Origin of the sequence: Synechococcus sp. MIT S9507, from assembly GCF_047304715.1 — a bacterium.
Taxonomy (GTDB): domain Bacteria; phylum Cyanobacteriota; class Cyanobacteriia; order PCC-6307; family Cyanobiaceae; genus Synechococcus_C.
Genome location: NZ_CP138970.1, coordinates 2737436 through 2793477, shown reverse-complemented (window position 1 = coordinate 2793477; position 56042 = coordinate 2737436). Strand labels below are relative to the sequence as shown.

Below are 56042 nucleotides of genomic sequence, written 5' to 3'. Positions count from 1 at the left end.
GCCGCAAGTTGAACCTTAAGCGGACAGGGTCTGATCTGATTTCTTAACAAAGTAATCTGCACAAATTGGATCAGCTTGAGCTGGCAAACATCATTATTTTGCATAGATTGTGCAAAAAAGATTTGATTTATCTGTGGCCCGAATTCTCACTCTTGCAATGATCACCCCATTGAGCGCGCTTTGCATTGGGCATTTAGCTCAGGCCGAAAATCTTCCAAATGAGAAGACAATCGGCAAGGCCGAAATTTCACTTCGTAATTTTAAAAATCAATCAGAAGATATTGTGGATGGAAAAATTGTCACCGACAGTTCGTCAGGCATTGTTGTCACTGAAGATAATTTTTCCCAGGCATACTCAAATCTCCGTTTTGATGCAATTATCAAAAATACAGGAGGAGTCAATAAGTTCCTGGAAATGCCTGTTGCATCCAGTGATCCATCCAAGCAATTTGTTGTACGCATGAACAGAGATACTTACTATTCAACATCCATTTTCGACATGACAGGTGGAATCATTCTGACCATACCTGAAACTGATAAATACATCTCTGTTCAAGTGGTAGATGAGAATCATGAAACCCAACCGATGATCTACGGGCCAGGTAGACACAAGCTGACAACAAAAACCAAGCATGCATTTATTGTCGTCAGAACTCTGGATGACAATGCACGACGGAATTTAAAAACGGAGACCAATAGCTCAGATCCATTTGTTGTCAAAAAATGGGACGATGCATCTTTCAAAAAAGTTGCTGCCGCCGGCAATACAATTTCTACTAATGGTTACGATCAATCAAAAGCCTATGGCAACAAGGAAAGTGGTCAAACTCCTTACTGGAATTTTGTTGGAGCTGCAGGAGGCTGGGGAGGCGCGATGGTTCAGGATAATATCTACCAAGCAAGCAAGTATATGAGCTCGGATGGCTGCTATGAAATGAATTTTCCAGACCCTGAAGCAAGAGAATTTTTGGTCAGTAACAGTGTACAATGGTAATGGATATGTGTTTAACGATATTGCCAACTTATCAAGCGAAATGAACCCCGAAAAAAATTCTGATGGAACTTATACTCTTAGGTGCAGATGTGATGGACAGTCAAATAATATCCCAATCCGCGAAGGGAATAATACAGGTAATTTTAATGTAGTTATGAGGCATTACGGGCCAAGCAAAATGGTCAGCAAAAACGAGAATGGCTACAATCCGACAGTAAATATTGTCAAGATACAATAGCACTTTAATCTCCCGCCTATAAAATATTAGCGGGAGATTCCAACGACATGCAGTTTTTGCTGACAACCCTGAAATCTTTAAAAAAGGTTCCATCTGCAATAATTTTTGCTGCTCCAAATTCATCGAGAACAAAAAACAAATCATCTGAATTTTCTTGTTTTCAATGAAATATTTACTACCCAAAACGATTTTTTGAACGAAAGTAAATTCAGTTGATGATTTTGCTTTTAGGCTTATGAATGTTCAATCCCTTGGGCAAACGACATTGTCTTCTCCCAACGAATAGAAACCATACACCTGAGATGCTTTGCTTGGTTGCAGACAGACCATTTCACGAGCCTTGACAACAAGACTTTAGAACTCTGAGCTGATTCTCAGAATGTTCTAAGCAATTATTGATTTAGGAATTAATCAATAACGAGATAATCAATTGAATAATTGTGCCCTTGCATCCCGATTCAATATGGCTGATTGCGGTAACACCTTACAAACAAACTCAAAGCAATTCCAAACCTCCCAGACCATTCGGGATATTCAACAACTAAAGCCCTTATCGGAAAAGTGGCAGGGCTATGCACTTGCTGTTTTAGCAGGAGCCTTTGGTGGAACAGTTGGACTCGTTGCGTCTCCAATGGTCTTATTGATGACAACTATTATTCAACGAAATCAAAGGGAAAAACCACATCAAAATCGTTTTAAGACCTGGGCCTTGAACGGACTTGTTGGTGCACCATTATGTCTACTTGTTTCTTACTCCATACCTGGTTCTGTACAAAACATCACTAATGATGATGGAGATCCAATAACAGGATCAATCAATGCCTCAACTATCGATAACACGCATAAATCATACTGGAATCTCGACAAGGTTCTTTGATTTTTTGAAATTCGTTCAGTTCGATCTCTTCAAATCAGCCTTTGAATATGTATCTGATCATCAGGTAGCGTCTTGATTGTAATAATCATGTCAACGCCCACCTTTCTAAACATTCAAGACAACAAGACAACTGCATCGACTTAACACAGTCAGCCAGCACTTGTATGATTCCTTGTCCTGAACGCTTGATCACCTGATGAATATTTGGATGTTTGCGAACATGTGATTGCAAACATTTTATCTTGTCAAATCAGAGGTTCGTAGCTAGGGAGTTGCGCTTCTTGACTATACATTTTTATAATAATTTGAAGAGTAATTTTCTCATGGAATCGTTAAACTATCATTAGCTTCCTAGGCCATCATTTTGGCTAATACTCTTTGTATTGACATCGGCGGGACCGGAGTCAAACTCATTGTCCTCGATTCAAAGGGCTCAGAGCTTTGTGACCGTCAGCGTCAGGACACTCCTCAGCCTGCAACGTCTGAATCGATTGTTGGTGTGATTGAGAAACTTTCCAGTGAAGTTCCGCATTTCGATCGAATTGCTGTTGGTTTCCCAGGAGTTGTACGACATGGAATCGTTGAAACAGCAGTTAATCTCGATCGCAGTTGGTCAGGGACAAATCTTGCTGCGCTACTGAATGAAAGACTCGGAAAACCGACACATGTGGCCAATGATGCGGACGTTCAGGGATATGGATGTGTTTCGGGTCATGGCGTTGAAATGGTTCTGACACTCGGTACAGGAATGGGTTCAGCATTGTTCATTGATGGATGCCTAGTACCCAATCTGGAGCTCGCACACCACCTTTTTAAAAAGAAGAAAACCTATGAAGACTACGTTGGCAGAACGGCGCTTGAATCGGTAGGCAAAGATAAATGGATCAAGCGGGTCGATCAAGTGATATCGACTACAAAACATATCTGGAATTGGGATCATTTGCATCTTGGCGGCGGTAACAGCAAACTCCTTAAAAAGGTCAAATTTCCAGATGAAATAACTTTGCACTCCAACAAAGCAGGTGTGTTAGGTGGTTATTATTTATGGGAAAATAATTAATTTTTGATTAATTAATTTATCCACATTCTCTCTTTTTTGCGCTGCCATTATGAGAGAAATAATTTCTTCAATTTTATTCTAATCTTTTGTCCAGGGTCTCACTGTCTTTGCTTTGGCTGCATCAGTTAAAATGTTTTGATTTTTGGTGTTCTGATGTTGAAATCATCATTTCTACTTAATCAATAAACTTCAGACCGTTTACCTTTTTTAGTTGTTATCAAATTCAGTTTGTTCCAAGGCATGATCATTGATCCAACACTTTGATGGCTGAACTGATCACTGTTGGACTTTGGCCAGCGGTAGCTGTTGAGACCACACTGAAGCTTCAAATCACTAAAGATTGAATGATTGAGAAGCTTTTCGTTGGAAATTCTTACGGTTCTTGCAATCCTTCCCTTTCTTGCCGCTCTGGTCGTTGGAGCCAGAGAAGCGGAACGCAATCAACGCTGACCGTGGCGCCAGAAACAGATCCATGGCTATGCCTGAACAAAGGGCTTACTTATGCACTGGCTGTTGGTTTTATCCGGTCTCTGTATGACCGGAATCTGGGTTGATCTGAAAGCTGAGCAACACCCGCCTGAGCTGAAGGCTGGTCAATCAATTCTGGTTGTCAATAAAAAGCTGACTGCAACAGGCTGGAACCCCGCGCCTGAAGGCGAGGTACACAGTTTTGAACAAGAGCTAGCTGGCAATCAGCTTTCGTCACTTGCGTCCTGTTCGGGAACAGGTGCTGGCTACTGCCGATACGACTATCAGCGCAGCAATAAACGTCTGGTGGTGGTCACTGTGCCAGCCAGCAGACCTGATCAGGCTGGACGCGTTGCCCGCTGGTGGATGGAACCTGTGTCCCTCAACCCAGCACATTGACCAATCTCAGGGTTCCCCAAAGGTCAAAAACGCAGAAAATCAAGCCAATCACAATCAGGTCCCAGGCGCGGTGGCGCAGCGCCCAGGGGGCAAGAAAAACTTCGGCGACGCCGTGGAGTGCTGTTCCCAGTGCAATGTGCTCAAGCACCAGCAGCCCATGAGCCAGCAGGAAAAGGCCACTCGCAACGAAGCGCATTAGCACCGTCCAGGAGACCGACACTCTTTTCGTCAAACAGCAAGTCAGCCTATCGGGTTTGCCAGCGCATGATTCAGCTGGCTGTTGAGGCTTGTTAAGGCCTATGTCATGTCAATCGCAATCAAAACTCTGCAGAGATTGCTCCCCAGATTCTCCTGAGTGCTGAGAGATGTACCAGCTGGAGGGCGCTACGTATCAGAGATCACAATCATGACCAGCCAAAGAAGAACACAACTCATCAAGGAGCACTGGTGCTGACTCTCAATAGTGCGTACTATTGAGAAACACGCATTCCGTTTGCATGTCGCCTGCAACCTCTTCTGCTGAAGCGACTGGAACTCTGAAGAAGGGGCTGCACCAGGATGGTCGTCGCATGACGCCCCAGCGGCGTCTTGTGCTTGATCTGTTCGAGCAGATCGGCAGTGGAAGTCATCTCAGTGCAGAAGAGGTTCATCGTCAGCTTGTGGACAATCAGTCCAAGGTCTCGCTGGCAACCATCTATCGGACCCTGCGACTCCTGGTAGAGATGGATTTTCTCCAGGAACTGGAACTCAGGGATGGTGGCAGCCGTTTCGAGCTTGCCGATGCCGAACACATTCACCACCATCACCTTGTCTGCGTTCGCTGCGGTCGAACGGAGGAATTTGAAAACGAGGCAGTTCTTCAGGCTGGTCGTGACGCCTGCAAGCAGTTCGATTTTGAACTGATCGATTCCAGCCTCAATGTGCGTGGTATTTGCCCTGCTTGCCGCTGATCGACAGTGTCTATCGCTGGTCCGTTGGATGTTCACCACAGGCCATCCAGTGACTACCCATCTGATGGACCCCTTCGCAGCCGATCTGCCTGGCCTGAGCTTCGGCTTCAGCTTTGGTGGGAAAAGCCATGAAGCGAGGGTCATCCTCTGAGTCTGATTGAGAGTGGCTGTTGTGATGGTGACTCTTGTGGTTATGGCTCTCGCTGTCGTGACCGCCGCGAGCTCCGATCTGAACCAGACCCATGCTCATCGGTCCAACCGTCCAGACCCCCATGGTGTTGGCACCGATCGCCAGAAGACCCATGCCCACAATCGAAAGATTGATCACGCCCATGGCGACAACGCCGATGGAAACCACCCCCATCGGAACGATGCCGATACAAATCACGCCCATCGGCACGATGCCGATCGACACGGTGCCAAGTGGCGCAATTCCAATTGCCAAACGCTTGGGCTTACTGCCGCAGTGAGCTGGCGCTGAATCAGATGAGGAGGATTTAGTCATCACTGCATGGTGATTTGAGAGGTTTGATGGGATCAGGGTTTTTGGGTAAAAATCGCGCCCTGACTAGGTTTTACCCCACTAAATCCCGCTACAGTCCGGACTAATCCGGTTATTAGGGGTGCCTTTAAGAACCGATTTAAGAACGACGAACGCCCGGTTGAAGGCGTTGGGAAGTCGTTGCTCGGTTCTGGAACGGGGCGATCTCAAATATTTGCAGGCCAGCCTCCCGTTGAGGGAAGGGGCAGGCAAAAAGCAACAACGGATCCCGCTGGGTCGGGTCAGCCTCAAGGAGGCCGAGTTGGAGGGGGTGCGGCTGGGTCAGATGCTCCGCTCAGAGACCTTTGCCTGGGAGCTCTGGGAGCAAGGTGATGAAGTGCCGACCGGGGTGATTACTGCCGGGGAGTTTCGTGCGGCTGCTCGGAGGTTATGGGAAAAAAATCTCGGTGCCCATACTTCCTGGCGTCAGAAGTGGGGACCCGCACTCAGGAAGCTGCCAGAAGGTGACGGCGTGCCACTCACAGAGAAGTTCCTGGTGGCAATTGTTGAGGGTCTTTAGGCTGGAACTGCAGGCCGCAAGATCTACGGAAACATCCTTGCGCAGGTGGCTGACTCTGTTGGCATCGATGGTGCCGCCATCCGTAAAGCAGGCGCGGGGTACAGCCCAAAGAATGTGCAGCGAAGGGAGCTTCCCTCAGATGAAGAGATCGAGGCTGCGTTTCAGCTGATCCAGGCGCCCCACTGGAGGTGGACCTTTGCGGTTTGCGCGACGTATGGCATCAGGCCACATGAAATTGATGGGATCCAGTTCAGCGATGAGTGGGATGCGCTGATCCCTGACGGCCACGGGGTGCCGGTGGCGGCATCAGCAAGAGCAACCCCGCCGACCCGGTCGACATGGCCCAAGCCGAGCACCAGGAACAGGTGCAGGCCATGACCGAGGAGATGCGGTTGCGGGATCAGCGCAAGGCCGACCGGGCTGACGCCCGGATGGACTCGGGCGAGGTGATGATCCAGGTTGATGGTCGTTTCTGTCAGCAAGACGCCAGCGGCACCTGGAGGGACATCAGCACTGGTGAGGAGTGCAAAGCTGTCGGTGCAGCCTGATGGCACGGCGCAATGAGAACGTGCCACCGGACCTGGAGCGGATGCTGGATGAGGTCAGCGCAGCGAGCATGCGCAGGTCGGCTCTATGGCTGGACGGGCGGTTCACCGAGGAGATCAGCGCCAGCAAGTGGAACTGGACCGACGGCGGCACCCGCGACATCGTGGACGAGGGCCTGCTGCGCTCCAGTCAGACCCGCCGCGAGCTGAGCGATGGCTCCGTGGAATGGAGCTGGCCCAGGGAGTACGCGACGGTGGTTCACGAGGGTGGCGTCCGCACCAACGGCAAACGCTTCCCCGGCAGGCCCTGGACCCAACTGCCGCTGCAGGAGCTCCCTGAAGTAGCTCAAAAGATTGCCGATCAAGAGATCAGGAAGTGGCGGGGTTAGTGATACCCGCCCCTGAGAATTGCTTGGATATGTATCTACAATAAAAAGAGCGAGTTGTAACCAGCACCCGGCTCAATTCCCAATCCGCTCAGGATGCAACTGAGCTTTCAAGATGTTAGACCCGTCGCAGGTAAAAGCACCTCAAACATTTGAGGCGCTAATAACTCAGCACTGTTCATTTGTAGCTTTCCTCGACAAGGACGCACCAAGTGATCCGAGGCTTCGAAATGCAAGGGTCAAACGGTTGAATTACTACTTTGACTATGGGCTGGCATGGGCCGAACTGGAGCGGACCCGTTGCATGCCCGAAATGCCGCAGAAGCAAGACAGCAACTATCCGCTGGCCATGGTGGAGCCATCCGACTGCCTGATGAATTACACCCTCCAAACCGGCCGCGCGTATGGCCACATAAGGGCACGCCTGGATGCGCTGCGCTGATAACAATTACTGCCCCCAATTAGCCTGTGATTATCAGAAATTGGCAAGTCATTAAGTCATGGCGGGCGGCACCTATTAACGATGTCCACTCTTAAAGAAGCATTTATCTAGGTACTGGCTTGTTTAGGACATAAAACTCACGATTCAAATGCATTAATCCGCCGCTGCTATTTGTGCATGTAAGCCCAATTTTCTCGGAAATGCAGGTGATAGAACCTTCTTTGGCTGGATTATCACCAAAAGTGATTTTGTCACCATATCCTAAAACCATAGCTGCACCTCCAACCATTGAATCAGAGCTACCTATTGCCTCTGCAAGTCCATTGCCTGGGATAAAGAACCTAGTGCCATGAGAACCATCCTTGTCTCCTTGAATCCAATTTTTCCATTTATGATTAGCAACATCACATTCGACAGATAAAGGAATATCAGATGTCATGTTGTGCCTTCTAACACACCAAATGTTTTTAGAAGGAGTGGTAAATGATTGATATTCTTCATCTGCAAACGCTTGCATTGCAGCAATAATTATTGAAGTTGTAGCAAGCGCAGTAAATAGTCTCATCGCATTACTCATGCAAGCTGTCTTCTAGTTATAAACGACTAAGCTGCTGGCAACGTAAGAAGCAGGTTAAGGCTCAATAACGGAAGTGTTTCACAACAGTAAAAATGCACTGTTTGTCCATAGTATTCTCCCATGTATTATTTTTTACCGCATTATTTTTATATCCCAAAAACTGATTAGTCTTTTCCTCCTCTACACATCGACGAGAAAAGATTGTCCATTTTGATTATTATTTTTAATATATTCTAACTTTCTGTCTTCCCGTAAAAACCATTCATCGTAGGTATAATTTCCTCAGCATTCAGGCATTGGATTATTTTTATCAAATTCCACTGCTTTGTCATGGCTACTCATTTCGTATGTATCGGCATTGGCGTGTCTTGCTCAAGAAGCTAAAAGAAAAGACAACTAATCCCTATAACCGCGACCATAAACTGTTAAACAAATATAAAAAAGCTGCCAGCGTAATTGTTATTGCGATAGTCAAAGAAAATATTATTTTCAATGGAAGAATTCAGCATTAAAAGTGTTTTTCCCTTGAGTGATGAATTTACGTCGAGACTGGAAGTAGAATGGCTTAAGAGAAGCTTTCGCCCTTTGCTAAGTATGCTTGGGGATAAATTAGTATTTAAGCTGAATGATGACAAGACTGATGAAGTAAAAACGGATGGAGAGGAGGCAGGTGATGTATTTTCAAGCCTTCACTTTGAAGCGCAGTTGAATACTTTGAATGGAAAATTTTATCTTGACATTGAAAGCGGAGACATATCTTACTTGATTAATAGGCTTGACAGTGATGCAAATGGTGAAATTTCTATTGAAGAGCTTGAAGGTGTGACATTATGCTCGGTCCTGGATAGGCCTTTAATCGAAAATCATACGCGAGATGCTGACGTCACAAAATATATGCTTGCAGAAGGTGTAGTTTTTCAATATACCCCTGAGCCTGTTATCAATGGCAAGCCTGGTCCAGGTGTACTTGAATTTGACGCAGATATTGTATCCGTTGGCTTTGATGATGATTGGAACGTAATCTCATTTATTTGTCCATAAGAAGATTTTGAAATTGACAATATTTATGTTTCAGGGACCGTAACAGGTGAAGTTGAGGTTGGAGAGGTTGGAGGGAGGATTGATCCAGTAACTGGCTAGGAACTATTTATATTGATGATCTTGCTTGGAAGTTTTGGGGTGATGTAGAGATATATGGTGAACAAGTCTCGATATCCAAGGATGAAGCAGCGTTCATTCCGATTGATTATGCGCCTGGTTCAGGCGGTGTCTTGGCTTTAGAGAATATTGACATAGCTGACTATGGTGATAGCAATATAAATGAACTATTTAGTTCTTATTTGTTAGAGGGTACTCAAGGAAATCCGACTGGCATTCAAATTGGTCCTATTCAAGAAACAGTAATTCAAGGCGTGAATCTACATGTTCCTGGTTTCGCTAATCCCAGTACTGATTTAGAGTGGTATGTAAATTTTCAGGATCCTATTGCTGTCGTTGGTGATGAATATATTGATATTGCACATGGTGCGGAAATGCATGATCATTAGTTAATGATGTGGTTCAATATATTTTTTAGACACAAGGCAAGGAGTAATTTTTACAAACTAAGTTCAAATCATTAGTAGCAAGAATGGTGTCATCTGCTTGTGGCATCGACCTACATCGCAAAGCATATGGAGTATCACCAGACATTAAGGAAAGAGTTTATGAGCCTCACTAAAAAATAGATTGAAAGAGCAGAGATGCTGCATTCCAGCGCTGTTGGCTGGGTAAACCGAACTCAGAAAACATTGTTGTTCTGGGGCTCATTAAGTGTGACAGCATCAAAGGGACTAGCAGCAACGACCTTGTTGCTGGGGGCAGCACCGGGGTCAACACAATCACAGTGAAGATTGAAGGTGTTAACGCCGAGGGCTCAGCATCAGATCTCGCTGCATTGCTGAAGGCGCTGTCTGATTAATGGCTACGCGCAAGCCAAGGCATCAATGCGAGGGAGCCTGAACGATGGTCGCAGCGGAAAGAGTTTTGGCTTGGGCGCGAGCAAACCATTCCATCCGGGGCTAGTACTGGTGTCCTAGTTTTGTGGGTATGTCGATTGACCACGGGGTTTACAGTTCGCCCGAGTCAGAGAGGCCGGTGTTTCTAGACGTGGCTCCAGGCATGACGGTTGTCGTGAAACACGATTACCTGCCTGGCGAAAGGGCCGAAAAAGACTGTTTAAGGCAAAGTGAATGGCGGGAAAAACCACCACATGCCGAAACGCCTTCTCGCAGTATTTGTTGTCGGACTTCTCTTGACTACCGTTGTTTGGGTTGGCATTCAGCAGGGGAAGCGCCGACCCCCATCAGGACTGCTGGCACCTACACAAAGGAACGTCAGGTGATCCACTGCGGTGGCGCTGCCCGTGATCCCTCCATGCACAACCTCTTTCAGATCGCTGATGTGGATTCAGGCGTGATCCGATGGGTCAACGCTTATCTGGTGTCGCACATCCTGCCGAGGGAGCCAGAGAGTCGCTAAAAGAGACTCTGTGCTTTGGAAATGTGCACAGAACCATGATTGAGACGACTGTTCTTGACTTCAAGCTGAGCAATACGTTTGAGGAATATCGTTCATATATGAATGCGCCTGAGCAACAGGCGATGTTTGCTCAGATGGGTGTTCAAACCTTTTATATCGGAGTTTCTAAGGACGACCCTGCTAGAGCAACGGTTATTTTCCAGGGGCCTGAAAACGTCCTCTATGACATCTTCATGAATCCAGAAACTAAGCCTGTTGTCGAAGCTTCTGGTCATATTTATGACGGAACTATCATTACTCGTTGGCTTGCTTGATATAAAAACCCCGCACGTGGAGGGGCGAGGTTGATGATTGATTCTCTGGGGAGTTTCCTTTTCAGCTCAATCTCTGCGACTGGTCAATAAGTGCGATATCCATATCCAAAGCCTCCGCCGTAGACAGGCATCACATCTGGATAACGATTGAAATCGCGTTCGTAACGTCTTTGTGCGCGGAGGTCACGACGGATGTCATGTCGGATTTCTCTGCGCAGTTGCCTCATCTCATGTCTCCATGGGTGATGCTGATGAGCTTCTGCAGCAGGAGCTAATGCACCGGCGGTACCTCCAATAACCCCAGCGCAAAGAACAGCTGCGGTGACTTTGTTGAACATAGTCATGGCCTTAAGGAGTGAATGAATGGGGGTGTTGCCCCCTGGACTCCTTCACGACAACAGCCCTTTTGGTGAACTCCACTGCAGAGCTCAGGTGATCACACCAAGAGGTGCTGGTGAAGTGCTGGTGAATAACTCAGCGCCTGTTGCCAGCCCGGGCTCAGCTCAACATGAAGCCAGTCACAGCAAGGCTCCAGAGCAGTAACTCCCTTCGGCGATGTGATCAGCGCGTCCAGAAGCATTGGCTGGCGTACTTCCAAAAGATCTCCGCATGGCGGCTTGCGACCATGGCCTGCTGAACATTCATTCCGCCCACGAATAGCTCTCCGACTGTCCGGCCGTAACGGTCGATGGTGATCCTGCGAAGGCTGACGGGCTTGCCCACCACCATGGCCTGAAGGTGATCGCGGGCAGCCCTGGCCCACTTCGGCTGAGCCGATCGCGGCGGTGCGAAGTTTCATCACTTCTGCCCCTCGTCTGAGCTTGAGCACGCCATTACCACTCTTGGATTTTTTGCCGGTGAAGGCAATGAGCGAATCGACTGATGGCAAATGCCCCACCGCGGGTGGAAAGTAAGGCCACGAAATCGGAGGAGCCCATGATGGCCGACACTCCACCTGAGCAGATCACAGAAGCAGACTGACTTCTGGCCCCTGCTCCAACAGTCTCAACAATGACCTGGGTTGGTCCTTTGGCAGGCAGACCTTGTGCGACACGCCAATCGCCGCTCCGTTTGCACCGCCCTAGGTGCCCTAGGAGACAACAACCCGACACCTAGAGCCAATGGCCCCAGGGTGCCTCCAGCCAGACGCTTCGACCCCTTCCTTCCTCTACAAGCGATGGGTTGAACAATGCACAAACGAGCGAGCTAGGCCGTCTTTCCACCCGGAAGGGCGGCCTTCCTCTTTGAGCCAAACACGTGTCTCTTCTCCAGGCGGTTGTCATCGAGTCCGTCGGCGGCGGTGAGCATCCACGAGGCCAGGCGGTTTCGAAGGTTGGGCAAGCGGGCGGGTTGGGCTTGTTTCTTAAGTCTGTCGAGGGTGCCAAGTGACGGAATCATCACCATGCAAGTCACCATTAATAACGGCTTTAAGAACCAACTCAGGTCTCAATTGTGAAAATGACTGCGGCAGAATGGATTCGTTGAGCTCGGCATCATCACTGCATGGTGACGGTTACTGCGACTTTCCTCCAGCCTCGCCAGGCTGAGAGTAATGAATCAATCCACTCGTAAGCAATCACAGGAGCTGCTTGTGATCCGTCCGCAAGGGGTGGCGGAAGGGATGCAGGCTGTTCTGGCTGTTCGCAGTCAAAAAACGGTGGTGCTCGATCTCACATCCATGGACAAGGCACTGGCACAGCGCACTGCTGATTTTGTGTCCGGTGGAATCACTGCCATTGATGGTCTGGAACATCGCCTCGGGGACCATGTGTTTCTGTTCACTCCGGCAGGGGTTCAGGTCTCGCTCATGTGAGAGAGCCACCACAGCTGGACCCGTTTCCAGCTGTACATCCGAAACAATGGTCAGCAACAGCGATTGGTAGGTCCTTCAAACCATCCGCTGCGCTGAGCAGATCAACAAGCGTTCGCGGTCCGGAGTCGGAGGCAAGATTCAGCTGCTGATTGAAATCACAGTCATAAAGAGCTCCCGTCCAGCTCACGCTGATCAGGCTGCGACACATCACCGATTGAATGTTTTCCGGCCGATGGGCCTCACGCAGAATCTGCTGATAGGGCTCAAGCTTGCCCTGGTGAAGCAGATCCCTGGCAAAACGCTGAATCGGCATATTGGTGATCGTGAGCAGGTGTGAGAAGGAAATCCCATGACTTGATGCCAAGGCCTCCCTGTACTGAGCTTCAAGTGGCTCCTGAGCCGGGGGGAGAGAAGGACCGGAAGGGTTGAACACCAGATCCAGTTGCAAGGGTGATCCGGGTTGGCCATACCCAAGCCGGTTCAGCTGCTTCAGCCCTGCGATGCTTCGCTCATAGACACCCTGACCTCGCTGCAGATCCACCCTCTCCTGCTCGTAGCAGGGAAGCGACGCAACCACCCTCACACCCATCGCCGCCAGAAATTCCGCCAGATCCTCATGTCCTGGCTCGCTGAGGATTGTGAGGTTGCAGCGATCGATCACATCAACGCCAAGAGACCTGGCGGACACAACAAGGTCTCGAAACTGAGGATGCAGTTCCGGTGCACCACCGGTGAGATCCAGACAATGGAGGTTTAAGCGGTCAAGCACCTCAGGGATCAACTCAATCATTTCCCTGGTCATCATTTCCTTCCTCCAGGGACCTGCATTCACATGACAGTGACTGCAGGTCTGATTGCAGCGATATCCGAGATTGACCTGCAGGGTTTCCAATCTGCCTCGACGAACAGGAGGGAAACTCAGGGTTTCTGGAAAGGTTGAAGTCAACGTCTTGAGGGGATCCGAGGCGATGATCTGTGGAAATTCTGGCGAAACGACCACAGAGCTAGGGAAGCGATTTTTCAACAGTGGCAACGGTCAGATCATCACCTTGTGTCTGGAGATAGGCGTACCCCAGACCATCCGAACGCAGAATCGCTGCGTAGGCGTAAGTCACACCGCGATCATCCTGCTGACGAATCTGGCCGATGCAGTTGTCAACCTGAGTGAATTGGCCCTGGTAAGCAGCCACTTCTCCGATCCCGTCGTAGGAAGAGATCGCGAGACCGACCATGCGCCACCCTGTCCAGCTCTCTCGCTGAATCACAGCATTCGCATTCCATGAAGAATCAGCAAAGGTGGTACCGCTTTGCTGGCTGAGGAAGCTGCCGTTCATGGTCTCCGGGTCACAGCGCCGATCCGGCTGCGGAATCCATCGCTCCCTCACAACATCACCTGTTCGATCACTGAGTCCGTAACGAGGCAATCCAGCTGAGGTGAGCAAAACCTTGCTTGCGCTACCGGACTCATCTCTGGTCACAGACAGACCGCAATCGCTCTCTGACTGCCAACGCCCTTGATATCGCTTTTCGCTGTAGGTGCGACCAACCCTCAGAAAACGGGTTCCACTGACGGCTCCGTCTGGGAACCATTCCTCAAGTTGAAGGCGGCCCAGTGGTTGATCACCACGCAGACCCTGACTCACGATCAGGTACTGACCCGGTGAAGGCACCGCACATCGTGCGGATTGCTGCAAAGGTTCTGCCTGGACCAGCGCCACTGGGACAGCTGAAGCCAGCAGCATCGGCAGTGAGAGCAGTTTTCGCATTGCAGAAGAGCTGATTGATCAAGTCTGCAGAGGCAAACGCATCGCGGCAGTCACCAACTCCAGACGCTGATTTTCTGCTGACGGAATCTGGCATCAGCAGGCTCCGGGGCGTTTGGTTTGTTTTGATTGGGTTGATCAGAGTGGCAGCCCGTTTCGAGCTGCTGCCAGGCCGTTGAACCAGGTCACATAGGCATCAGGGCCGCCCGGAACACAGACATCAAATTGAAGAGGATCCTCTGGGTCACTGATCCCTTCAAGGGTTCCATTCCTCAGCGATGGGCGGTCCACCTCACCACCGCTGCTGTCGACCAGAACCACCCTGTTCTGATGTCCATAGCTGCGTCCGAGTTCCTGAAGAAGAGTGAGAAAGCCCCGATCGCTGCCACCTCTCAACCAACCATCTCCAGAGGGGTTGATCGTCGAAGTGACCGTGTCACCGACACCGACAAGGTGGGGCATCTGATCAGCAGGAATTCGGTTTCTACAGAGGGCAAGAAGCGCTTCATGATCCTGGGGTGCGGTTCTGACGTTGAAGTCATCCCCGAAAGGTGCCTTGCCGGTGCGCGCTGCAATATGGCGATTGATCAGAACCAGCAAACCCACTTCCTTGATTGCTCCACGCAGCATGAACTGAATGTCGGTGCTGCCGACATCCGATTCCGTGGAGGGTTTAAGCAGTTCACAGCCGCCGGCATCTCGGCCGAGGTTCGGCGCGACGTGCAGAAAAAACGAGTCCTGAAGACCTTCAGCCACGGCCATCGTCATGAGTTGCTGCATGAGCAACTGGAGCATTGACTGCAGCTGACGCTGTCGGTCGACATCGCCCGGGAGTCTGCTGAACAGGCTGTTGAGGTTGATTGTTGGCGACACCTGCGTGTCAAGAACAGCCTTTTCAACCTCGTCAGCAAGCTCCACTTCGCCCAGTTCAGGCATCAAGGGAGGAAGCATCGACGACATCAGATCCTTCATCCGCGCAGGAACCGACGCCAAGAAGTGCATTTCAGCCTCACTGACTCCAGGGTGCGTGATGGTCCCGAATTCATCCTGCAGCTGTACTCCACCAGCGGCAAGGCCTGGCAGATAAAGACCTTCTCTTCGAGCAATGGCGGGGTCACCAAGTGCAGTTTCAACCAGACGATTCACTCCACGGTGACCTTCATGTTCACCATTGGTCAGAACGAAGAAACTGCCTCGTAAACGGCCAGCGGCGTGAACATAATCAGCTGCAAGACTCCGGGTCAGTGGGTCCTTCACCAGAGGCATGCAGACCCCATCGAGATCCTGAACAATCAGCAGGTCAGAACTGGTGACGAGTTCATGATGCAGTGAAGCGAGATCCATCCGAACCATGGCTGTCGTGGTCTTGGTTCTCACCTTCCCATGCTCTGGATGAATCGCCAATCCGCTTGGAGCAGACGACATTCACTGGTCTGCCACCAGCCATGACCCTTCTGTAAAAGACCGGTGTCTGATGCATTGGATTTCAGACTGAATCACCAAAAAGGAACTCGGATCAATCTCAGGACAAGAACGTGGTCAATCACAAAGCTGGATAGGGAAGGAGCACTCAGCAACACACCAGAGATCGCCGGCGAGGGAGCGGTCAGGATGCAGTCGTTGATGAAACACCCGCGTGAATCGCGACTTTTCAGGCTCACGAGTGGAGGGAACAGGAAGCAATGGAAAAGGTCATGTCAGCGAACAACAACCACTGATTCGTCAACATTCACTGCGCTGATGTGAAGATCTTGTTGCAGTGATTCTCAACTGGAGGCAAAAGGATTGAACCCCTTTCATCCAGCTTCCGGAGCGATCCATCATCAGGTGGTACTTGACTATTGACCAGAACAGGCACTTCCCGAGTGGGTTGATACGAAAGAAATCGGCATGGCAACAGACAAGATCAGATTGAATGTTGTAATGCTCCTGATATCAGCGCTGAGCATCAAATCTCAGACTGTTGAAGCCGCGGCTATGGTCAAAAGGTTCCTTGAACGATTCAAATCACTCGAATGGTATTGGATTTAAACTCCTCTGAGGTATTTGGCTTTGCTGCAGCAACGCTTTCAACAATCGCATTTCTGCCGCAGGTCGTTAAAACCTGGAAGACCCGTTCAGCAAAAGATGTTTCCTACGCCTTGTTACTCACCTTCAGTACCGGCTGTCTTTGCTGGGTAATCTACGGATATCAGGTGGAAGCGAAGCCGGTAATGATTGCAAATGCATTTACACTTACATTGAATCTGACCATATTGGCCATGAAAATTGTTTTCGAAAACAATTCAGACAATCTTCCTGAAAACACTCAATAATGAAGACTTAGAACTTGAAGAATGTCCTGTATTTCATCGATCTGCACGGAATTCCTGTTTTGCTCATCAAGCAAAATCATCTCGAAACCATCCCAGTTTTTAATCAGATCAACTTCGACGAACTGATCATTAAGAGTCATTCTGATATTGACACCCCAATCCGCAGAATCAACCAGAAGTCCTTCCAAACGTCCGATGTCAGCCCTGCTGAGTAGCGCACGGATCTCATTCTCCATTTCGAGACTATTCATTACGCACGATAAGAATGTGATCAAACAATTCTACATGAAGTCAAAAACCATTGCCACGTTCATCATCAAGCAACATCGAAGTACTCCCTGCGTCTGCTCATCTCAGGCTGGCCACTCATTGCTGCAGAGAAAGTCTTCACTTTGAACACTTGGTGCATCAATCATATGCATCATTTCAGCCAAATCAATTGATTCATTTGATCTTCAAGTGTTCGCTTTCGTCTGTCGCATCTCTTCGGTAGAAATCCATCCACTGGGCTTTGACGAAACCCTGGGGACCTGAAAGCAGATAATGGGTGGGTGAGGTTGAACAGCCTGATCCAGCAGTTTGATTCAGCTGCCACTCAATATCCCCAACCCTCTTTCACCCAGTCCTCCCAGTCAAAGCGATGAGTCTCAGCACTGCAGCATTGTTGAACTCAAATGGATTCTTTCCACCCAGCCTCGACCGGGATCAGGTGCGGCAGCGGGTCTGGGAGTTGGAGACCGGAAAGGTCGGTTTCTACAGCGTTGGGCTTTATCCGGCTTCCCTCGCTTACAACTGCGCCATGCAGCAGAAGGATGAGGACAATCTTCTGTTGGCACCACGTCCTAAACGCGAGCTTCTCGGCGCGTTCACTCAATCAGCTATCGAAGGCATGGATCCGAACCATGTGGCCGTCATGGAACGGATGGGCAGCCATCAAACCGAGGGTGGGCGTCAACCCAACACTCTTGCTGACCTGCTCAAGCGCTGTGAACTGGTAGTGCTCAGTGCCAACAGTAACCATGTTGAGGACGACCTGATCGAGGCGATCCAACTGCGGGATCAACTGGGCCGTCAGCACGTGGTTCTGGCCTGTCTGGCTGGATCGTTCAGCCACGACAACATCGCCAACGAGTCGTATGTGCTCTGCGAAAAGGTGCCCAGCCTCGGGTTTTTCTCCGGTTTTCACCGTCACGGCGCCCTGCGCAATCCACTCGACAGCTTCACGGCCAACTTCTGTCATCCCAACGCACTCACCGCTCTGCTGGGCGCAAGGATGCTGGATCGACTGTCACCCAACATTCAGGTCTCAGCGGGTGTTCACAACATCGAGGGTCAGTACATCAAGGCAGCGAAGAACATGTCATCGGTCTTCGCAGGGTTCGGTTACGCCTACCACCAGGACAATCCCGGCGTGTTGCCAACACTGCTGACGCTTCTGCTCGACCAGTGCCTGGATCAGGCAGCCACCGTGTCCATGGCCAGACGTAATCGACAACGTCTCTACAACCGCCAGCCCTTCGCGCTGACGGAACTGGGTTATGGCGTCCAGCGGATCGAAGCGGCACTCGTCCGCGGCGGAGATATGGAAAAAGTGCGCGATCACACCTTTGCTCAACTCACCGCAATGGTGGCGGACGTGCGCGGCAGCATGATGCTGCCGGTTTCCGGGACACCCACCCGCAATTTCCAGGCTGGACAGGTTCTGGCGGAGCACATGCGAGCCGAGAATCGATGCCCGCAATCGATGGAGGAGTTGGAGAACTGGTGCGAACAGGCAGGCCTGCGCAAAGGTGGCCTTGAAGGTCTCAAGTCCTTGCGCTACTGGCCACAGATCGTGCGCAAATACGCCGTCCCCGTGCATGACGCTTCGATGGTGAATCTGCTCTACATGGCCATCTACGGAAATTCGACCACCAAGAACGTGGCGTTTTCAGTGATGACGGAAAGCCGGGAGTTGTCCAACTACTGCCAGGAATCAGTGCGGCCCACCCACAGCCGAAGATATGCCGATGCGCTCCAGAATCTCGAGCAGCCTGAAGCGATGGATCTGCTCGTGAACGCCGTCGTTGCTGATAACGCCCGCCGTTTGATCCGCGACGACAACGGCATTGAAGAACCGGAGACAGCCGATGAACCGCCGGCCTACCTCAAAGCCATGAATGTGATCGAAAACGCACTCTGAGTCAGGCGAACCGTCGTCTGCACATCAATGCCCCTAGAGATCGATCACCGAATCGGCAATCGCTCGGTAGGGATCCGGGTCACAACTCAGAATCACCACCTGCAGACCCTGGTCAACAGCCAGCCTGAGCATGCTGCCAACCGCTTCAAGTCGTGAAGGGTCGCTGTTCGTGAAGGCGTCATCAAACAGCAGTGGAAGGCAGCCGTCATGCCCATGACGCAAAGCCTCGGCGATCGCAAGCCGGACAGCGGCATTCAACTGTTCCTTGAGTCCTCCGCTGAGCTGAGAAAACTCGAGGCTTTGACCTGAACGTTGAAGCCGCAGATCCTTCAGGCCATCGCTGGCATCCAGGCAAAGCTCGGAGCTGTCTCCGGGCTGCTGCAGAAAAGGAGCGATGAAACGGTTGATGCTTGCCCGCAATGGTGATGAGTAGCGACGTGAAAGATCGGCACGCGCTTGCTGGAACCGCCTGAGAAGCAGCACCCGTGAGTCAACCACAAGAGTTTCCTGTGCCTCTGCCTGCTGAGCCAGAGCTAGACGTGTGCAGGCTTCCTCAAGCTCAGCGTGAAGTTCACGACTTCCAAGACTCTCGCAGCGCTCGAGAAGGGAGCCTCGTTCACGGTTCAGTTCCGTGCGCAGACGATTGAGCCTCAGCTCCTGATCATCCAGCTCAGCCAGTGATGCCTCCACGTCGGCGCCGGACGCGATGCCACAGTCGTGTCTGAGTGCCAGCAGTTGGTTCTGCAACAGCTCACACTGACGAGTCACCTTCTTGAGTTCAACGTTGATTGAGTTCGCTGAGCCATGCCGCGACTCGATCTCTTGTCGTTGTTGATGCTGCTGGACATGCTGGGCCTCATGGCGCTCAAGCCGAATCTGCAGATCCTGAAGCTTCCCGACAGCACCCTTCTGGTCACGTTCAGCGCGCTCATAGTCAGCACGCCGTGAGCGGATCCTTTCCTGAACCGTTTGATAGGCGATACGGCAATGGTTCAACGCCCGAGTCAAGTCATCTTCAGCGGCAATCTCAGGATCAAGCTGATGGTGTCGCAGTTCAGCGAGCTGCTGCTCGAGGTGATCGAGATCCTGATCCCCCTTCAGGTTGCTCTGCTGCTGTTCCATGAGCTGGCGAAGACGTGCATCAAGAACAGCAAGCTGCTGTTGAAGCTCCGCGCGCATCTGCAACTGAGCCTCTGCAGCTTCAATGCTGTCGACACCCCAGTGCTTGAGGTTCTGCTCCAACAGAGCCTGAGATCGGGTCCTTTCAGCCTGCAGTGATGGAAGACCAGTTCCCTCTCCAGGGCTGACAAGCAGGCTGACCCCTTCACCGACCTGCAGACGAAATGCACCCGTTTTTTGCACAACGTCTCCTGGTCCTAGTGGTTCTCCATCCACGCGGACAGTCCTGTCGGAGCACTGCAGTTCGACCTTTGACGCCATGCTCTGCAGACGGATGTCCAGCTCACGAAGCTGTGACTGCTGAGCCTTCAGTGAGGACAGATCGGCGGGATCGCGACCCGGCAATGCCGTCAGCTGTTGTCTGAGCAGAGACTGTTGATGTTCGAATTTGACGCGTTGTTCCTCTTGCAGACGCAGGTTCTGGATGCGTTGTTCAAGCCGTTCCTGATCCTGACGACGCCTAAGGGCGTGGCCACGCTCTTCAAGCGCCTGACGTTTGCATTCGAGCTGTTGGCATGCCTGTCGTTGATCAAGGAGAGCGCTGGATATGGTCTGCGCAGACTCGTTCATGACCTTGAGCTGCTGTCGAAGCGACTTCATCGCCGTTTCAGCAGCCGTCATCTCCTGAACCAGACGACTCAAAGCACTGAATTGCTGTTGCCACTGAGTCCGCTGAAGACTCAGTGGAGCAAGCTGTTGTTGCAGATCCTTGAGTGCCAGAAGCTGCCGGCGCTTCCTCTGCAGATTCGGTGCTTGAGAATCAAGCTGATCAAGAGCCTGCTCGTTGGCATCCAGTTCGCTGCAGGCTGTCTCGTAACTGAGCAGTCGCTCATGTGCCTCGGACTGTCGATCTGAAGCCTGCTGAACCTCCTGGCGTCGTTTCCAGAGTTCACTGTTCTGTTTCACACCACGACTGGTGAGGCTGGAAGCCACCAGTTGTTCAAGCTGGTTGAAGACCTGCTGATCGATCGGGGACTGAAGTGATTGCTCAGCCTGTCCCTCAAGAGCAGTGATCAAACCCTTGAGGTCGTAATGCTCGGCGCTGAGATCCAGCAGATTGCGACCGGCCAGGCCTTGCATCACCCAGAGGTGAGCCCAGCGGGTGGGTAGAACCCGGTTCACCTGGCGGCTGCCGATGATCTCCTCAACACCAAGAAGAGCGGCGAGTTGATCTTCGGCATCGCCACCGAGCAGCACCTGCTGACCGGCTCGGCTGAGGCGGCAGGTCCCTCCTGCGCCGCTGAAGCATTTCAACAGTGACCAACGATGGCCAGCCGCGTCGAAGTCGATCTCCACCTGGGGGTGTCCCGCATGGGTGGCGGAGCGCAGATCACGAACTGCGGCACCGGTGGCGGAGGCACGCAGAAACAATGTCCGATGCATCGCTTCCACAAGCGAGCTCTTACCGGATTCATTGGCACCTCCAATCAAGGTCAGACCAGGGGCGAAGGACACCTCGAGAGCTCGATGCCGGCGCATGCTTTCCAGTCGGCAACGAATCAGGCGCATCGATCAGAAGCGCAAAGACGGTGCAATTCGATCAGAGCCTGCTCAACCAGGGGATCAGCATTGCTCCGCAGCTCGTCCTGAAGATCTGCAGCGATCGTGCTGACCAGAGGACTGTCCATACGCAGCAACAGCGCATCCCTCTCCTGTGCTGTTGGTTGGCGGTGCAACTTGCCGCGCAAGCGCAGGTGCAGAAGCTGTTGTGCGAGGAGCTCCATACGTTCCTCAAGCTGGAGATGGCCCTGAAGGCCGAGTTGTCCGTTGAGCTCAAGCCGAATGAGGTCCCGACCGACACGGCTGCCGACACACTGATCAAGCTGTTGTTCCAGACGCAGCAGATCGGCATCGCCATTGAGCGTGAGGGTGATCCGGTGCCAACGGAGGCGACCAGTGGGTTTCACCATGACCCTTGGAGGCTGGGCTCTCTCCACATCAATCACCAGAACCTGAGACCTCAGGTCATCGGGTCCGGTTGGGAAGCGATCGGGTTCAGGTGTGCCGCTGTACCAGGTTCTGTAATCAACCTCCATCAGCGCATGCCAGTCACCGAGGGCGATGTAATCGACTTGATCACGAGGCAGGGAATCGAGGCAAAGCTGGTTGACCTGGCCCTCACCACCGAAACCCTGAACCGAGCCATGGGCCACAACCACTCTCGGTTTCACCGGATCAAGGGCCGTCCAGTCGAGCTGATCGAGCCAGAGCGATGGACTTTGGCTGTCCCGCTGTCGTTGCAGAGGACATGGCAGCAGAGTGATTCCAGAAACATCGACAGGCTCGGGATTCAGCAGCAATCGGAGATTGCCGGCACGCTGCTGCATCTGTGAGCGCAGATCCTCGCGCCTCCAGATGCCTCCGGAACCGCCGTGATCATGGTTACCGGGTATCACAACCACAGGTGCTGGAATCGATCCGATCGCTTCCAGCACCTCCATGACCATGGCCGCAGCCACTGTGCTCGAGTCGAACAGGTCACCGGCAACCACCACGATGTCCACCTGTTCCTGGCTGGCCACTTCAGCGATCCTCAGAACAGCATCAACTCGCTCCTGCTGCAACCGTGCCTGTTTCTGGGAATTGTCGATCCAGCGATAGGGCTTGCCGATCTGCCAGTCAGCGGTGTGAAGAATGCGTGCCACCCGTGCCGTTCAGACAACGCTCACCATGCTGCCGCCTTCCCGCCTGATTTTCCGCACACTCATTGATGGCAAACACCAAGGGAAACGGCATGTTTCGTCGTGAGACCCATGCGATTAAACGTGACGCTCCCGTTCTCCAGCTCCAATTCGATTCTGGAGACCATTGCAGGCCTGTTCCATCCATCAGAGCAGATCGATGGGATCAGCCAGCTCGGCTCCGGGAATGTCAATGACACGTTTCTGGTGACGCTGAATCGCAGCGCGTCACGATCAGCATTCGTGATGCAGCGTCTGAACACGGAAGTGTTCGAACAACCCGAACTGGTGATGGGCAACCTGCTGAAACTGGGCAATCACGTTGAACAGCGTCTGGCGCAAAAACCACCGGAACTGCTGGGTCGACGCTGGGAGGTTCCCAAAGTTCTGCCGACACTGGATGCCGATGGCCACTGGGTGGAGCATCAGGGAGAGTTCTGGCGATCCATCACCCATATCGGTGCCGCCACCACAACGGATGTGATTCAGGACGACCAGCATGCCCGTGAGCTGGGCTACGGCCTGGGCATGTTTCATCACCTGATCAGTGATCTGGCCACTGACGAACTGGCAGACACGCTTGAGAATTTTCATATCGCGCCGGCATACCTTGCCGAATTCGACCTTGTGCTCTCCGGATCGGCTGATCAGAGCTGCCGTCGCATCGCTGAAGCGGTCTCTTTCATAGAGGACCGCAGGAATGGGATCGATGTTCTTGAGCAGGCCTGTGCAAGAGGTGAACTGAAAAGAAGACCGATCCACGGAGATCCGAAGATCAACAACGTCATGATTGACGATGCCTCAGGCCAGGCCGTTGGTCTCATCGATCTCGACACGGTCAAACCAGGATTAATTCATTACGACATCGGTGATTGTCTGCGTTCCTGCTGCAACAGATTGGGGGAGGAAACACTTGACACCAAGAATGTCAGCTTTGACCTGAACCTTTGTCGAGCGATCCTCGAAGGATATCTATCCATAGGCAGGTCGTTTTTAACAGTAGAAGATTTCCGCTACCTGCCTGACTGCATTCGCCTGATTCCTCTTGAGCTTGGAATCCGCTTTCTCACAGATCACCTGTCCGGAGATCGCTACTTCCGTACAACAAGGCCGCAACACAACCTCGATCGCGCTGAGGTTCAGCTTGCGCTCACCAGATCAATTGAGAATCAGTGGACAGAATTGAAAAGTCTGATTGAAGATCTTTTTCGAGAATGCGAAACAGCACAATGACAAGTGTGAAGATCTGAAGCAAATCAAGCCAGGGAAAGGATTATTTCCAGCATGAATATAAAGCATGCCATCTTCCAATTTTTCGTCAGTCTTTAACAGCATTAAATTGCAGCAGGACACCACTCTGCTGTCGCGAACACATTAAAAAATAAAGATCAGATAACCAGCAAAGCCAAGTATTCTTATGAACGAATTACTGCTTAAAAACCGAGAACCCAAAGGGAGCTGCAACACAAACTGAAATGTTATCTGCAGCGTGTGCTTCTTGAACAATTCAATAGCCGGCAGGCTTCAGGCTTCAGGCTTCAAAACAGTGATATTGAACTGCTTGCATATCATCATGGAGATCGTGGCGATTGCTTGCTGAACAATCAAATCTACATACTGGTCGGCTTTTTCATTGAATTCAGGAATCGGAACATCGGATCCCTGACTCCCTGCATCGGGAATGAAATTCAGTCGAATACGATCTTGATCCGAGCAATGTTCAAGAACATCCTCTACAGCAGCTGCAATCAACCGGTTGCGGGCTTGCTCATAGCATTGTAATCGAGCATGCAGTTCAGCATCATTTGTTGGCATCATGTTGTTCTTGCTGGGCATCACATTGCAAGGGGATTTGAAGAGCTTGTCCAGCCAAGAGTTTGGCCTGAGCGCTGAATCTCCAGATCAATTCTGATCATTGGATCCCTGTCCATCTGTCTCCTCCTGTTGATCATCGTCTTCCTGAGGGTTGGCCAGTTCCAGCTGATGGCGTGTGAGCTCCACCGAACAGGTTTCGATGAGATCAGCTGCAAGGGCCTGCTCTTCTCCATCAAGCCGAAGGTCCTGAGAGATCGGCGCTTCCGGGCAACTGATGGCGGCAACCTGCTGGAGAGCGTTGGTGATGGCGGAAAGATCGTTCTGCCAGGTGACGGCGAGTCCTTCAATTTCTGCGAGCACTTCAGGACTGGCAGCTTTGATCCCGGAGGCGGCATTGATCCTTGCTGCTATTCGCCGCTCGTCCCAAACGGAAGCACCAACAAGGTGCGCGGCATGCAGCGTGGCCAGAGAGCTGATGGCTTCGGCTTTGAGGGTTTTCACCGAACGACTGATCACACGTTGATCCAGTGACAGTGGTTCCACCGAAGGCAGATCAGCAGCATCCACTGAAGTCGAAGCAGGGGAGGGGTCGACAGCCTCCAGTGATGCCAGCTGTTGAGGAAGCTCCGTGAATTCCTCAGAGTGCACGGAGGGAGCGATGCGACGGGCGGCTCGGATCAACAGATCGGCAAACCGTTCTCTCAGGCTCATGTGTTGCAGCTGCCCCTGAAACCATTCTGATTGTGCTTCTAACCTGTGGATCTCGACAGGCCGGACTTCACCACTCATCAGTGACGACGAAGCACGCAATCAGGCACAGATCTCTGCCCAGAACAGCCTGGATCTGGATTTAGGCAATGGGACGACACCCGGTGATGGTGAGGCAGGTGTGCCCACTGATTCCCTTTGACCTGGACCAAAGTCCGGCAGTTCTTGCCACGGCGGAGTTTGTTTGGAGAGAAGATGCTGCTCTTGAGCTGAGCTTCAGCCTTTGCTCGAAGCAGTCCGGAGGCTCCCTCGATGGCATTTCCTTCAGGGGCAGCAAGGCAGAGAACCCAGCGATAAGACACGACAACCTCTGGATGCATACCTGCTTCGAGGCGTTTCTTGCTCGACCTGATTCGCAGGAATACTGGGAAATGAATGCCTCGCCCAATGGAGACTGGAACCTTTACAGGTTCAGCGGATACCGCAGCGGCGGCATGGCGGAACCGCAGGCGAAGCAACCTGTGGTGAACTTCAGCATGGATGGTGCTGGCTGCCGCTGCACCATTCAGATTTCACTCAAACCATGGTTGGAGCTCACAGCGATTCCTGACATTGCCCTGTCAATGGTTCTGGAAGAGAACAGTGGCTGTCTGAGTTACTGGGCTTTGAACCATCCGGCAGACAAACCGGACTTCCACGATCGAAGGGGATTTCTGCATTCGTGAACAGCGATCTTTCAAACACCAGAATCTGGATCCGAAGTCTGCTGAGCATTTCAGTTCTGCTCAGCCCGATCACAGTGGCCTGCAAAACGATCGATTCCACAGAGGCTGCTGGAGATCAGACCTCGGCCAGCGTAATCATTCCGGATCTTCCAAACCAGGCAGGCCTCCCCGTTGCACCGAATGGACGGCACTACCCGCTGGTACCGAAAGAACCAGGTGAACTCGCTTCCCTGATCACCAAGGTCGAGACTGCTCTGATCAACCCTCAGCTGGATGAACAGAACCTTGCAGCACTGGCCCATCAGCAACAGGTGATCTACAGGGTTCTGTCCAAGCGAGACGTTCTGAGTCAGGAGGTTCGCGCCCAACTGGATCCGAACTGGCACTGGGTTTATGACCAGCACATTGCAGCCCGTAAGGCATTTCTGGCGATGCACCGAGGTCCCGCCTCATCCACACTGCCCGCCTGGAGAATCAGGACTCCTGCTCCCGCAGCTCAATTGCTGAAGGCTTACCGCAGTGCCTCTGCAGCAACAGGAATCGACTGGACTGTTCTGGCTGCTGTAAATCTTGTGGAAACCGGCATGGGACGGATCGACGGCGTGTCAGTGGCCAATGCTCAGGGGCCGATGCAGTTTCTACCGACCACCTGGTCTGAGCCAGGCATCGGTAATGGCGGCAATATCCATGATCCATGGGATGCCATCCATGCTGCAGCGCGCTACCTGGTGCGACGAGGAGGTCTCAAGGACATCCGCAGTGGCTTATGGGGATACAACAACAGTGACCATTACGGCAAAGCGGTCCTGCACTACGCGGCGCTTCTGAAGAAAAATCCACAGGCCTATCGGAGTCTTCACCAGTGGCAGATCCATTACGCCTCATCATCCGGTGACCTTTGGTTGCATGAGGGCTATGAGCAACAGCAGCCCATTGGTGTCAATGACTATCTGCAGAAGAACCCCCATGGTGCGCCGCCGACATGAGTCGACCTGCCCTGAAAGCAAGTGATGAATCCGCCTGAGGAAACTGCTGGTTCACCCTCCAACCTGATCTTTCCGCGTCCGGCCTCTACGCTTCGTGCATCAGGACTGAACAAACTGCGTGGCCAAAGAACTCACCCATCGCGCCGATGAACTGGCCGGTCTCGGCTGGTCTGCTGAGGATGTGAATCGCTACGCCGAACTCTGGGAGTACCGACAGCGCTGGGGAGCCATGAACCTGGAACGTGAGGATCGTCTGTTTCTGCGCAAAGCCGAAGCGGCTCTGCCGGTTTTGGCAACGGGCAAGGCAGCGGTCAAAAAGAACACCCAGGACAAGTCTTATTACCGCTGGCTGCGTTTCCACCTGGACGCGATGACTGCAGCTCAATCCGAAATGGCGTTGGCCGATGGAGCTCAGGGAGCCTGGCCGATTCTTCTGGAGGAGGAGCTGCGGCTGCTCGATCATTACCAACCCGTTCTTGGTCTTCCAGACACGATCAAGGCCAAAAACTTTGATGCCTTCAGGGAACTGATGGCTGAACAGGCGGCGGGACTTTCCGACGAAGGCATGCAGCTGAAAACCCATGACTTTCAGGCGGCGCTCACGGACCTGAAGGAGAAGGAAAACAGCAAGTGGCGCCACCTGCGCGAACAGAGCGGAGATCAGCCCTATCCGATTCTTCTTGGCGAAAACGTCAACACGTTCCGCGCCGAGGTTCGCCAGCAGTTGACTCCACTGCTGCGACAGACCCTTCCATCCCTGGCCGAGACCGACAAGCCTGAACCCGGCGCTGACTGAGGTCGCGCGTTCGCCGCGCAGCTAGAAAAGGGTGACTTCCCTGCCATCTCTGTGACGGATCAGCGCTTTGAGACCCTGCAACTTCACGCGGGACAGGTCCCTGATCCAACTACGAATGCAAGGGCGGTACCGATTTACCAGACCAGCTCCTACTTCTTCAACGACGCTGAACATGGCGCCAATCTCTTCGGTCTGAAGGAGTTCGGGAACATTTACACCCGATTGATGAACCCGACGACGGATGTCTTCGAAAAGCGGGTGGCAGCACTTGAGGGAGGAATCGCAGCGCTCGCCACAGCCTCCGGACAGTCGGCACAGTTTCTGGCCATCACGAACTGCATGCAGGCCGGGGACAATTTTGTGTCCACCTCATTCCTCTATGGAGGCACCTACAACCAGTTCAAGGTTCAGTTCCCCAGGCTTGGGATCAACGTTCGATTTGCCGAAGGTGATGACGTCGCCAGTTTTGCTGCACAGATCGATGACAGCACCAAGGCCATCTACGTGGAAGCCATGGGCAACCCACGCTTCAACATCCCTGATTTCGAGGGACTCTCCTCCCTGGCCAGGGAGCGTGGCATCCCGCTGATCGTGGACAACACCCTCGGAGCCTGCGGTGCCTTGCTGCGACCGATCGAGCATGGTGCGGACGTGGTTGTGGAGAGTGCAACCAAATGGATCGGTGGCCACGGAACCAGTCTGGGCGGTGTGATTGTGGATGCTGGCACCTTCAACTGGGGCAACGGCAAATTTCCGTTGATGAGCCAGCCAAGTGCTGCCTATCACGGCCTTGTCCACTGGGACGCGTTCGGATTCGGCAGTGACATCTGCAAGATGCTGGGGTTGCCCGATACCCGAAATATTGCCTTCGCTCTGCGAGCACGGGTCGAAGGCCTGCGTGACTGGGGTCCGGCTGTGAGTCCCTTCAACAGCTTCCTTCTGCTTCAGGGTCTCGAAACACTCAGCCTGCGCGTTGAGCGCCATGCGCAGAACGCGATGGAACTGGCCCAGTGGCTGCAGCAGCATCCAAAAGTGACCAGCGTCAGCTATCCGGGATTGCCGGGTGATCCTTATCACCAAGCGGCCAAGAAATACCTCACAGACCGAGGCATGGGGTGCATGTTGATGTTCTCGCTCAAGGGCGGCTATGACGACGCAGTGCGCTTCATTGACAGCCTGAAACTGGCGAGTCATCTGGCCAATGTTGGAGATGCGAAGACGCTGGTGATTCATCCGGCATCCACCACTCACCAGCAGCTCAGTGAAAGTGAACAGGCTTCTGCGGGTGTGACGCCAACGATGGTCAGGGTGTCGGTGGGTCTTGAACACATCGATGACATCAAGGCCGACTTCGATCAGGCGCTGACATCCGGGGCGTGATCGGAGAGGGTTTGACATGGCTCTGATCCTCCCGGCCAACTACCACAAGATCACAGCCGTTGAGCGGAATCGAATTTCCTGGATCAAACCTGAACAGGCAGAACGTCAGGACATCCGACCATTGAGGATCGGAATTCTGAACATCATGCCCCTGGGAAAACAGTATGAATTCAATCTGTTGCATCCACTGGGACTGTCGGTGCTTCAGATCGAACCGATTTGGATTCGGCTGCAAACCCATGCCTACAAAAGCTGGGATCGTTCCCACCTTGACGGCCTTTACAAGAGCTGGGATGAGGCCAATGACAATGGTCCCCTGGATGGACTGATCATCACGGGTGCTCCTGTTGAACATCTTGAATTTGAAGACGTCACGTATTGGCCGGAATTCTCGAAGCTGGTTGAGGAAGCACGTGTGAGCTGTGCCAGCACCCTTGGACTGTGCTGGGCTGGATTTGCTTTGGCTTATCTATCTGGAGTCCGCAAAGTGCCACTTCAACAGAAACTGTTTGGGGTGTTTCCAATGCGCAGTCTTGTGCCAGGTCACTCGTTGATGGGTACTCAGAATGACCAGTTCCTCTGCCCGCAGAGTCGCTACGCAACACTTCCGGACACTGCCATGGAGGCGGCCCAACGGCAGGGAAAACTAAGGTTGCTCGCTCATGGAGAATCAGTTGGGTACACAATTTTCGAGACACCGGATCAGCGACAGCTGATGCATCTGGGCCATCCTGAATACAACGTGGACAGAATCCTTGCGGAAATGGAACGAGACAAGGCACGTGGTGACGTTCCACCACCACTGAACTTTGATGCAGATCACCCCCAGACGCTCTGGAGATCCCATAGGAATCTTCTCTTTCAACAATGGTTATGGTTTTGCTATCAACGTGTCAGTTTTCAAGCGTAATCAAGACCACAGTCATCAATGCATCCTCTTGAAATACTCAGTCGTTGGCGTCGACGATGGTTCGGATGGCTTCCGTCGCATAAAAATTGGGAACCATCAGCCCAGGATGTTTGGCCTGAGCAGGAGGATGACTGGTTGTTGGAACCGATCAATCAACAGGAAGCGAAGGCACTGTTTCCACATCTAAGCGAAGAACGGGCAATCCTGCAGTACCAGAAAATGCGATTACACATCCGTGAACAAACCAAACGCGGCTTCTAAGCTGAAGCAAATGAATTCAATTCAATTAAAAAAATATTCAGTGGTTGGCATTTCGAGGGGGAGGAATCAAAACAAATCCCTCGTCAAAACAAAAATTATGATCCTAATCCTGAATCCATTGATTGAAAAGTTCGGTGCCATGCTTCAGGAACAGTGTACTGGTAGCGTCATAACAACAAATACACGGACTGGGTCTCAGATAGAGTGAATCAATGATCACTTTTATACACGGATCGATTCAACATCAAATATGAAGTAAATTTTGCGAGTAATCACGGGAGTCGCGAGGCCAGGATAATCAATGGCTTTACCTTCAGTCCAACCCACGCCCGCTGGATTGGATTCGCCATAATCTTCTTATGATTAAAACACTGACGAAATTCCTTGGCCCTCTGCTTGCAATTGCAGGCGTGCTTGGTTTAACGGGTTCCTCAATTCTCTGGAACTTCCAGGGCCGTAATCTTGGTATACCAGCTACGGCAGTGTCGCTGCTACTTCTGGCTGTGGGAGTGGTGCTGTTGCGCCCGCTGCAGCCAGCCGCAGCTGCAAAAATAAACGAAATCCCTGAAGTTGAAGCCGTCGAGGCGGATTCCAAGACCACAGGTGATCAAGCCTCAGAAAAACAGTCACTTCAAGATGACCTAACAACGCTACCTGAAGCTGAAAAAATTGAAAACGGTACTGCAGAGACAACAGTGTCCAGCAGACCTCCATTAACGACGGCTGAAGCGATTGCCGCAGAGCTTGCCGAAGCGGAATTGAACAAACCAGTTCCAGTTCTCGTTAATTTTGCTCCGGATGCTCTACGGCCGGGAAATTCACTACGTCCTAACAAGCGTCAGCCTGGTAGCAACTTGTCGGGTTTTCGAGATATGGCGTCAGACCTCTTTAAGAGCAATTAAATCAATATTTAAATTAATCAAACAATTTAATTTTTATCAGCACTGCATATACTAGCTATAATCTTTTTACTCATTACTTTCACCAATATACCAATTCACCAAATATTATTTTATTTATTTATCCACAGTATTTTCTCAGAAAAAGCTTCGATTCTTTACTCCCTAATTTTATTGCTTGTTTCCAATCAAGGCATGCATGCTGTATGTCATTAACCATGTCCATTGCCATTGCACGGTTGAAGTAAGCTGAGCCATCTTCAGGGTTCAGCTGAATAGCCACGTCAAAATCAAGTATGGCCGCAGCTACATCTCCTGAACGCGCTTTGGCAATACCACGACTTCCATAGGATTCAGTCCTGTTTGAATTGAGTTCTATCGACTTACTGTAATCAACGATGGAACCCTCAAAATCACCATACTTTGCTGTGGCAACACCACGATATTGGTATGCAGATGCATTATCGGGATCAATTGCAATCACCTTATTGAATTCAATCACAGCACCGCGATAATCACCAGATTGAGACTTTTCCAGTCCAAGTGCCAAGGAAGTTTCAATTGAGACAGCGAAAACTGGTGGAGGTTATAAAAGATAAAGGCTAAATAAGAGTATAATAATAAATCGTAAAAGTTTTGCCGTATACGGCACTATGGCAAGTCTTACGTAACAGATTTGGATCAGTGATTGCCTCCAATCAAATCGGCAATAGTTGCAATCAAAAAAAACTTTTGCATCTAAGTCGATTCGCAAATTAATCTGAATAATTTAAAAGCTTAACTTATTTTGCTTGCGTAATTTGCTGATGATCTATCAATATTAATTTCCAATCATTTGGATCATATTCACCATCTCCGAACATAACACTCGAGGCTTCGTCCAAGCAAGAGGCCTCCACCTCCACTGTTTGTTCAATCCGCTGATTCAGGAAAGAATAAATATGGCCCTCTTCGTAATAAGCGAAAGGCTTGGTCGGCATCATTGAGTCAGGAAACCATTCGTCGCGTTCAATAATTTTCCTTGAAATATCATCAATCATTTTCACAGCCTCAAGATCACCATCCTCTAAATAACCTTTCCTGTTCATTTCTGCCCACTTATCATTATCCTCCATATAAAGAACATAATTTTGTTCGTCCACACTCTCTCGCATCAAGCAGAATTTTTGTTGTGAAAAAACAAAATCAAAAGACTGAAGCTTGTTATTTTCAATCATAATTTGCAGCGATTAAAACTGTATTGGATTGGCCATCAAGACTCCCCCTATTGTAATGTATACGCTGCAAGGAACCTCCTGGGGAAACGAATTGATTCCTTTCAAGTCAATGAACAATTGATTGCCTGAAAGCCATGGCCAATTCAAGACCGACTGGTGGCTGCTACATCATCAATATCAATGACGGCAACCTGTTAATTGAAGTCGTTGCATTGGCGAACTATGCAGATGCACTACGTGAATTCAATCGAATCATTGAAATGGGTTCTTTTGGCCGATGGAAAGAAGTTTATTTAGAGGGGCAAGATAGAGCAGGTCAATTTATTGATGTTTATTTAATTCACTATTTTGATCAAAAGTGAATGTTGCCTAAGGCAGAATCAATTCAGTAGCAAGTAAATTCGATAACATTCAATTTTCATCCCTGGGAGCGATTCATGAGTGGTGAGATCAAAATTGCGTACAATCTTCCTAGGCCTGAAGCAGAACAATTATTGTCCATGCTGATTTTGGTACGAATGGGGGAAGACAGTTCAAACAGAAAAGTTGATACTGCTAGCAGTACGGGGTGGATGAGTGCTCACCGACTGGCACTGGTATAAGGATCTCACTGATGAACAGAGAAATCTGTATGAAGAGCTTGTGCAGATTGAAACGGAGATTTTTTTGAGCCCTCGTGACTGTAAACAACTTGTCAAGGGTCTTACCAGGATAGGTATCAAGACACCGAAACAATTAAGAGAGTGGTTTACAGCCTTGGCCGAAGCTGAGAAAGACTGACAAAGAAATGAAGAGAAATTAAATGTACATAATCATTAAAATCAAGCACAACTTTACTTACAATAAAAACTTCCCATAACGAGAATGGATTTCAAATATATTTCAACCGAAGAGTGCGCCTTTAAAATTCGTGGCAATGAGGACACAGTACTACCAACGATATTCATTTAATTCGCCACAACTTTGCACACATCTTGCAACAAATTGTTCGAATTTGCCTAGGTATTTTTCAATATTTATTCATAAATAGTGAATCAGCCTGCCAGCTGATTGTGGCGCTATATAAGAGTTGAACACACGCCTCCGACGCAGTAACAAAGAATAATTCAATATTGAAAGTTATTCAAAGAACCAGCCATAACTGTGCAAACCGATACCCAACAAATTTACTCCGATGTAACACACGACAATCACCACCAATCCAGAAGCAGCAACCAATGCTGGCCTCCGTCCTTGCCATCCACGACTGAGACGGGTATGGAGATAGGCGGCATACACAAGCCAACAGATCAGAGCCCAGGTTTCCTTTGGATCCCAGCTCCACCAACTTCCCCAGGCTTCATTCGCCCAGACGGCACCGCTGATGATGCCAACAGTGAGTAACAGAAACCCCACAGTGATTGTGCGATAGCTCAGGCTGTCGAGCTGTTCAGTGCGACTGAAATGGATTGATGACAGCTGAATTTCAGGGGGATTCTGGACGGCAACGCTGCCTTCAGCAGCCAGAACTCTGGTCTTCCGATACGCACCTGTTCCAATGGAACTGCTGCGAAGCTCGAGCTCTTCAGCACGGTCCGTCAACAGCACGGCAACCGACAGCAGCGACCCCACCATGAGAGCCGCATAGCTGACCATGATCACACTCACATGCATCACCAGCCAACTGCTGCGCAAGGCTGGTACAAGAGGAGAAGCCTGCTGCAGCTGATCAGGAAGGGCAAAACTCGCAAAAGCGATACAGCCAAGTCCCATCGGTGTGGCTGCAGCGGCAACCAGAGGCGATGACCAGTTGCGCTCAACCAGGAGCTGGGTGAGCGTGCAGGCCCAGGCCAGGAAGCAAAGCGATTCGTAAAGATTGCTGATCGGAAAATGTCCGGATTGCCACCAGCGCAGGACGAGCTGAGCTGTGAGCAACAGATTGGAGAGAGCGATCAGCGAACGCACTCCGCTGGAGCTTCGTCCATTGGACAGAGCCCAGAAACTCCAGGGGAGAGCCACCAGAAGAAAGGCAAAGGCCATCAGACCCAGAAGCAGGACGGGTTCCGAAACGATCGCTTCCAGACCGGAAAACCCCATCAAAAACCTCAGGAAGAAGACTCACTGACGTTAATTGTGGCGTTCTGACTCATCGACTGGCCTGCCTGAGCAGAAAACCACCACCAGCAAGGGAGATCAGCACAGGACTCCATGCAGCCAGCAGAGGTGGAAGGGTGCCCTTCACGCCCAGTGAACTGAAACTGAAACCAAGCAGGTAATACACAAGGATCATCACGACACTGATTCCAAATCCCTGGCTGCGACTGGTTCGGTTGTTCGGTTTGGCACCCAGACTCGCTCCGATCAGGCCGAAGACAAGACACGCCATTGGCAGCGTGAATTTCTCCTGAATCCGAACCTGCAGTTTTCTCGCTCCCTTGACATCACCGGCGTTATCAAGCAGCTGCTCAGCCTGCAGAGCTTCAGACACTGTCATGTTGTTGGCATCCTTCGGCAGCTTGGCAATCCTGATCGGTGCCGTGGAGAATGGGTACATGTAACGGTCGAAATCAGCCGACGTTGTGCTCCCAGACGGCGTCAGCGTCAGAATCTGACCGTTGAAAAATTCCCACTTCGCTTCCTGCTCATTCCACTGACCTCTTTCAGCGAGCAACATCTGGGTGAAACCGACCCTTGAGAAATCGAGCAAAGTGACTCGGGTCATCGTTCCGTTCTGAAACCGGCTCGCGTAGAAAAGCTGGAGCAGACCCTTGCTGGATGAGCCATCAGGCTCCTCGACCCGTCCAAAACGGGGATAGATGATGTTGTCACCTTTCTCGGTTGCGATCGCCTTGCCGAGAGCCCTTCGCAAGGTCACCTCAGCGGAACGATTGCTGCGCGGTACAAGCACGTCGTTGAACAGAAACGTGAGACCTGACATCAACAAAGCCAGCACCAGTGCGGGAATGATCATGCGAGTGGCTGTCACTCCCACGCTGCGCAGTGCCGTGAGTTCACTGTTGGTGGAAAGACGGCCGTAAGCAAGCAATGTGGCAAGCAGGGTGGCCATCGGGAAGGAAAGCACCAGAAAGCTGGGCAGTCGTTGCAACAGCACCTGAACGGCGATCAGCACAGGGAGATTGGATTCAACGATCTGACGAACCAGTTCGAACAGAACCCCAACCGACAGTGAAAGCACCGTGAACAGGGCGACCGCAAACACAAGGGGGCCGATCAGCTCACTGAGAAGCCAGCGATCAAGAAGCGGAATCCTGCGCATGAGCGCATGAATCCGTTGCGTTGCATTCGCGATCACAGCTGGAAACCCTCTCCGAGGTAGTGAAGGCGCACCAGTGGATCCGACGCCACCTGATCCGAGAGTCCGGAAGCAAGAACACTGCCATCCGTGAGGATGTAGGCCCTGTCGGTGATGGCCAGTGTTTCCCTCACATTGTGATCGGTGATCAGAATTCCCATTCCCCGTTGACGCAGTGCCTGAATCAGTTGCTGCAGGTCGGCGACAGCAAGTGGATCCACACCGGCGAACGGCTCGTCCAGCAGCAGGTATCGCGGTCCCTCAAGGCCAACCGCCAACGCGCGGGCCACCTCGCAACGGCGACGTTCACCTCCGGAAAGCTGAAATCCTTTGCGATTCAGAAACGGCTGCAGATGGAAATCGTCGATCAGTTGATGCAGGCGTTCTCGTGCCTGGGCTTTGGCCAGACCGGTCTGGGACAGCACAAGTTCCAGGTTCTCCCTCACAGTCAACTGCCTGAAAACACTCGGTTCCTGAGGCAGATAGCCGATCCCGAGCCTTGCCCTCTGAGGCATCGAGAGGCTGGCGACTGGATGTCCATCCATCAGGACCTCTCCCTGATCAGGCTTGAGCAGACCGATCACGAGATTGAAACTTGTTGTTTTACCGGCTCCGTTCGGGCCCAGCAGGCCGATCACTTCGCCCGGTTCGAGCGTCAGCGTGAGGTCTTTGACCAGAGGGCGACCTCCCAGGGCGAGAGAAACCCGATTGAGACTGAGACTCATGGTGTCAGTGGTGTCTGCGCAGGCTGATCTGGGCGAAGGATCATGGTTGCCCGAACCTGCCCTCCACTCTGCGGAAGAGCCACAGCCCGTTCGTCCTCAAGGTCGTAGGTCACACGCTCGGCCCTCAGTGTGTTGCCATCCTCCTGAACAACATCGACATCGCCGCTGAGCACCAGGCGACCTTCGCGGCTGAAGTACTGGGCCTGACGTGACGTGGCGACCATTCCGCGGGTGGGATAGACGATGCGGACATTGCCGATCGCGGTGACCACACCCGTGACGTTGTCAGCCGTCTGGCTGTCGGATTCAATGGTGATCAGGCCGTCGTCGGTGGTTGGAGTCTCAAGGGGTGCAACGACCTCCTGTGCCAGAGATGGTGAGATAAGGGCTAGAGCAAGCCCTGCACACCAGATCACGGAACTGCGAAGCAGGATCTTCGATCGCTGAAACGATGGAAACACGATCGGTCGTGGCGCGGTGAAAGGGATGAGCCATGGTCCCACGAATCACTCAGCAGCAAGCAGCCGCGGTGGCGGTAGGACCTCCGGGTCAGAGCCGGACTGGAGGGCATCCAGACGGTCGGCCACAGCCGTGTGCAACGCTGTGAGATCAAGCCCCAGAGCACTGGGCAAAGAAGGGCGAAGTCGCCCTATACCCTCACCAAGAAGGATGGTTGCACCGTTGGTGTTGCCGCGTTCAAGGTGAACATGAGCCACAGCGATCTGAACGAACGCCTGAATCAGCTTTCGCTCGGGATCGATCTGCTCATGCCAGATCTCTTCGAAAGCATCATGTGCTTCGTACCAGGCTCCGGAATTGAACAGTTCAAGAGCCTCGGGGAAACGGGGATCGTCGACCGCGCTCAACGTTTGGCCATCTTCTTCGCAGGCAGTTTGCGCAAGCGAATCGACTCAGGAGTCACTTCAAGCATTTCGCCTGGGCCGATGTATTCGAGCGCGCGCTCCAGGGTCATCTGCACGGGAGCCTGAAGGGTGTCGAGCTCCTCAGCACCAGCGGATCGCATGTTGGTGAGCTGCTTCGACTTGCAGACATTGATCTCGAGATCCTGAGGGCGATTGTTCTCGCCGATGATCATGCCCTTGTAGACCTTGGTTCCAGGAGCGATGAAGAACTGACCGCGATCTTCGGCGTTCTTGAGGGCGTAGAAGGTGGCGGTGCCCTCTTCGAATGCGATCAGCACGCCGTTGCGGCGGGTATCGAATTCACCCGTCATCGGCCGATATTCAAAGAAGGAATGGCTCATGATTCCTTCACCGCGGGTGGCGCGGATGAATTCACCGCGGAAACCGATCAGGCCACGGGAGGGCACCACGAATTCCAGTTGGGTGCGACCATCGGAACTGGTTTCCATGTTCTGCATTTCAGCCTTGCGGGTTCCCAGCTTTTCGATACAGCTGCCAACAGCGGCTTCGGGCACGTCCATCACCAAAGTCTCGACAGGCTCGCAGGGTGTGCCATCGATGGTCCTGAAAATCACCTGAGGCTGAGACACCTGGAATTCGTACCCTTCGCGACGCATGGTTTCAATGAGGATGCCTAGGTGAAGTTCACCGCGACCACTCACTGCAAAACGATCGGGAGAATCCGTGTCTTCAACCCGCAGGGCCACGTTGGTGAGCAGTTCTCGCTGGAGACGGTCGCGCACCTGACGGCTGGTCACGAACTTGCCTTCCTTTCCGGCGAAGGGTGAGTCGTTGACCACGAAGGTCATCTGCAGGGTCGGCTCATCAACCTTGATCAAAGGCAGTGCCTTGGGTTCATCCGGACAGGCGATCGTTTCGCCGATGTTGACCTCGTCGAAACCGGCCACGGCCACCAGATCACCGGCACTCGCTTCAGCGATTTCAACGCGCTGCAGACCTTCAAAACCGAGCAGTTTGCTGATCCGGCCCTTCTTGAGGTTGCCGTCATCCTTGATCAGAACGGCATTCTGCCCCTGCTTGATCACACCGTTGTGCACACGGCCGATGATGATCCGTCCAAGGAAATCGGAATAATCGAGGGTGGTGATCTGAAGCTGCAGAGGCTTGGTGGCATCCCCGACCGGGGGCGGAACATGGCGGAGGATCGCATCGAAGAGCGGACGCATGGTGTCGCTCTCGGTTTTCATGTCTGGCTTGGCGAAACCTCCGAGGCCACTTCCGAACAGATAGGGGAAATCACATTGGTCATCGTCGGCGCCCAGCTCCAGAAACAGATCCAGCACCTTGTCGACAGCCGTCTCAGGATCAACCCGAGCACGGTCGATCTTGTTGACGAACACGATGGGACGCAGACCCTGCTCCAGCGCTTTTTTCAGCACAAAACGGGTCTGAGGCATGGGACCTTCATTGGCATCAACGATCAGAAGGCAACCGTCCACCATGCCGAGCACCCGCTCAACCTCACCGCCGAAATCAGCATGACCAGGGGTGTCAACAATATTGATGCGGGTGTCGTTGTAAGTGACAGCCGTGTTTTTGGAAAGAATGGTGATTCCGCGCTCACGTTCCAGGTCGTTGGAATCCATGACGCAGGTGGGAACTGCCTCGTTGTCACGGAAAATGCCTGACTGGGCCAGCAGTGAGTCGACCAGGGTCGTTTTTCCATGGTCAACGTGGGCGATGATCGCGATGTTGCGAATCGCCTTTTGCTGGGCGCTCATAGGGTCAGTAGGGGGCGGAATGTCTCTGGACGCCCGCAGGCGCAGACAACGCACCTTATCTCAACGTGAGATCGTTTCGGGTCGATGTGGACGGTCTGGCTCAAGAAAGAAGCGGATCAGAATCCGCTCAGCGGTGCAAATCACCTGGCCTGATCAACAGAGCGATCAGCGGCGTTGCAGTCAGAGACATTGAAGTCGATCAGCCGCCATTAGCGAGTCGGCGTGCAGGCTCGAACCTGCGCAAGGCATCCGCTGACCCTTCAAAACGCCAGTGCCACGGCTCGTAACTGACACCCTGCGAATTCACGGCAGGAAAGGAGAGGGTGAAGTGATAGCTGGCGGCATGATCCTGAAGCCAGCTGAAAGCGGCGGTTCGCTCAAACGCAGCGGACAGATTCGTTGCCGGATCGGCCCCATCTCCGAGATCGACCGCATAGCCGGTGCTGTGTTCGGAATAACCAGGAGGAGCCGACACCTTGGCGCGCTCCGCAGCTGTTTGATTGCGCTCGGATTTGACGTCGAAAAAAATACTTTTCTGCAGCTCCTGAGAGCGATAACCGCTCAGCAATCTCAGGTCAACCCCATCAGCTGCGGCCGCCCGACGCATCGCATCGAGGGACAGTGCTGCATCTCGATGCAATTCAATGCCAGCCTCCACCGGCACCAGTTGATCCACAAGGGCCTCCGGGTAGGGGAAATGGCCCAGGAGGCGGCCATCCTGACCAGGCTGTTCGTCAATGCCCTCAATCACCTGGATTCTGGTCCGATCAGGAAGAAGTTCCGGAACGAACAGAACTGCCGCGAGAGACAGAGAGAACAGAGCTCCGCAGCTGAGCAGAAGCCCCAACCCACTCCCCCGCCTGGGTTGGGAAGAACGTCTGCGGCGTGCGATGGGGATGTCATCGCGGCTGCTGTCACGCTTCCTGCTGCGGGTGACGACAGCCCGGGACAAAAGAACACTTCAAAGTTGTTTCGATCGTAAGGGGGTGCGCCAGTGCTGGCAGCGAAAGAACAGTTCGCGGTGTAACTTCGATTTATAGTCCAGCGGAGTGTGCTGAGATGCTGAGAGTTGCCGTCATCGGAGGAGGTCCGAGCGGATCATGCGCGGCCGAAGTGCTAGCAAAAGCCGGCATCAGCACATGGTTGTTCGAACGCAAACTCGACAACGCCAAGCCATGCGGAGGCGCCATCCCCCTCTGCATGGTTGAGGAATTCGAGCTGCCCGAATCGATCATTGATCGAAAAGTCCGCAATATGAAGATGATTTCCCCCTCCAACAAGGAGGTGGACATCAGGCTTGATCCGCTTGGCTACGACAACGATGCCTACATCGGCATGTGTCGACGCGAGGTTTTCGACGCCTTTCTGCGCAACCGCTCCGCCGATCTCGGAGCGACACTCGTGAACGCGCTCGTACAGAGGATTGACACCGGTACCAATCGACAGGGGCCCTACACCCTGCATTACGCCGACTTCAGTGACGGCGGTCCCACAGGAGAGATGAAAACCCTTGAAGTGGATCTGATCATTGGCGCGGACGGTGCCAATTCCCGCGTTGCCAAGGCCATGGATGCCGGCGATTACAACGTGGCCATCGCTTTCCAGGAACGCATCAAGCTTCCTGCTGAGGAGATGACCTACTACGAGGATCTCGCCGAGATGTATGTCGGCACCGATGTCTCCCCTGACTTCTATGCATGGGTCTTCCCCAAGTTCGACCACGTGGCTGTGGGTACAGGAACGATGCAGCAGAACCAGTCGCTGATCAAAGGCCTGCAGAAAGGAATCCGTGAACGTGCGCGCAAACGTTTGTTCAAAGGGGAGGTCATCAAGGTCGAAGCCCATCCCATCCCCGAACACCCCCGTCCAAGACGCGTCGTGGGTCGTATGGCACTGGTGGGCGATGCCGCGGGCTATGTCACCAAGAGCTCCGGCGAGGGGATTTACTTCGCTGCCAAGAGTGGGCGGATGTGTGCGGAAGCCATCGTGGAGATCTCAGCGAATGGAAGCCGAATTCCCACTGAGAAGCAGATCAAGTCGACCTACCTGAAGCGCTGGGACCGGAAGTACGGCGCCACGTATGCGGTGCTCGACATTCTCCAGAGGATTTTCTACCGGAACGATGCCGCCAGGGAAGCCTTCGTGGAGATGTGCGATGACCGTGATGTGCAGAAACTCACCTTTGACAGCTATCTGTACAAGCGAGTGGTGATGATGAATCCCTGGCAACAGGTCAAACTCACCCTTCGAACTGTTGGAAGCCTGTTGCGAGGTCAGGCCCTTGCTCCATCCAACTACGGGTCCGTGCCATCAGCTGTAGGACGCTCCGATGGTGACTTCCTGGCTGAGGAAGCGGCCCAGGCGATCAAATCGCAGTCCGGCGAAGACTCCACTTCAAGCAGTGAAGAGCGCTCAAAAGTCACCAGCAGCTGACTCCATCAGCTGCTGAGCTCAATCCATCGTTCACGCCTGGATGTTCTCAAAACGCGCCAAAACCGAAGCCTGATTGCGCAATACGCCCAGCAGATTCAGACGGTTGCGCCTGACAGCATCGTTGTCAGTCATCACCATCACACTGTTCTCACCGTCGAAGAAGGCTTCAAGGGCTCGGGCTGCACCCTGAAGTTCTGAAGCCAGACCTTCATAATCACAGGCCTGCGCAAGCGGGCTGAGGGTCTGTAACTGCTTGAGCAGATCAGTTTCACTGGGGGAATCGAACAACGAAGCGTCGATCACTGGCTCCGCATCCAGCTGAGTGGTGTCGAGGTTGCCTTTCTCAGCAAGTTTTGAGGCTCGTTGAACCACAGCCTGAACGGCCTGAAGACGACCGCCTGTCCGCAGATCCCGAAGCAGCAGAAGCCTCACACGCGCATCAACCGGATCCTCCAGCAGACGTGAACTGCTGACACCCGCTCCGCTCACGGCCTGCACAAGGTCGGCTGGAAAGCCGTCCTCTTCGAACTGAGACACCATCCTCTGGCACAACAGCTGGCCCAGATCCTCCGCGAGGGACGCGGGGTCGAACTGAAATGCGGGAAATAAACCTGACCAGTGTGATGAAGCCCTGGCCAGCAGAGTCTGCAGTGGCAGACGCCAGCCCCTGTCCCAGAGGATCTGAACGATCCCGTTGCCGGCTCGGCGAAGCGCGTAGGGGTCGGAAGAGCCCGTCGGGCGCTGACCCTTGGAGAAAATACTGAGCAGAAGCTCAAGGCGCTCGGCCAGTGCAAGCAGGGCACCGGCATCGCTGCAGGGGGGCGCGTCTCCCGCACCAGCGGGTTGATAGTGCTCAGCCACTGCCAAGGCAACATCACGGTGCTCACCCTCCTCGAGCAGATATTTGCCGCCCATCAGACCCTGGAGCTCAGGGAATTCACCCACCATCTGACTGACAAGGTCGTTTTTGCAGAGACGCGCCGCACGGCGAGCGTGCTCCGCCAGCGAGTCGCTGGACCGAAGCAGCTGAACAAGCTGATCCAGCATCCAGCTGATCCTCTCGGTGCGATCGAGGAGGCTGCCGAGACCTTCGGCGAAGGTGACGCGATCGAGCTCCTCGCGTCGCTGCTCACTGGGCTGACGCCGGTCAACATTGAGGAAAAACTCCGCATCCGCCAGGCGGGCGCTGAGCACACGCTGATTCCCGCTGACAATTGTTTCGGAAGCATCCTGCAATCCATTGCCCACGAGCAGGAAATCCGAACGCAACACATTGCGGGCCTCGAGCTGGAGAGGATCAGCAGTGGCCTTTGGTTGCCTGAGCGGCACATAGCGCTGATGCGACTGCATCACCGTGACAATCACTTCCGGCGGCAGATCCAGATATCGATCTGCGATTTCGCCCTTCAGCACAAGAGGGGCCTCCACCAGGTCCACAAGCTCCTGAAACAGACTGTCCGGACAGTCGGCCTCGCCTCCGCAGGCAACTGCCTCAGCAGCAATGGAACGGCGGATGAGTTCGGAACGCTGATCGCGATCCACCATCACACCTGCCTCTGCCAGAAGTCCCGGAAGTTCATCCGCAGAGTTCAACTGAGCGAGCGAGTCGTGAAGACGATGGCCGCGACTCTGACGACCACTGCGCACGATGGGGTCGGAGCAATGGAGCGTCACAGGGATAAGGTCCTCACCCAGCAACGCGACAAGCCAACGCACAGGCCGACTGAAACGCTGCTCTCCACTTCCCCAGCGCATGAATCGACGGCCCTGAAGACAGTCGATCCACTGGGGGATGAAGTCCTGCAACAGTACGGAGCTCCGCTGACCCGGGGTGCAGACCCGAGCAAACAGACAGGGGCCCTTGGGTGTGTCACGGCTTTCGAGCTGCGCAGGATCCACACCGCAACGCTTCGCGAAACCGATGGCGGCAGGGCCTGGCTGGCCTTCAACCAGCGCCTGGGACACCGGGGGGCCCTTGCGATCCTCCTCCAGATCAGGCTGTGAATCGATGAGATCGCTGATCTGAACAAGCAAACGACGTGGTGTTCCAGTCACGGAGAGGTGTCCGTGGTCGAGACGCAGCTCCTTCAGATCCGTGCGGACACGCCGCTCCAGCTGCTGAAGCGCTGAGCGCACGAAATCGGCCGGTAATTCCTCGGTGCCGATCTCGAGCAGAAACGTGTTTGCCACTCAACGTGCCAATACAGGTGGCGACTTTATGAGACGCCGCTTCGCTAGTTTCAAATGCAACAACGATGCACGCGTGAGCGACGGACTGACAGCGACCTCCAATGCGCCTGAGGCCATCGTGTCTCCTGTGCTGGATGGGCCTGCAGCGCGCACGGAGTCCATTGACACGGCCCTGTCGAAAGCTGAGAAAAGAAAGCTGTACAGCGGTCACCTGCGCGAACCGCTGCAGTCCGAACTGCTGAACGACGACATTCGTTTCAGTGAGGATGCCGTTCAGCTGCTGAAGTTTCACGGCAGCTATCAGCAGAACCACCGCGAACTGCGCAAAACGGACAAGGTGCGCTGCTGGCAGATGATGCTGCGACTGCGCAATCCTGGCGGTCGGGTGCCGGCTGATCTGTTCGCAGCGCTCGATGACCTTTCTGATCGCTATGGCGACGGCACGCTGCGGGCCACGACTCGTCAGGCCTTTCAGATGCACGGGGTGCCGAAAGGTGATCTGAAGACCGTGATCGGAACAATCATCACCAACCTGGGCTCAACCCTGGCCGCCTGCGGTGATATCAACCGCAACGTGATGGCACCCCCGGCACCGTTTGAAAAGGGTGCCTACCCAGCAGCGAGGGCACTAGCTGATCAGATCGCTGATCTGCTCAGCCCTGAAGCCGCTGAGGGGTCCTACCTCGACATGTGGATTGACGGCGACCACAGCTATCGCTTCCAGCCAGCCACAACGGTGCGAAAGGCGCGCACCCGCCAGCAGAAGGGTGGTGTCTTTTCCGGCAGCGGAGCAGAACCGCTCTATGGCGACACCTACCTGCCTCGCAAATTCAAGGTTGCGGTCACCGTGCCTGGTGACAATTCCGTTGATCTGCTGACCCAGGACATCGGTCTTGTGGCCTTCGCGGATGCCTCAGGAGCCCTGAAAGGCTGCAATGTCTACGTCGGCGGCGGGATGGGGCGAACCCATAACCAGGAGGACACCTTCGCAAGAACGGCCGATGTGCTCGGCTACGTCAAGGCTGAGGAGATCTTTGATCTGCTGCAGGCGATCATGGCCCTGCAACGGGACCATGGCGACCGGGAAGTCCGCAAGCACGCCCGCATGAAATACCTGCTGCATCAGCGGGGGATCTCCTGGTTCAGATCAACACTGCGCAAGAACTACTTCAGAGGTGAACTGAAGGGCATCCGCCAGGAACCGGTCGCCAAGCTCCAGGACTATCTGGGATGGCACCGTCAGAAGAAAGGGCTGTGGTTTGTCGGACTTCCGATGATGTGCGGTCGACTGGAGGGTGCAATCAAGAAGGGGCTGCGCAGAATTGTGCAGACCTACCAGCTTGAGGTGCGGCTGACGGCCAATCAGGATCTGCTGCTCTGCAACATCGGGACCGCCCAGAAGACTTCGATCAAGGGTGAACTCGCCGAACTTGGATTTGAACTTCCCGGAGAACCAGCACCCCTGGCACGCCACGCAATTGCCTGCCCCGCGCTGCCGACATGCGGGCTGGCGATCACCGAGGCCGAAAGAATTCTCCCCGACGTTCTCGACCGTCTGGATGCGTTGCTGCAGAAGCTGGGAATCAATCAGTCGGTGCTGGTGCGCATGACTGGATGTCCGAATGGATGCGCGCGGCCCTACATGGCTGAACTGGCGCTGGTGGGCAGTGGCCTGAATCAGTACCAGCTCTGGCTGGGCGGAACCCCGAACCTTCAGGTACTCGCCAGGCCTTTCCTGCAGAAAATGCCCCTTGATCAACTGGAATCAACGCTCGAGCCTCTTCTGATCAACTGGAAACAGTGCGGTGTCCGGCGCAGTTTCGGAGCTCATGTCAACCGACTCGGTGACGAGTTGGTTCAACAACTCCTGGGAACGGAGGCGTAGATCGCCCCATCTCTCTGGCCTTTCCATGCCCAGAGCTGGTCGCCGTGGCTGAAATGCCACCATTCATTCGGATGTCTGGCAAAACCAGCCTTGGTCATCACCTCGTTGAGCAGACATCGACGCCCGTGCCAGAGGGCAGCTTCGCTGTCGGGATTCGACTCAGCCTCTTCGGCATGGTGATCAGGAATGGACTGATCCCCGATTGCATCGATGTCACCTCCCATCTCCAACACTGCTCCGAAGCTGTCCGCGAAAGTGAGATCAACAGCAGCGCCGGTGCTGTGAGGCGGTGGGGTGCAGGGATCAGGACTCGGTGGAGCCCAGAATCGCGCCACATCTTTCCTGACCTGCTCAAGAGCCGCCTGCATCAGCGGATCTGATGGTTCAAAACCGAGCGAACGGCACTGCTCCCTGATGGAGTGGTTCACCATGAAAGCCTGCACACGGATCGGTCTCCAGGCATCGAAGATCGCGAGCTGCAGTTCACCGACCTCAGGGTCTCTGCAAGCGCAGAGAAGGGATTGCGCCGCAACAAGACGCTTCAGAACACCTGAACGCAGCCGATAGGGATCGGCATTCTCCCCGTAAGGTGCGCCCACACGGGCATAGGGATGGGGCTCAAGGCACAGAAAGAAAGGCTTGAGCGGGACAAGCGGTTCACCACAGTCATCGATCACCACATCGCTCCAGGGACGACGCATCCGATCTGAGGAGGCAGACAAGCCATCGTATGGGGTGTCACACCCGCCGGCTGCTGCGATTCAGTTGAGCTGAGCCGCCGATGTCACCCGGCTGCGCTGCTCATCGAGAAGCCGGCTGAGAATGAGGTGATCCCTGAGCTCAGGATCCTCACGCAGGATGTCAGCCGCCTCTTCGCGCGCCTCCTCCAGAACCGAGCCATCATCGGCGAGGCTGGCGAGAGCCAGATCCGGCAGACCTGACTGGCGGGTGCCAAGCACCTGACCAGGGCCGCGCAGTCGCAGGTCCATCTCAGCGATTTCAAAACCATCATTGGAACGCACCAGCACCTCCAGGCGCTGACGGGCGAGAGGGTTGCGGCTGTCGTTGATCAGCAGACAGTGGGAGGCCGCGGCGCCTCGCCCGACGCGCCCGCGCAACTGATGAAGCTGCGCAAGGCCGAACCGATCGGCATGGTCGATGACCATCACACTGGCCTCAGGCACATCAACGCCCACTTCCACAACGGTGGTCGAAACCAGCACGTCGGTCTCGCCTGCTGCGAAGGCTCTGATCACAGCCTGTTTGTCCGCACTGGCAAGACGCCCATGCAGCAGACCCACCTGCAGATCGGGAAACACCTCGTCGGCCAGCTGTCGGTGCACATCCACAGCCGAACGCAGATCCATCTTTTCGGACTCCTCCACGAGTGGCAGCACCACATACGCCCGTTGGCCTTTCTCCACTTCCGATCGGATCAGGTCGTAGGCCTCATCACGATTCGAGCCGGTGATCATGGCGGTACGGATCGGTGTGCGTCCAGGCGGCAATTCATCGATCTGACTCACATCCAGATCGCCATGCAGAGAGAGCGCCAGGGTCCGGGGAATCGGCGTGGCCGTCATGGTGAGCAGATGCGGCTGAAGGCCTTTGCCGAGCAAGCGATTGCGCTGACGTACGCCGAACCGATGCTGTTCGTCGACCACCACCAGCCCCAGCCGACCGAAGGCCACAGGGTCTTCCAGCAGAGCATGGGTTCCAACCAGAATCTTGCAAGCACCGGAAGCAACGTCAGCAAGGATGCGGCGCCGATGCTTCTGAGGTGTCGACCCCGTCAACAGTTCGACTGTGACATGCAGCGTCGGCATCCAGCCGCAGAGACTGCGGTAGTGCTGCTCGGCAAGCACCTCAGTGGGAGCCATCATTGCCCCCTGCCATCCGGCCTGAATGGCCTTCAACAGAGCTGCAACGGCAACGACCGTCTTGCCGCTGCCCACATCCCCCTGGACCAGTCGAGCCATTGGTTCCTGCCGATTCAGATCCGCCTCGATCTCCGCGAACACCCGCTGCTGCGCTGCTGTGAATTCAAACGGCAGCATGGTGAGAAACCGACCCAGCAAACCATTGCGATCTGCTGCGCTGCCGCTGCTCAGGAGAGGTGCTGAGCGCTGCTTCAACGCGGCGCGGCGTTGCATCAGACCGAGCTGCAGGAGCAGAAACTCATCAAACACGAGCCGATGCCGAGCCTGCTGTAGTTGCTCGGAGGACTCAGGTCGGTGTATCGCCACCAATGCCTTGTCGCGACTGAGCAGCTGGCGAGCCTCGCGGCGGACCCTGGGAAGAGGCTCCGGCCAGAGCTGCACCGATGGCAGAACACGATCAATCAGAGAGCGGAATCGATCCGCAGTCAGGCCCTCCGTGAGGGGATAAACGGGAAGAAGCCGACCGATGCGGCTGGATCGCAATGGTGCCTGAGCACTCTCCATCACCTCAATCAGTGGGTCCTGAAAACTGATTCCATAAGGCCCGCTTTTGACAAGACCACTGACGGCCACCGTGGCGCCGTTGGGGTACTGGCGGGTCTGGCCATGCAGGTAGGAAGGATTGCTGAACCGCTTGCCGGCCAGGAAACGGGTCACCTTGATCCGGCCAGTCGGATCCTGCAGCTGCAGCTCGATGATCGAAAGGTTGGGATTACGGGGACTGGTGAAGCCATGGCAGCGTCGCACCGTGGCCACGATCGTGGCGGTTTCACCCGGCACCAGGGCATCAATGCGTCGAAGAGCCGAATAATCGACGTAGTCCCTGGGGTAGTGAAGGATCAGGTCGCGGACCAGCAGCAGCCCAAGGCTGGCCAGGCGTTCTGCAAGTTTCGGCCCGATGCCTTTCACCTGAGCCAGAGGACTGTTGAGAGAGGATGCCGCGGAAGTTGATGCAGCGGACGACGAGGATCGTTGGGCAACCTTCAGACGCGGTGGGGCCATTGGCGCGGATGGCTCCAGACGCTGGCGCAGGGCATGAAGCCACTGCCGCAGCACCGTGACCTGTCGGCGGCGGGCTGAATCATCCAGAGAGGCATACTCGGCGAATCCCTCCGCCAGAGACTGAAGTCGAGGTCGAACATCCTCCGGCAAAGGAATCTGCGGAGGAGTTGCAAGCTCGCGCTGCATGAAGCTGTGAAAGCGCTCATTGCGGCCCTGAAGATTGCTGAACCCACGATCCACCTCGAGTGACAACGCCTGCTGCAGAGGTCGGATCCACAACCGAAATCGCTCGAGGGCCTGATGGTCCAGACCGGCGTTCAACTGAGTGGAGGAGTCTCCGGCTGGTTGGGCCACCAATCGTTCTGAACCTCTCGGACACTGGCGCGATGCTGCCAGTGTCGCTCCTTCTGCAGCAAAGTGCTTAGTTCACGACGTTGCAGTCGAATCCTGCTGCGACCGCGTCTCAGTGCATGGTCATCGAACTCAAGCTCTGACGGACGCAGCAGGACGCAGGCAGTGTCCATCGCCTGATCATCCACGACCATCGCCAGAGGCAGCGTCAGCTTCAGCACATTGGAGGGCGCCGAGTGGGATGGCAGCTGACCAGCGTTCACCGCATCCAGCAGCTGAATGGGAAGCAGGCTGCGCGTGACCCCTGCCCGCATCAGCTCAACATTCACGGCGTGGGAGACATTGCGCAGCCTGCGGATCAGGGCGGAATCCAGTGAATCCATCCAACTCAACAGGCCGCTGGCTGTCGCAGGCATCAGCTGATCACTTGATTGAGCCGCCTGGTGCGGATCGAAAACGGCCGTTTCCAGGCGGTTCGGCAACTCCTGGGAAGACTCGCCCTGATCCAGTGATTCACCGGCCATCACGAACAGCGAGCGCAGAATCTCCAGCTCGGACATCTCGGAACCTTGGTCTGCTGACGTCAGTGACGAAGAGTCCGTCGCTTCGGAATGATCAACAGAACTATCATCCGCGGGGGGCGAATTCACCGGGAACAAGCCTTCCAGCAGATCAGAGCGTTCCAGCGGAAGATCCAGTCCCAGCTCAATTCCGGGAGGTGGAGTCTCACTCTCAGACGGGTCCTCTCTGCCGGAGCCACGGTTTGCGAGGGTCTGAAACTGCTGAATGCGAGAGCGCCTCTCCTCATCCTGAAGGCGAAGGGCCAGAACCAGCAGCTGCTCGATCGTGATCATCGATGACGCACGCTGAACAAGTGCGTCAATGCGCTGCTGCAACACGGCCTGTCGGTCTGAAAGCGAGGCGCGCTGCAAAGTGGAAAGAGAACAGAGCAGGTGGCGGATCGCCGCTTTGACAGCGGTGGGCAGAATCCGTCTCACCCGTTCCAGATACTGGGCCTGCTCTCTGTAGAGATGCGGAGCCAGAGAGTGACAACGTTCTTCCAGACGTGCAAGCTGCACGCCTGGATCATGCGCGTGGCGACTCCCAGGCAATCCAGTCAAGATCAGCCTTTCGACATGGAGGCAACTTCAGCGGCGAAGTCTGACTCTTCGATCTCAATGCCTTCACCGAGGGTGTAGCGGGTGAATCGACGCACTTTGACGTTTTCGCCGATCTTGCCCGCAGTCTGTTTCACAAGCTCGGCAACGGTCAGAGAGCTGTCCTTGATGAAGGGCTGTTCCATCAGGGCCAGTTCCTTGAGACGCTTGTTGATGCGACCCTCAACAATCTTTTCCTTCATCTGCTCTGGCTTGCCTTCAAGGTCATCGCGACCCATCTCGATTGATTTCTCACGCTCACGGATTTCAGCGGGAATCTCGTCAGTGGTGACGTACTCAACACCTGGACAGGCAGCGACCTGCATGGAGACATCGCGGAGTAATTCCTGGAACATGTCGCCACGCGCGACGAAATCGGTTTCACAGTTGATTTCGATCAGCACACCAACACGGGCACCGGTATGGATGTAACTGCCGATGGCACCTTCAGCGGCAGTGCGACCTGATTTCTTTTCCGCACTGGCGATCCCTTTCTGACGAAGCCATTCAACGGCTTTGTCGGCATCACCATCGGTTGCTGCAAGGGCTTTCTTGCAGTCCATCATTCCAGCGCCGGTCTTGTCGCGGAGTTCCTTGACGAGCTTGGCGGATACGACAGCAGCCATCAGATGTGTTGGAGGAGGAGTTGGGACTAAAAGATCCGCCTTCCCGCTCTGGCGGGAGGGCGGCGTGAACTTAGCGGCTAATGCGGATCAACCTTGGTTGTCGGCGCCACGCTGCTCGTTGGAACCGTGGCGGCCTTCGTTGATGGCATCAGCGAGGCGGCTCAGCACCAGCTGCACGGAACGCACAGCATCGTCATTGCAGGGAATGGGAACCTCGCAGAGATCGGGGTCGCAGTTGGTGTCAAGCATGGACACCAGGGGGATATCCAGTTTGCGCGCCTCAAGGACAGCGTTGGTCTCGCGACGCTGATCGACAAGCACCACCACATCGGGGAGGCGACGCATGTTCTTCAGACCACCGAGGTACTTCTGAAGACGGTCCAGCTCCCGACGCAGCACAGCGGCTTCCTTCTTGGGACGCATGGCGATTGCACCGCTGGACTCCATCCGCTCAAGATCCTTAAGGCGGTCGATCCGGGCCTTCATCGTGGTCCAGTTGGTGAGCATTCCGCCCAGCCAGCGCTGGTTCACGTAGGACGCGCCACAGCGTGCCGCTTCATGGGCCACCACTTCAGAAGCCTGTTTCTTGGTGCCGACGAACAGGAAACGCTTGCCGCTTCTGGCCGCGGTGCGGGTCCATTTGTAGGCGTTGTTCATGCAGACAGCAGTCTGCACGAGGTCGATGATGTGAACTCCGTTGCGCGCGCAGTAGATGTAGCGCGACATCTTGGGATTCCAGCGACGGGTCTGGTGACCGAAATGGGCACCAGCTTCCATCATCTCGGCGAGAGTGACGACAGCCATGGTTGTGTAGAGGTTTCGGGTTCGCCTCCACCTGTCAGGGATGGTGTGGTGAACCGAGGTTCAGATCACATCCAGCACCCGAAACAGACAGGTGTGCGGTTTGAAAGGGCCCGCTGAATTTAACAAAGCGCCGGCTCAGGACAGCCCTGCCTGACGCGCTTCTCGATACAGCGCCTCCACTCCGATCCGGTTGAGCGGAAGTCTTAGAAGCTCGAGCGCCAGAGATGGTTGACCCATTCGGATCAACCAGGCCAGCAGAGGCCGCAGCGTGTGTTCGTTGAGCAATCCCCCCAGAGTCAGTAGCCCCCAGAGCAGGCGATGCATCCAGGTGAACTGGATGATCATGCGCACCCTGCGACTGGGATGTTTTCTGTAGAACACAAGACCCATTCGGGCGCGCTCGCGCTCGACTCTGATCAGATCAGGGATCTGGGCCAGTCGGAACGCAGGATGCCAGTGATAACCAACGGCTTCAGGGCAGCGCACCAGCTGCACGCCCATCTGCCGAAGCCGTTCACCCAGCTCGAGATCCTCCCAGCCATACAACCTGAATCCTGTATCGAACAGGCCGGAGTGCTCCAGCACCTGTCGATCGATCGCGACATTGCCGGTCGCGAAATAAGCCCAGGACAGATCACGCAACTTGTGCCGCTCACCGGTTGGATTCTCGAAATCAGCTGTGTTGATCACAGCGCCGTAGGTGAAGCAAAGGCGATTGCCGGACCGTTGCCATTGTCTGGACAGAGCCTGCGCATGACTGGCCAGGAATGTCGGCGTCACGACCAGATCGCTGTCGATGAAAACGATCACGTCACCACGGGCATGGGTCACACCACGGTTGCGTCCCTCAGCAGGTCCGCCATGGCACTGCTCAATCAGTCGGACCCTGGGAAACGTTTCGGCGGATGATCTGAGCCAGTCAGGCGTGCCATCGGTGGATCCGTCATCCACCACCACAACCTCATAGTCGTCGAACTCGAAACAGGGTTTCTGGGTCTCCAGAGAACGCAGACACTTTGCGAGGATGTCGCGTCGGTTGTAGGTGGGAATAACGACGCTGATGAACATCCGCCAGCACGATGAGACGTAATAAGCAAGCCTAAAGGCAAGAAAAAAGGGAGCTCTGAGCTCCCTTAGATCAAACTGTTTGCAAACAGATCAGTCGGCTGCACCACCATTGTTGGCAGTGCCTGTCACACCGTTGCCGGCACCTTCACCGCGGCCGTCGTTGCGCATCTTGCGCTTCTTGAATTTGCGCGCATAGGCGCGATTGCGCTCCTGCTTTTCCTTCTTGAGGTTTCTGCGCTTGGCCATTCGGGAGTCCGGGGCTTCTTGAAGTTCAACCCAACTTACTCAATGGACTGAAGCAGACGGCCATCCTCCATTTTCACCAGGCGGTCGGCAACATCAAGAATGCGCGGATCGTGGGTGACCATCAGCACAGAGCAGGATTGTTCACGCGCAAGGCGCTTGAGCAGTTCAACAACCTCCCGTCCGGTACTGCTGTCCAGAGCTGCAGTAGGCTCATCAGCAAGAAGCAACTGGGGCCTGGCGGCCAGAGCACGGGCAATGGCAACGCGTTGTTTCTGGCCTCCCGAGAGATCCTGAGGAAGCTTGCCGAGGTGATCGTCAAGCCCCACGGACCTGAGCCACTCCCTTGCCTGATCACGGCGACCGCGATAGCTGAAACCTTCCAGAAGATCAGCTCCCATCTGCACGTTCTGCTCAGCCGTGAGACAGCGCAGCAGATTATGACCCTGAAAGATCATGCCGATCCTGCGACGCAGTTGCTGTCGCTGACCACGGCCCGCTCCCCTGAGTTGCTGTCCAAACACACGCACATCTCCCTGCTGCACCTGGCGAAGCGCCCCGATCAGAGTCAGCAGAGTCGTTTTGCCACAACCTGATGGACCGGTCAGCAGCACCACTTCACCGGCTGCGATCTGAAGATCGACCGACTGGAGAACCTGTCGGCGGGTGGCTCCAGTTCCATACCAGTGGCTGAGATCTTGAATGCTCACCGTGCTGACTAGACCGGAACCCTGATGTTGAGCTGAATGCGAAAGAACCGTCATGGCCTCAGAAGATCTCCGCCGGATCAGCATCCACCAGGCGGCGCATGGCCAGACCTGCAGAGGCCATGCACATCACGAGAATCATGGTGAATACCGTCGCAGCACGACTGAAACCCATGGCGACGGGAAGCGCCGTGGCGCTTCTCACCAGCAGATAGAGACCCTGACCGGCGGCATAGGCAGGCAGATATCCAAAAAGCGCCAGCAGCAATCCTTCCCGCACAACCACACCCAGAAGCGTTCTGAGCTTGTAGCCCATGGCCATCAGCGTGGCGTATTCGGGAAGGTGATCACTGACATCGGAATAGAGCACCTGATAAACGATCACGCAGCCAACGACAAAACCCATGGCGGCACCTAGGGTGAAAATGAATCCGATCGATGTGCTTGTGCGCCAGTAATTCTGTTCGAAGTCGATGAAACCCTGCTTGGTGAGAACGGTGACATCCTCGGGAAGCAAGGCGTTGAGTTTCTCAGCCACCGCATCAGCATCGGTGCCCTGCTGAAGCCGCACCAGTCCAACCTCGATGCTTCCGGGTGGAGTGTTGGGCAGAAGATCGAGGAAAGTTTCGCTGCTGGTGAGCAGATTGCCGTCTGCTCCGAAAGAGCTGCCAAGCTCGATCAGGCCGGCCACACGCACCCTCTTGCCGGAAATCTCACTTTCAACCGTTCGACCGTCACGAAACCATTCGGCAACAGGTCCAAACTCGGGACGCGATTTCTCGTCGAACAGAACACGACCTTTCTGAGTCAGAACCTCGGCCTTGGGCGCCAGAGACGGGTCGACAAACAGGGGATCACCCGGTTCAAAGCCAAGGGCAAGAATCGATCGTGTGCCACGGGTCTTTGGGTTGCGCCAGAGCAGCAGATTCCAGTGAACAGGAGTGATTCCCTCCACCTCAGGCAAGGCCATGGCCTGCACCAGCCGACGACGGGGGAAGCCGGCCATGCTGACCGAACTGGTTGAACGTGGACTGATCAGAACGATGTCGGCGTCAAAAAGGCGATGGACCGTGACGCTGGCATCAAAGAGCCCGTCGCGGAATCCGAGCTGCATGAACATCAGAATTCCCGCAAAACTGATGCCGGCCAGTGCCACAGCCAGACGAACGGGCTGTCGAATCAGCATCAGCGCGGCCAGGGGTATCCCTCGCCTGCTCAGCCAACGACCGATCATGAGGAACCGAATCTGGCGATCACCTTCAGACCCGACAGCCTGGAGACACGCTGAATGGAACCAGGATCGAGCTTTACGATCACCTCAATGATCCGGGCATCGGCATCACCGGTCGGATCCGTGGACAACACCTGACGCTGACGGACCTGGGGACTGATGCGCTCAACCGTTCCCTGAAGATCCCCTTCAAAACCGCCGTTCTCACTGATCAAGACAACGGATTCTCCAACCTTGATGCGATTGATGTCTGACTCATAGACCTCGATCAGAGCCTCCATCGACTGACTGGCTCCAACCTCAATGACACCCTCGGCATCAGGACGCTCACCCACCCGGGCAGTGACCTTGAGAACGGTGCCATCAATCGGAGAACGGAGCACGCTGTCGCTCAGATCCGCTTCAAGCTTTCCGCGCTCGGCGATCAGCTCAACCCTTTTTCGCTCAAGCATGGTGAGTTCATTCTGTTTTTCCTCGAGCAACACAACCTCCGTCGCACCCTGCCGAGCGGCCTGGGCGTAACGAGCAACCTCTCTTCGCTTCAGCGGTATTTCCGTGTCAGCGGAGAGGATTTTGGCGTCGGTTGCGGCGAGATCCGCTTCAATCTTCGGCCTGTTGTCGAACACAGCGAGCACCTGCCCTCTGGCCACGGGGTCGCCCTCCTTGACCAGCAGTGACGCAACCCTCGGAGTGCCACCGAACCCGCTCACCGGCGCAGCCAGACGACGCACATCCCCTGCAGGTCTGAGACTTCCCAGGGCAGCCACAGATTCCTGCTGACGTGTCGTGACCTGCTCCGAGGCGGCAGGAGGCGCAGGGGGCTGCGAACGCCGCAGCATCAACACGCCACCGGCAATGGTGAGAACCGCCAGCAATCCGGCGCCCACCCAGACGCGAACAGATGATTTCAGGGGCTGGGTGGCTCGTCGAATAACAGCTCCTCGATGTACCGATCCGCCCACTCCGTCCCGAAGGCTTTCTCCAGAACCCGCCGCGTTTTGTCGTTGCGTTTCTGTTGCCGGCAATAGGAAACCTGACCTTGATATCGGCTCAGAGTAGAAGGATCCCCGGGGTCATCGGGCTCTGCAGCCTGCACGGCATCACCCAGCACCTGGAGGTAACCGTCGACCATTTCCACGAACCAATCCTCTTCCTGTTGATTCACGGGACGGATGAATCTCACAAATGGAGAAAAAATGGTCGCCCAGGTGGGAAGTTCACGCACCTGTTCGAAAGCGGGAATCACAGTGGCCTCGAGGCCA

The 56042-nt window shown here is 54.0% G+C and carries 64 protein-coding genes (1 of these 64 cut by a window edge); 29 read left to right on the top strand and 35 right to left on the bottom strand.

The genetic code is table 11. The features are described from left to right. Nucleotides 1-133: 133 nt before the first annotated feature. The 5 genes from SIB83_RS15355 (at nucleotide 134) to SIB83_RS15335 (ending at nucleotide 4036) form a co-directional block, all read left to right on the top strand. A complete protein-coding gene (locus SIB83_RS15355; protein ID WP_413746352.1) occupies nucleotides 134-994 on the top strand; it encodes a DUF1254 domain-containing protein in 861 nt (286 codons plus the stop codon). Beyond that, a complete protein-coding gene (locus tag SIB83_RS15350) occupies nucleotides 981-1232 on the top strand; it encodes a hypothetical protein (RefSeq protein WP_413746351.1) in 252 nt (83 codons plus the stop codon). Before SIB83_RS15355 ends, SIB83_RS15350 begins: the two co-directional genes overlap by 14 nt. A 463-nt stretch (nucleotides 1233-1695) precedes the next feature. Next, the gene (locus SIB83_RS15345) at nucleotides 1696-2109 is read left to right on the top strand and encodes a hypothetical protein (RefSeq protein WP_413746350.1); all 414 of its coding nucleotides are present in this window, start codon (nucleotides 1696-1698) and stop codon (nucleotides 2107-2109) included. 364 nt (nucleotides 2110-2473) lie between these two features. Continuing rightward, a complete protein-coding gene (locus tag SIB83_RS15340) occupies nucleotides 2474-3169 on the top strand; it encodes an ROK family protein (RefSeq protein ID WP_413746349.1) in 696 nt (231 codons plus the stop codon). Between the two features lie 534 nt (nucleotides 3170-3703). Next, nucleotides 3704-4036 (top strand): hypothetical protein, encoded by a 333-nt coding sequence (locus tag SIB83_RS15335; protein WP_413746348.1) that lies wholly within the window; start codon nucleotides 3704-3706, stop codon nucleotides 4034-4036. Here the strand turns inward: SIB83_RS15335 and SIB83_RS15330 are convergent. Continuing rightward, complete coding sequence (locus SIB83_RS15330) at nucleotides 4020-4232, bottom strand: hypothetical protein (RefSeq protein ID WP_413402512.1); 213 nt, start codon at nucleotides 4230-4232, stop codon at nucleotides 4020-4022. The two genes, SIB83_RS15335 and SIB83_RS15330, sit on opposite strands and share 17 nt — an antisense overlap. A 301-nt stretch (nucleotides 4233-4533) precedes the next feature. Between SIB83_RS15330 and SIB83_RS15325 the strand changes: the two genes are divergently transcribed. After that, the gene (locus tag SIB83_RS15325) at nucleotides 4534-4986 is read left to right on the top strand and encodes a Fur family transcriptional regulator (protein WP_413402510.1); all 453 of its coding nucleotides are present in this window, start codon (nucleotides 4534-4536) and stop codon (nucleotides 4984-4986) included. A gap of 10 nt (nucleotides 4987-4996) precedes the next feature. On the opposite strand, the gene SIB83_RS15320 is transcribed toward SIB83_RS15325, so the two are convergent. Then, entirely contained in the window at nucleotides 4997-5491 is a 495-nt protein-coding gene (locus SIB83_RS15320; protein ID WP_413402508.1) for a hypothetical protein, read from the bottom strand. 157 nt (nucleotides 5492-5648) lie between these two features. Here SIB83_RS15320 and SIB83_RS15315 point away from each other — a divergent pair, with 157 nt between their 5' ends. Further along, nucleotides 5649-6047 carry a hypothetical protein gene (locus SIB83_RS15315; protein WP_413746347.1) on the top strand — a complete coding sequence of 133 codons (399 nt, stop codon included), beginning with the start codon at nucleotides 5649-5651 and terminating at the stop codon, nucleotides 6045-6047. Nucleotides 6048-6182: 135 nt separating this feature from the next. Here the strand turns inward: SIB83_RS15315 and SIB83_RS15310 are convergent, their stop codons facing one another. Continuing rightward, on the bottom strand, nucleotides 6183-6335 hold the full coding sequence (locus SIB83_RS15310) for a hypothetical protein (RefSeq protein WP_413746346.1): 153 nt from the start codon (nucleotides 6333-6335) through the stop codon (nucleotides 6183-6185). A gap of 50 nt (nucleotides 6336-6385) precedes the next feature. On the opposite strand from SIB83_RS15310, the gene SIB83_RS15305 reads away from it, so the two are divergent. From SIB83_RS15305 to SIB83_RS15295, 3 genes are all read left to right on the top strand, one after another. Beyond that, on the top strand, nucleotides 6386-6595 hold the full coding sequence (locus SIB83_RS15305; protein ID WP_413746345.1) for a hypothetical protein: 210 nt from the start codon (nucleotides 6386-6388) through the stop codon (nucleotides 6593-6595). Beyond that, nucleotides 6571-6981, top strand: a complete 411-nt coding sequence (locus tag SIB83_RS15300; protein WP_413746344.1) for a hypothetical protein — start codon at nucleotides 6571-6573, stop codon at nucleotides 6979-6981. Before SIB83_RS15305 ends, SIB83_RS15300 begins: the two co-directional genes overlap by 25 nt. 244 nt (nucleotides 6982-7225) lie before the next feature. After that, nucleotides 7226-7420, top strand: coding sequence for a hypothetical protein (locus SIB83_RS15295; protein ID WP_413746343.1), 195 nt, complete (start codon nucleotides 7226-7228; stop codon nucleotides 7418-7420). 103 nt (nucleotides 7421-7523) lie between these two features. On the opposite strand, the gene SIB83_RS15290 is transcribed toward SIB83_RS15295, so the two are convergent. Further along, nucleotides 7524-7997, bottom strand: coding sequence for a DUF6636 domain-containing protein (locus tag SIB83_RS15290; protein ID WP_413746342.1), 474 nt, complete (start codon nucleotides 7995-7997; stop codon nucleotides 7524-7526). A gap of 492 nt (nucleotides 7998-8489) precedes the next feature. Between SIB83_RS15290 and SIB83_RS15285 the strand changes: the two genes are divergently transcribed. From SIB83_RS15285 to SIB83_RS15270, 4 genes are all read left to right on the top strand, one after another. After that, a complete protein-coding gene (locus tag SIB83_RS15285; RefSeq protein WP_413746341.1) occupies nucleotides 8490-9038 on the top strand; it encodes a hypothetical protein in 549 nt (182 codons plus the stop codon). Between the two features lie 230 nt (nucleotides 9039-9268). Next, entirely contained in the window at nucleotides 9269-9544 is a 276-nt protein-coding gene (locus SIB83_RS15280; protein ID WP_413746340.1) for a hypothetical protein, read from the top strand. A 796-nt stretch (nucleotides 9545-10340) separates the two neighbouring features. After that, complete coding sequence (locus tag SIB83_RS15275) at nucleotides 10341-10517, top strand: DUF3104 domain-containing protein (RefSeq protein WP_413747397.1); 177 nt, start codon at nucleotides 10341-10343, stop codon at nucleotides 10515-10517. 35 nt (nucleotides 10518-10552) lie between these two features. Beyond that, entirely contained in the window at nucleotides 10553-10831 is a 279-nt protein-coding gene (locus tag SIB83_RS15270) for a DUF3764 family protein (RefSeq protein ID WP_413403149.1), read from the top strand. A gap of 83 nt (nucleotides 10832-10914) precedes the next feature. Here SIB83_RS15270 and SIB83_RS15265 read toward each other — a convergent pair whose 3' ends face one another. Beyond that, nucleotides 10915-11175, bottom strand: a complete 261-nt coding sequence (locus SIB83_RS15265; RefSeq protein WP_413746339.1) for a hypothetical protein — start codon at nucleotides 11173-11175, stop codon at nucleotides 10915-10917. A gap of 19 nt (nucleotides 11176-11194) precedes the next feature. Here SIB83_RS15265 and SIB83_RS15260 point away from each other — a divergent pair, with 19 nt between their 5' ends. Continuing rightward, nucleotides 11195-11374 carry a hypothetical protein gene (locus SIB83_RS15260; protein ID WP_413746338.1) on the top strand — a complete coding sequence of 60 codons (180 nt, stop codon included), beginning with the start codon at nucleotides 11195-11197 and terminating at the stop codon, nucleotides 11372-11374. An 18-nt stretch (nucleotides 11375-11392) separates the two neighbouring features. On the opposite strand, the gene SIB83_RS15255 is transcribed toward SIB83_RS15260, so the two are convergent. Then, a complete protein-coding gene (locus SIB83_RS15255) occupies nucleotides 11393-11560 on the bottom strand; it encodes a thermonuclease family protein (protein ID WP_413746337.1) in 168 nt (55 codons plus the stop codon). 823 nt (nucleotides 11561-12383) lie between these two features. On the opposite strand from SIB83_RS15255, the gene SIB83_RS15250 reads away from it, so the two are divergent. After that, nucleotides 12384-12644, top strand: a complete 261-nt coding sequence (locus SIB83_RS15250) for a cell division protein SepF (protein ID WP_413746336.1) — start codon at nucleotides 12384-12386, stop codon at nucleotides 12642-12644. On the opposite strand, the gene arsS is transcribed toward SIB83_RS15250, so the two are convergent. The 3 genes from arsS to stpA form a co-directional block, all read right to left on the bottom strand. Continuing rightward, nucleotides 12637-13590, bottom strand: a complete 954-nt coding sequence (gene arsS, locus SIB83_RS15245; RefSeq protein ID WP_413402505.1) for an arsenosugar biosynthesis radical SAM (seleno)protein ArsS — start codon at nucleotides 13588-13590, stop codon at nucleotides 12637-12639. The genes SIB83_RS15250 and arsS overlap by 8 nt on opposite strands. A 58-nt stretch (nucleotides 13591-13648) precedes the next feature. Further along, nucleotides 13649-14410, bottom strand: coding sequence for a hypothetical protein (locus SIB83_RS15240; protein ID WP_413746335.1), 762 nt, complete (start codon nucleotides 14408-14410; stop codon nucleotides 13649-13651). A 135-nt stretch (nucleotides 14411-14545) separates the two neighbouring features. After that, nucleotides 14546-15760, bottom strand: coding sequence for a glucosylglycerol 3-phosphatase (gene stpA / locus SIB83_RS15235; protein ID WP_413747396.1), 1215 nt, complete (start codon nucleotides 15758-15760; stop codon nucleotides 14546-14548). Nucleotides 15761-16422: 662 nt separating this feature from the next. On the opposite strand from stpA, the gene SIB83_RS15230 reads away from it, so the two are divergent. Then, nucleotides 16423-16722 (top strand): SemiSWEET family sugar transporter, encoded by a 300-nt coding sequence (locus SIB83_RS15230; RefSeq protein WP_413746334.1) that lies wholly within the window; start codon nucleotides 16423-16425, stop codon nucleotides 16720-16722. Here the strand turns inward: SIB83_RS15230 and SIB83_RS15225 are convergent. Beyond that, entirely contained in the window at nucleotides 16716-16973 is a 258-nt protein-coding gene (locus SIB83_RS15225; RefSeq protein ID WP_413402501.1) for a hypothetical protein, read from the bottom strand. The two genes, SIB83_RS15230 and SIB83_RS15225, sit on opposite strands and share 7 nt — an antisense overlap. A 389-nt stretch (nucleotides 16974-17362) precedes the next feature. On the opposite strand from SIB83_RS15225, the gene SIB83_RS15220 reads away from it, so the two are divergent. Then, nucleotides 17363-18904, top strand: coding sequence for a hypothetical protein (locus SIB83_RS15220; protein ID WP_413746333.1), 1542 nt, complete (start codon nucleotides 17363-17365; stop codon nucleotides 18902-18904). Between the two features lie 33 nt (nucleotides 18905-18937). Here SIB83_RS15220 and SIB83_RS15215 read toward each other — a convergent pair whose 3' ends face one another. After that, nucleotides 18938-21592, bottom strand: a complete 2655-nt coding sequence (locus SIB83_RS15215; protein ID WP_413746332.1) for an AAA family ATPase — start codon at nucleotides 21590-21592, stop codon at nucleotides 18938-18940. Beyond that, nucleotides 21583-22728 (bottom strand): metallophosphoesterase family protein, encoded by a 1146-nt coding sequence (locus SIB83_RS15210; RefSeq protein WP_413746331.1) that lies wholly within the window; start codon nucleotides 22726-22728, stop codon nucleotides 21583-21585. Before SIB83_RS15210 ends, SIB83_RS15215 begins: the two co-directional genes overlap by 10 nt. Before the next feature lie 108 nt (nucleotides 22729-22836). Between SIB83_RS15210 and SIB83_RS15205 the strand changes: the two genes are divergently transcribed. After that, the gene (locus SIB83_RS15205) at nucleotides 22837-23997 is read left to right on the top strand and encodes a phosphotransferase enzyme family protein (protein WP_413746330.1); all 1161 of its coding nucleotides are present in this window, start codon (nucleotides 22837-22839) and stop codon (nucleotides 23995-23997) included. 291 nt (nucleotides 23998-24288) lie between these two features. Here SIB83_RS15205 and SIB83_RS15200 read toward each other — a convergent pair whose 3' ends face one another. After that, nucleotides 24289-24600, bottom strand: coding sequence for a hypothetical protein (locus SIB83_RS15200; protein ID WP_413746329.1), 312 nt, complete (start codon nucleotides 24598-24600; stop codon nucleotides 24289-24291). A gap of 66 nt (nucleotides 24601-24666) precedes the next feature. Then, on the bottom strand, nucleotides 24667-25290 hold the full coding sequence (locus tag SIB83_RS15195; protein ID WP_413746328.1) for a hypothetical protein: 624 nt from the start codon (nucleotides 25288-25290) through the stop codon (nucleotides 24667-24669). A gap of 146 nt (nucleotides 25291-25436) precedes the next feature. On the opposite strand from SIB83_RS15195, the gene SIB83_RS15190 reads away from it, so the two are divergent. The 6 genes from SIB83_RS15190 (at nucleotide 25437) to SIB83_RS15165 (ending at nucleotide 31247) form a co-directional block, all read left to right on the top strand. Beyond that, nucleotides 25437-26012, top strand: coding sequence for a DOMON-like domain-containing protein (locus SIB83_RS15190; RefSeq protein WP_413746327.1), 576 nt, complete (start codon nucleotides 25437-25439; stop codon nucleotides 26010-26012). Beyond that, nucleotides 26009-26998 carry a transglycosylase SLT domain-containing protein gene (locus SIB83_RS15185; RefSeq protein ID WP_413746326.1) on the top strand — a complete coding sequence of 330 codons (990 nt, stop codon included), beginning with the start codon at nucleotides 26009-26011 and terminating at the stop codon, nucleotides 26996-26998. The genes SIB83_RS15190 and SIB83_RS15185 overlap by 4 nt, the downstream gene beginning before the upstream one ends. Before the next feature lie 118 nt (nucleotides 26999-27116). Next, the gene (locus SIB83_RS15180) at nucleotides 27117-27794 is read left to right on the top strand and encodes a hypothetical protein (protein ID WP_413746325.1); all 678 of its coding nucleotides are present in this window, start codon (nucleotides 27117-27119) and stop codon (nucleotides 27792-27794) included. A 51-nt stretch (nucleotides 27795-27845) separates the two neighbouring features. After that, nucleotides 27846-29174 carry an O-acetylhomoserine aminocarboxypropyltransferase/cysteine synthase family protein gene (locus SIB83_RS15175; protein WP_413746324.1) on the top strand — a complete coding sequence of 443 codons (1329 nt, stop codon included), beginning with the start codon at nucleotides 27846-27848 and terminating at the stop codon, nucleotides 29172-29174. Between the two features lie 16 nt (nucleotides 29175-29190). Continuing rightward, nucleotides 29191-30084: a homoserine O-succinyltransferase gene (locus tag SIB83_RS15170; protein ID WP_413402481.1), complete on the top strand. Its 894-nt coding sequence runs from the start codon at nucleotides 29191-29193 to the stop codon at nucleotides 30082-30084. 620 nt (nucleotides 30085-30704) lie between these two features. After that, the gene (locus SIB83_RS15165) at nucleotides 30705-31247 is read left to right on the top strand and encodes a hypothetical protein (protein ID WP_413746323.1); all 543 of its coding nucleotides are present in this window, start codon (nucleotides 30705-30707) and stop codon (nucleotides 31245-31247) included. Between the two features lie 118 nt (nucleotides 31248-31365). Here the strand turns inward: SIB83_RS15165 and SIB83_RS15160 are convergent, their stop codons facing one another. After that, entirely contained in the window at nucleotides 31366-31794 is a 429-nt protein-coding gene (locus SIB83_RS15160) for a tetratricopeptide repeat protein (protein ID WP_413746322.1), read from the bottom strand. 232 nt (nucleotides 31795-32026) lie between these two features. After that, entirely contained in the window at nucleotides 32027-32461 is a 435-nt protein-coding gene (locus SIB83_RS15155) for a hypothetical protein (RefSeq protein WP_413746321.1), read from the bottom strand. A gap of 134 nt (nucleotides 32462-32595) precedes the next feature. Here SIB83_RS15155 and SIB83_RS15150 point away from each other — a divergent pair, with 134 nt between their 5' ends. Together SIB83_RS15150 and SIB83_RS15145 are read left to right on the top strand one after the other, a co-directional pair. Further along, nucleotides 32596-32823 carry a hypothetical protein gene (locus SIB83_RS15150; RefSeq protein ID WP_413402475.1) on the top strand — a complete coding sequence of 76 codons (228 nt, stop codon included), beginning with the start codon at nucleotides 32596-32598 and terminating at the stop codon, nucleotides 32821-32823. A 214-nt stretch (nucleotides 32824-33037) separates the two neighbouring features. Beyond that, nucleotides 33038-33241 (top strand): hypothetical protein, encoded by a 204-nt coding sequence (locus SIB83_RS15145; protein WP_413746320.1) that lies wholly within the window; start codon nucleotides 33038-33040, stop codon nucleotides 33239-33241. Nucleotides 33242-33580: 339 nt separating this feature from the next. Here SIB83_RS15145 and ccsB read toward each other — a convergent pair whose 3' ends face one another. The 7 genes from ccsB to SIB83_RS15110 all read right to left on the bottom strand — a co-directional run bounded on the left by ccsB (nucleotide 33581) and on the right by SIB83_RS15110 (nucleotide 40095). Continuing rightward, a complete protein-coding gene (ccsB, locus tag SIB83_RS15140; RefSeq protein ID WP_413746319.1) occupies nucleotides 33581-34537 on the bottom strand; it encodes a c-type cytochrome biogenesis protein CcsB in 957 nt (318 codons plus the stop codon). Between the two features lie 49 nt (nucleotides 34538-34586). Beyond that, a complete protein-coding gene (locus SIB83_RS15135) occupies nucleotides 34587-35717 on the bottom strand; it encodes an LptF/LptG family permease (protein ID WP_413747395.1) in 1131 nt (376 codons plus the stop codon). Nucleotides 35718-35749: 32 nt separating this feature from the next. Further along, a complete protein-coding gene (lptB, locus tag SIB83_RS15130) occupies nucleotides 35750-36478 on the bottom strand; it encodes an LPS export ABC transporter ATP-binding protein (protein WP_413402469.1) in 729 nt (242 codons plus the stop codon). Then, the gene (locus tag SIB83_RS15125; protein ID WP_413406415.1) at nucleotides 36475-36861 is read right to left on the bottom strand and encodes an LptA/OstA family protein; all 387 of its coding nucleotides are present in this window, start codon (nucleotides 36859-36861) and stop codon (nucleotides 36475-36477) included. The genes lptB and SIB83_RS15125 overlap by 4 nt, the downstream gene beginning before the upstream one ends. Nucleotides 36862-36984: 123 nt before the next feature. After that, a complete protein-coding gene (locus SIB83_RS15120) occupies nucleotides 36985-37344 on the bottom strand; it encodes a DUF309 domain-containing protein (protein ID WP_413402467.1) in 360 nt (119 codons plus the stop codon). After that, nucleotides 37341-39143 (bottom strand): GTP-binding protein TypA/BipA, encoded by a 1803-nt coding sequence (gene typA, locus SIB83_RS15115; protein WP_413402465.1) that lies wholly within the window; start codon nucleotides 39141-39143, stop codon nucleotides 37341-37343. The genes SIB83_RS15120 and typA overlap by 4 nt, the downstream gene beginning before the upstream one ends. Nucleotides 39144-39342: 199 nt before the next feature. After that, nucleotides 39343-40095: a M15 family metallopeptidase gene (locus SIB83_RS15110; protein ID WP_413402463.1), complete on the bottom strand. Its 753-nt coding sequence runs from the start codon at nucleotides 40093-40095 to the stop codon at nucleotides 39343-39345. Between the two features lie 107 nt (nucleotides 40096-40202). Here SIB83_RS15110 and chlP point away from each other — a divergent pair, with 107 nt between their 5' ends. Continuing rightward, nucleotides 40203-41576 carry a geranylgeranyl reductase gene (chlP, locus tag SIB83_RS15105; protein ID WP_413402462.1) on the top strand — a complete coding sequence of 458 codons (1374 nt, stop codon included), beginning with the start codon at nucleotides 40203-40205 and terminating at the stop codon, nucleotides 41574-41576. 30 nt (nucleotides 41577-41606) lie between these two features. Here the strand turns inward: chlP and glyS are convergent, their stop codons facing one another. Beyond that, the gene (glyS, locus tag SIB83_RS15100) at nucleotides 41607-43766 is read right to left on the bottom strand and encodes a glycine--tRNA ligase subunit beta (protein ID WP_413746318.1); all 2160 of its coding nucleotides are present in this window, start codon (nucleotides 43764-43766) and stop codon (nucleotides 41607-41609) included. 127 nt (nucleotides 43767-43893) lie between these two features. Between glyS and SIB83_RS15095 the strand changes: the two genes are divergently transcribed. Beyond that, nucleotides 43894-45651 carry an NADPH-dependent assimilatory sulfite reductase hemoprotein subunit gene (locus SIB83_RS15095; RefSeq protein ID WP_413406413.1) on the top strand — a complete coding sequence of 586 codons (1758 nt, stop codon included), beginning with the start codon at nucleotides 43894-43896 and terminating at the stop codon, nucleotides 45649-45651. Here SIB83_RS15095 and SIB83_RS15090 read toward each other — a convergent pair. The 11 genes from SIB83_RS15090 to SIB83_RS15040 form a co-directional block, all read right to left on the bottom strand. Then, the gene (locus tag SIB83_RS15090; protein WP_413406411.1) at nucleotides 45624-46352 is read right to left on the bottom strand and encodes a M15 family metallopeptidase; all 729 of its coding nucleotides are present in this window, start codon (nucleotides 46350-46352) and stop codon (nucleotides 45624-45626) included. The genes SIB83_RS15095 and SIB83_RS15090 overlap by 28 nt on opposite strands. A 60-nt stretch (nucleotides 46353-46412) precedes the next feature. After that, the gene (gene recG, locus SIB83_RS15085; RefSeq protein ID WP_413746317.1) at nucleotides 46413-48950 is read right to left on the bottom strand and encodes an ATP-dependent DNA helicase RecG; all 2538 of its coding nucleotides are present in this window, start codon (nucleotides 48948-48950) and stop codon (nucleotides 46413-46415) included. Next, on the bottom strand, nucleotides 48911-50023 hold the full coding sequence (locus tag SIB83_RS15080; protein WP_413746316.1) for a hypothetical protein: 1113 nt from the start codon (nucleotides 50021-50023) through the stop codon (nucleotides 48911-48913). The genes recG and SIB83_RS15080 overlap by 40 nt, the downstream gene beginning before the upstream one ends. Nucleotides 50024-50067: 44 nt before the next feature. Continuing rightward, nucleotides 50068-50727: a translation elongation factor Ts gene (gene tsf, locus SIB83_RS15075; RefSeq protein WP_413402455.1), complete on the bottom strand. Its 660-nt coding sequence runs from the start codon at nucleotides 50725-50727 to the stop codon at nucleotides 50068-50070. A gap of 87 nt (nucleotides 50728-50814) precedes the next feature. After that, nucleotides 50815-51531: a 30S ribosomal protein S2 gene (gene rpsB / locus SIB83_RS15070; protein ID WP_114992991.1), complete on the bottom strand. Its 717-nt coding sequence runs from the start codon at nucleotides 51529-51531 to the stop codon at nucleotides 50815-50817. Nucleotides 51532-51666: 135 nt separating this feature from the next. Continuing rightward, the gene (locus tag SIB83_RS15065) at nucleotides 51667-52599 is read right to left on the bottom strand and encodes a glycosyltransferase family 2 protein (RefSeq protein ID WP_413402453.1); all 933 of its coding nucleotides are present in this window, start codon (nucleotides 52597-52599) and stop codon (nucleotides 51667-51669) included. A 90-nt stretch (nucleotides 52600-52689) separates the two neighbouring features. Next, nucleotides 52690-52845 (bottom strand): hypothetical protein, encoded by a 156-nt coding sequence (locus tag SIB83_RS15060; RefSeq protein WP_006850288.1) that lies wholly within the window; start codon nucleotides 52843-52845, stop codon nucleotides 52690-52692. Nucleotides 52846-52880: 35 nt separating this feature from the next. Beyond that, entirely contained in the window at nucleotides 52881-53606 is a 726-nt protein-coding gene (locus tag SIB83_RS15055) for an ATP-binding cassette domain-containing protein (protein ID WP_413402451.1), read from the bottom strand. A gap of 4 nt (nucleotides 53607-53610) precedes the next feature. Then, the gene (devC, locus tag SIB83_RS15050; protein WP_413746315.1) at nucleotides 53611-54783 is read right to left on the bottom strand and encodes an ABC transporter permease DevC; all 1173 of its coding nucleotides are present in this window, start codon (nucleotides 54781-54783) and stop codon (nucleotides 53611-53613) included. After that, entirely contained in the window at nucleotides 54780-55619 is an 840-nt protein-coding gene (locus SIB83_RS15045; RefSeq protein WP_413747394.1) for an HlyD family efflux transporter periplasmic adaptor subunit, read from the bottom strand. Before SIB83_RS15045 ends, devC begins: the two co-directional genes overlap by 4 nt. Nucleotides 55620-55687: 68 nt before the next feature. Beyond that, on the bottom strand, nucleotides 55688-56042 hold the final stretch of the coding sequence (locus SIB83_RS15040; protein ID WP_413746314.1) for a phycocyanobilin:ferredoxin oxidoreductase. The gene runs 380 nt beyond the window's last position; 355 of the gene's 735 nt are visible here — the last part of the coding sequence; its start codon lies beyond the right edge, outside the window — the gene reads right to left on this strand; it ends in the stop codon at nucleotides 55688-55690.

Excerpts from the sequence above, each read along its gene's own strand:
- SIB83_RS15225 (WP_413402501.1), bottom strand. The coding sequence starts at position 16,973 with ATGAATAGTCTCGAAATGGAGAATGAGATCCGTGCGCTACTCAGCAGG.
- SIB83_RS15305 (WP_413746345.1), top strand. The coding sequence starts at position 6,386 with ATGGCCCAAGCCGAGCACCAGGAACAGGTGCAGGCCATGACCGAGGAG.
- SIB83_RS15215 (WP_413746332.1), bottom strand. The coding sequence starts at position 21,592 with ATGCGCCTGATTCGTTGCCGACTGGAAAGCATGCGCCGGCATCGAGCT.
- SIB83_RS15220 (WP_413746333.1), top strand. The coding sequence starts at position 17,363 with ATGAGTCTCAGCACTGCAGCATTGTTGAACTCAAATGGATTCTTTCCA.
- ccsB (WP_413746319.1), bottom strand. The coding sequence starts at position 34,537 with ATGGGGTTTTCCGGTCTGGAAGCGATCGTTTCGGAACCCGTCCTGCTT.
- SIB83_RS15255 (WP_413746337.1), bottom strand. The coding sequence starts at position 11,560 with ATGGTGGTGGGCAAGCCCGTCAGCCTTCGCAGGATCACCATCGACCGT.
- SIB83_RS15345 (WP_413746350.1), top strand. The coding sequence starts at position 1,696 with ATGGCTGATTGCGGTAACACCTTACAAACAAACTCAAAGCAATTCCAA.
- SIB83_RS15230 (WP_413746334.1), top strand. The coding sequence starts at position 16,423 with ATGGTATTGGATTTAAACTCCTCTGAGGTATTTGGCTTTGCTGCAGCA.
- SIB83_RS15240 (WP_413746335.1), bottom strand. The coding sequence starts at position 14,410 with ATGCGAAAACTGCTCTCACTGCCGATGCTGCTGGCTTCAGCTGTCCCA.
- SIB83_RS15055 (WP_413402451.1), bottom strand. The coding sequence starts at position 53,606 with ATGACGGTTCTTTCGCATTCAGCTCAACATCAGGGTTCCGGTCTAGTC.
- stpA (WP_413747396.1), bottom strand. The coding sequence starts at position 15,760 with ATGGTTCGGATGGATCTCGCTTCACTGCATCATGAACTCGTCACCAGT.
- SIB83_RS15335 (WP_413746348.1), top strand. The coding sequence starts at position 3,704 with ATGACCGGAATCTGGGTTGATCTGAAAGCTGAGCAACACCCGCCTGAG.
- SIB83_RS15190 (WP_413746327.1), top strand. The coding sequence starts at position 25,437 with ATGGGACGACACCCGGTGATGGTGAGGCAGGTGTGCCCACTGATTCCC.
- rpsB (WP_114992991.1), bottom strand. The coding sequence starts at position 51,531 with ATGGCTGTCGTCACTCTCGCCGAGATGATGGAAGCTGGTGCCCATTTC.
- SIB83_RS15165 (WP_413746323.1), top strand. The coding sequence starts at position 30,705 with ATGATTAAAACACTGACGAAATTCCTTGGCCCTCTGCTTGCAATTGCA.
- SIB83_RS15250 (WP_413746336.1), top strand. The coding sequence starts at position 12,384 with ATGAATCAATCCACTCGTAAGCAATCACAGGAGCTGCTTGTGATCCGT.
- SIB83_RS15320 (WP_413402508.1), bottom strand. The coding sequence starts at position 5,491 with ATGACTAAATCCTCCTCATCTGATTCAGCGCCAGCTCACTGCGGCAGT.
- SIB83_RS15135 (WP_413747395.1), bottom strand. The coding sequence starts at position 35,717 with ATGCGCAGGATTCCGCTTCTTGATCGCTGGCTTCTCAGTGAGCTGATC.
- chlP (WP_413402462.1), top strand. The coding sequence starts at position 40,203 with ATGCTGAGAGTTGCCGTCATCGGAGGAGGTCCGAGCGGATCATGCGCG.
- SIB83_RS15195 (WP_413746328.1), bottom strand. The coding sequence starts at position 25,290 with ATGAGCCTGAGAGAACGGTTTGCCGATCTGTTGATCCGAGCCGCCCGT.
- SIB83_RS15285 (WP_413746341.1), top strand. The coding sequence starts at position 8,490 with ATGGAAGAATTCAGCATTAAAAGTGTTTTTCCCTTGAGTGATGAATTT.
- SIB83_RS15065 (WP_413402453.1), bottom strand. The coding sequence starts at position 52,599 with ATGTTCATCAGCGTCGTTATTCCCACCTACAACCGACGCGACATCCTC.
- SIB83_RS15270 (WP_413403149.1), top strand. The coding sequence starts at position 10,553 with ATGATTGAGACGACTGTTCTTGACTTCAAGCTGAGCAATACGTTTGAG.
- SIB83_RS15265 (WP_413746339.1), bottom strand. The coding sequence starts at position 11,175 with ATGACTATGTTCAACAAAGTCACCGCAGCTGTTCTTTGCGCTGGGGTT.
- SIB83_RS15330 (WP_413402512.1), bottom strand. The coding sequence starts at position 4,232 with ATGCGCTTCGTTGCGAGTGGCCTTTTCCTGCTGGCTCATGGGCTGCTG.
- SIB83_RS15290 (WP_413746342.1), bottom strand. The coding sequence starts at position 7,997 with ATGAGTAATGCGATGAGACTATTTACTGCGCTTGCTACAACTTCAATA.
- devC (WP_413746315.1), bottom strand. The coding sequence starts at position 54,783 with ATGATCGGTCGTTGGCTGAGCAGGCGAGGGATACCCCTGGCCGCGCTG.
- SIB83_RS15060 (WP_006850288.1), bottom strand. The coding sequence starts at position 52,845 with ATGGCCAAGCGCAGAAACCTCAAGAAGGAAAAGCAGGAGCGCAATCGC.
- SIB83_RS15200 (WP_413746329.1), bottom strand. The coding sequence starts at position 24,600 with ATGCCCAGCAAGAACAACATGATGCCAACAAATGATGCTGAACTGCAT.
- SIB83_RS15170 (WP_413402481.1), top strand. The coding sequence starts at position 29,191 with ATGGCTCTGATCCTCCCGGCCAACTACCACAAGATCACAGCCGTTGAG.
- SIB83_RS15260 (WP_413746338.1), top strand. The coding sequence starts at position 11,195 with ATGGGGGTGTTGCCCCCTGGACTCCTTCACGACAACAGCCCTTTTGGT.
- SIB83_RS15090 (WP_413406411.1), bottom strand. The coding sequence starts at position 46,352 with ATGCGTCGTCCCTGGAGCGATGTGGTGATCGATGACTGTGGTGAACCG.
- SIB83_RS15325 (WP_413402510.1), top strand. The coding sequence starts at position 4,534 with ATGTCGCCTGCAACCTCTTCTGCTGAAGCGACTGGAACTCTGAAGAAG.
- typA (WP_413402465.1), bottom strand. The coding sequence starts at position 39,143 with ATGAGCGCCCAGCAAAAGGCGATTCGCAACATCGCGATCATCGCCCAC.
- tsf (WP_413402455.1), bottom strand. The coding sequence starts at position 50,727 with ATGGCTGCTGTCGTATCCGCCAAGCTCGTCAAGGAACTCCGCGACAAG.
- SIB83_RS15045 (WP_413747394.1), bottom strand. The coding sequence starts at position 55,619 with ATGCTGCGGCGTTCGCAGCCCCCTGCGCCTCCTGCCGCCTCGGAGCAG.
- lptB (WP_413402469.1), bottom strand. The coding sequence starts at position 36,478 with ATGAGTCTCAGTCTCAATCGGGTTTCTCTCGCCCTGGGAGGTCGCCCT.
- SIB83_RS15150 (WP_413402475.1), top strand. The coding sequence starts at position 32,596 with ATGGCCAATTCAAGACCGACTGGTGGCTGCTACATCATCAATATCAAT.
- SIB83_RS15155 (WP_413746321.1), bottom strand. The coding sequence starts at position 32,461 with ATGATTGAAAATAACAAGCTTCAGTCTTTTGATTTTGTTTTTTCACAA.
- SIB83_RS15205 (WP_413746330.1), top strand. The coding sequence starts at position 22,837 with ATGCGATTAAACGTGACGCTCCCGTTCTCCAGCTCCAATTCGATTCTG.